Raw genomic sequence first — 57,671 nt, 5'->3', positions numbered from 1 at the left:
ATGAACAGCGCCTGATGCACCGGATTATCACGAAAATCCTGATTAATGCGTTTTCCAGCCAAGGTCAGCAGGCGTAAGGTACGCGCACGTATGCCTTCGATCTCGGGACGGTTGGCCAACAGATAGAAAATTTCCAGAATTGCGCTTGGATTTTCCGAGAAAATCTTGTGATGCTGGACAGCCAGTTTGCCATCGACCAGTTTGAAATTTTCATTAATTTCTTCAATCTGGCGTTCATATTGCGGCAAACGCGGGGTAATCACCGATTCGTTGAAATAAGCCAGCAACATTTCGTTCAGCGTCGATACCTGCTGTGCAGTGCGATAATAACGCTTCATGAACTGTTCGATAGGATAGTTTGGGTGGTGGCCTTCTTCACGCACATAGCCGAACTTGGCTGCAATATCACGCTGATAATCAAATAATAAGCGGTTTTCATCGCGCTTGGTCAAGCGGTGCAGATGATGGCGGATTTCCCAGAGGAAACTTTCGGCTTCCTCAAGTACACCGAGTTCAAATTCTGAAATAAAACCGAGATGTACCAGATCATAAATCCGGTTGACGCGGAAATGCCGTTTGGCAATCCAGCCAATCTGGTTAATGTCACGGATACCACCTGGCGCATTTTTAATATCCGGTTCCAGATTGCTTTCAGTATTGTTGTGCTGAGCATAACGCTTGTGCTGCTCATCCATCTTGGCATCAAAAAAGGTTTTGTCGGTCCATGTACGTGACACGATGCGACGTGGCCATTTGCACAGATTTTCATTGCCAGTGATCAGGCGTGCTTCGATGAGGGTGGTAGCTACACTCAAGTCACTACTGGCCTGATTGACACATTCATTGATGGTACGGACACTGATGCCTGGTTTGAAATTCCCAACATCCCATAGCGATGAAATAAATATAGAAATCAGCTGTTCCTGTTCTGGGCTAATCTCATCTTCTGACAAGATCATGATATCGACATCAGAATAAGGCAGCATTTCACGGCGGCCATAGCCCCCGACAGCAAACAGAGCCAAATCAGTTTGATCCAGTTCGGCATGCTGCCAAAGAAACTGCAGGGCTTCATCGATCAGGTTGGAGCGTGCCAGAATAATATCTCGAATCGACTGCCCATTTTCAAAACTTTCCTGAAGCTGATTTTCGACATCACTGCGCCATTGATTGATGGCTTTAATGTCATGGTTGCTTTTAGCGTAATTCAGCAGTGGATGGGTGTTGATCATGTACAGTCGTCCGTTGGTATTTCAGTTTAGTTCTGGTTGACACTAACCTGGCTTGCTGCCTGTAGTGCCAGTTCACGTGCCTGTTCGATAGTTTCTGCACGTGCAGTGGCGACACCCATGCGGCGACGTTTAAAGCCTTCCGGTTTGCCAAACAGGCGCAAATCAGTGTTGCCGTCTGCTAAAGCAAGATCCAGGCCAGAAAAGGAAAGATTGCGTCCATCGACTCCGGCATAAATCACCGCGCTGGCAGCTGTACTATGTCGTGCAGTATTCACCGGCAAGCCTAAGATAGCACGTGCATGCAGTTCAAATTCACTTTGGAATTGTGAAGCTAAAGTCACCAGTCCGGTATCGTGCGGACGAGGGGAAACCTCACTAAACCATACCTTGTCACCTTTTACAAAGAGTTCCACACCAAAGATTCCGCAACCACCGAGTGCTGCAGTAACCTTGTTGGCAATACGTTTGGACTCTTCCAGCGCGGCCGGAGTCATCGGCTGAGGTTGCCAGCTTTCCACATAGTCGCCCGAGTCCTGACGATGTCCGATTGGATCGCAGTAAGACGTTTCGATTTCGCCAGTTGCCGGATTTTTGGCACGAACAGTCAATAAGGTAATTTCAAAATCAAAGTCAATCTGTGATTCTACAATGACGGTGCCCTGATTGACCCGACCTCCAGTTTGTGCATATTCCCAAGCCGCATCGACTTCATCAAAGCAGGTGACACGAGACTGGCCTTTACCTGAAGATGACATCACTGGTTTCACAAAATTTGGATAGCCGACATCGTCGCAGGCTGCACGGAAAGACTCTAGACTGTCGGCAAACCGGTAATCTGAAGTGGGCAGACCAAGTTCTTCTGCAGCCAGACGACGAATGCCTTCACGGTTCATGGTCAGATTAACGGCTTTGGCAGAAGGAATGACCGTAGCAATGTTCTGGGCTTCAATCTCAAGCAGAACTTCGGTTGCAATGGCTTCAATTTCAGGCACGATTAAATGTGGCTGGATTTGATTGATGAGTTGTTTAAGTTCTACAGCATCTGCCATATTCAAGGTATAGGAATAATGCGCAACCTGCATGGCAGGGGCATGATCATAACGGTCAGCAGCATGAACTTCGACTCCAAGACGTTGCAGGGAAATCACCACTTCCTTGCCCAGTTCACCAGAACCCAATAATAGAACTTTGTAGGCAGAAGATTGAAGTGGAGTACCAATAGTCACGCTCATGTGTGTCATCCATGCTTGATTTTATGGACTTTTAGCATAGCAGAACTGAGCCGGCAGTTAAGCCAAGATTCATATAAAATTGTGATATTACCTAACAATTTTATTTATAAAGTTTTCTAATATTATCCGGGCTTGAAATTGAGGTATTGGTGAGTGACTCAACTGGTTTTGCTAAAGGATAAATCCGGCTTGGTGGATTTAACTTTTCCATGTCCAGAAGATGCGCTGGACTTAGAGCGAATAGATGTAGTAGTTTTCGAGTTTGTGCTCGTCTATAAGAATAAAATGCCAACATCGGTAATCCGACCAAAATCGATGCTAACAATAAACCCCAGAAGCTAAAGAGAGTTGCCTCCTGCACGGCACGTTCAAAACTTGTGCTAACCAGAAAGAAAAAGCCCGTCAGCAAAATCAGGGAAAGAGCTATAATTTTGATTAAATTAGGAATGATCCGATGCATCCAGCTCCAGCGACTAAAAATGATGGTGCTGGGATGTAAATGTAAAACTTGCTGAGTGTGATTCAACATGGCTATGATTTTATTCTGGCCATTTTTCTGTATATAAACCATACGGACTTGATCCGCTGGCTGCACATGTACTTCCACAAAATGTCCGGTAAAGTTTTGAGCATTGATAAAACATTTAAAATACTGTCCCAGTACTTCATGTCGATGGAATAAGGTTAACATTTCATCGCGCCGATGATGAATAAAGATTTTTCCTTCAATCATCTGTTTGACTTCAAACATGCGCATCCTTCCTTGTTTTTATTGTTATATAAAAAAAGACCTATACTATGAGTTTAGCATAAGCCTTTGTCTTGATTGATTAATCATTTAAACCTTAAAAAGGCATAGGTACATAGGTATACACCAGACCATAGGTCAGCGCTGCAGTCAGGGTCGCCATAACGATCCGTTTAAACTTGAAGTACAAAGCAATAAGCACAATAAAGCCGACCAGCATCGCAAAACTTTTATTCGGTGTTTCTAATAAAGGCGGCAGGGTGGCAACCACCAACATGGAGCTGATCGCAGCAATACCGATTGAGCCCAAAGCAATTTTTAGCCACAATGCTCCACGTTTTTGCGAACCTTGCTGAAATTTCTGAATCACAAAAAAAGGTCCGAAACGGGAAGCGAAATTGGCAATGCCGACTATAATTCCCACCAGAATAATCTCTAGATTCATGCTTGATCTCCTGCGTGTTCAGGGTCTGGCTGTTTCAGAATATAGTGCTTGAACAGGCCGGTAAAAATACCCGAACTAATCCCGATAAAAATCGCGGCAGACAAGTCGATAAAGTAACAGGCAATCGCAGACACCAGAATTGTGACGGCTACTACAAAAGTATGTTTCTTTTCAAAGGCTGCCAACAAGAAACTCAGGAATAGTGCAGGTAACAGGAAGTCTAGTGCAGCCTGCAAGAACTGTGGCAAGTTGCTGACCTGATCGGCAAACAATCCACCGAGGAAAGATCCGAGAGCCCAGGACATCCAGCTAAACAGGCTTAAACCCAGCATCCATGATTCCGACCACTCTTGACGCCGTTGCGAGAGCTTGATCATGCCAGAGGCAAAGACTTCATCGGTCAGACCCCAAGACCAGATTGCTGTTTTCTTTAAATTGAGCCGGTCTTGAATCAGGTTTTGCAGCGCCGGACCATAGAGCAGATGGCGAATATCTAAAGCTATTACCGTTAATGCCGTCATCCAGATAGATGTTCCACTGCCTAAAAGAGCGACCACCAAAAACTGGCTGGCACCTGCATACATTGAGCAGGACAGGAACAAGGCTTCCCAGGCGGTAAAGCCAAACTGGGTGGCTGAAACACCAAACGCAAACGACACCGGTAAATAAGTGAAGATAATTGCTTGGCTATCTTTTGCACCTTGCCAGAAGCCAGCAGGTTGGGTAGCGAGTTGATTCGGTTCAGACACGACACACCTTGAAGAAGAGTGGAACGATGGGTCAAATGGAGATTGTGTATTCTACGTGAATTTAATAGCATAGGCCGAAATGTTTAAATTGGCGAGCCTGATATGTGGATGTTCAAGACACGCGCAATGCTGACTGCTGCTTTAATAGGCACGGCAATGTTATTACAAGCGTGTGGGAATGACAGTCAATCGACTGATAAGCCAGAAATTAAACCGGCACCTAAACTGAGCAATGATGCGACGACTTATGCCAAGGCTGCCTGGCAGCTGATCAATGAAGTGGACCCACTGGTTTATGATAAAGAAGTGGATCAACTGGAAAGTCAGGTACGTCAACCGGTACGTAAACTGAGTACAGAGTGGCGTATTAATGTCAAAATGACAGATTCGGTGACTGAAGGGAAATATGCCCTGTGCCGTAAGGCCTTGACCAGTCTCGATATCTGGGCGCGCACTATCATCGAAAATGGTAATGGCCTGTCACAAAAACAGGCAGATTATGAACGGGATAAATTGCAATGCCAGAATGCGATTGCCAATCCTGCACTGGGAAATACTGATCCTAAACAGAAGGGTACAGCGATTGCCAATATGCAATAAATCCCTATTTGTTCAAATTTGCCCAAAAAAGCCAGTCATTCAGCCTGGCTTTTTAGCAAAATAAACTCTAAAAATAGGGCATCCATACCTGTTCCAATAAAAGCCGAATACATCACAGATCAGGAATGTGCTGCCAATCATGCGTTGTATTAACGTACGTGTAGACATGGCCGATCTCCTCAAAGATTTAAAGTATGTTCAACGCTTCGAAATAACGATAATTTACTGCTTCTCATTTTGTGCCTGCTGTACCTGCATGGATATTATTGATAGAAGTTTGATGAAGCTTACTTATAATAAATTGCCATGGTCTTGCTATCGATATGAAGTTCTAGCGCATTTTATAGGCATCATAAGGCAATGCAGGCGGGGGATAGCTCATCGTCAGGATTATTTGAGTAAGATAAAGCTGGGTTAATTTTCATAAGATTTAAGATAGGCTTTAATTAAATCTTCATATATGCGAATCATTATTATTGTTAATGCGTGTTGATATTGTGCGCTGACAGCAAGGTTGTTATATGTATGTAACCTCTTTTAAAAGCAATAAAAAAGCCCCAAGAAGGGGCTTTTTTAAACGGTAAATACTTAAACGTTAAAACGGAAGTGTAAAACGTCACCATCCTGAACGATGTAAGTTTTACCTTCTAGACGCCATTTACCGGCTTCTTTCGCTCCAGCTTCGCCGTTGTACTGCACGAAATCATCATAAGCGATACATTCTGCACGGATAAAGCCTTTTTCAAAGTCGGTATGAATCACACCAGCTGCCTGTGGTGCAGTTGCGCCAACTTTCACGGTCCAGGCACGAACTTCTTGCACGCCCGCGGTAAAATAAGTTTGTAGGCCAAGCAGTGAATAACCTGCACGAATGACCACGTTTAAACCCGGCTCTTCCATACCCATTGCTTCAAGGAATTCAGCACGGTCTTCATCTTCAAGCAATGAAATTTCAGCTTCAATCTGGTTGCAAAGTGGCACTACAATCGCATTTTCTTCAGCAGCTAATTTTCGCACTGCATCTAAATGCGGGTTGTTTTCAAAACCGTCTTCAGCAACGTTGGCAATATACATGGTTGGTTTAAGCGTCATTAAGCCAAAACCACGAACCAGTTTACGTTCGTCATCATCTAGGTCCGCTGCGCGAGCCGGTTTACCTTCATTTAGTAAAGGCAGGATCTTTTCCAGCACTGCTTTAGTGGCAATCGCTTCTTTGTCGCCACCTTTGGCAGATTTGGTTAAACGGGTAACAGCTTTCTCAACAGTGTCCAGATCTGCAAGCGCAAGTTCGGTATTGATCGTTGCGATGTCATCTAGTGGATCAATACGACCATTCACATGAATGACGTTTTCATCTTCAAAACAGCGCACAACATGAGCAATCGCATCAGTTTCGCGAATATTTGCCAGGAACTGGTTGCCTAAGCCTTCGCCTTTAGATGCGCCCGCTACCAGACCAGCAATATCTACAAATTCCATAGTAGTTGGAATAATACGTTGCGGTTTAACAATTTCTGCCAATTTGTCTAAACGTGGATCAGGAACAGGCACAATCCCGGTGTTTGGTTCGATCGTACAGAAAGGGAAGTTTTCTGCAGCAATAGCAGCTTTGGTTAAGGCATTGAAAAGTGTAGATTTACCAACGTTCGGCAAGCCGACAATACCGCAATTAAAACCCATGAAATAACTCACAAAAGCGTTATATAAAAATTGCCCCCGATTTTACATGAAAGCACGGCTAAAGTCAGGTCATGCGCTTGCGGTTTATTACAATCAAATACTTCTGGCTGCCTGATAGGGGCTGTCAGGCTTAACAGAATTTGTCATGATTCCGTTAAATATGGAGATATAATCACCCAGTATTTTACTTTTGAATAAAAATCACATTGTTTTTCTAAAATTGAGTGACTAAAGTATCCGAATAAAACAGTGGCTTACACATGCCCTGATCCAATAATCATAAACATGGAGTATACATGCGAACTTTATACCAGTTTCCGTTATCTCACTTTTGCGAAAAAGCACGTTGGATGCTGGACCATAAAGAGCTGAATTATGTTGCTCACAATCTGATTCCCGGAGTACATCGCGCTTTTGCCCGCTTGAAAACCGGTCAGAATCGTCTGCCTATTTTGCGCGATCAGGACCGCTGGATCGCAGATTCCACCCAGATTGCTTTATATCTGGATGATACTTATCCAGAGCACCGCTTATTGTATGCAGAAGGACATTTTCGAAATAAAGCTTTAGAAATTAATGAAATTACGCTGGAATTAGGTCGCCATGTCCGCCGCTGGATGCTCTCTCAAGCACTGACTTCTGATCATGAGTCTCTGGATATCTTAATTGGGGAGCAGGGCTACCTGCGCCAGTTTGAAAAATTTTCCAAACCTTTATTGAAAGCAATGGTTGCCAAGGGGTATGCCTTGAATGAAGAAACCGTAGCAGAATCCAAACAGCATATTGAGGTGGCTGTACAGCAACTGAACCAAATGCTGGTCAGTCAAGGTGGGCACTATTTTGTCGGAAATCGTTTAGGTCTGGCAGATATTGCGGTTTGTTCCATGTTGGCACCGCTTTTGGCGATTCCAGGTACACCGTGGGAAAAGGAGAATTTTGAAAGCTTGTCTGAAGAATATCGTGACTATCAGCAGTACTTGAATCAGCTGCCACTAGGTGAATATATTTGCCGTACTTACCGAGCTGAACGTAATGCACGGGTAGACTGGCGTGGTGTATAGGTTTAATGCTACCAGAATTAAAGCCAGATAAGATTTACCCAGTCAAAGTCATTTAAAATAGTGAAAATCCCTTCGATCATGCTCGCATATCCAGATTGCCACAGATAGCAAAACCACGCATGATTTTTCACCTGCCCATCCGCCAACTCAATCGATAATAACCACCGAAATTATAATTATCGATTGTATTGATAATCTTAAATCGCTGAAAAATTTAGATGATTATCTATTTTAAGCCTCTTTGTATGAATCTAATTTCATGTACTTAAAAGATGCCAGTTGAGTCAGGCGAATGATAGCCGGATCTGCGAAGATATTGTAAAACTTCTACGATTTGAAAAATATTTTCAGAATATTAAATTTTTGTGAAAAATAAATAATTGTTGTATAACAGAGAAAGTGCAAAAATTTCTGCATCTATTGTTTATTGATATATAGAGTACAAAAATGGAACTGGATCGTTTCGATAAACATATTCTGGAAATATTGACTCATGAAGATGTCAATTTGAATGAGCTGTCCGAGCGGGTGAATTTATCTGTCAGTTCGGTGCATCGCAGGATCAAACACTTAATAGATCATAATATTATTAGTGGCTTAAAGCGCGAAATCAATTACCAGAAATTGGGTTTCAGCTTGCATGTGCTGTTACAGGTATCTTTAAGCAAACATGACAGCGATACTTTTGCCAAATTTCTGGAAGAACTGGAAAGTATTCCTGAAGTGATTAATGCCTTTTTGGTCACTGGTCAGTCGGCAGATTTTATTGTCGAAGTGGTGGCACGTGATATGGAAAATTATAGTGAAATCTTGCTCAAGCGGATTGGGAAGATTGAGCATGTGGTTGCACTGCATTCGAGCTTTGTTATTAAAGAATATAATGTCTTTAACTGTAGTGGGTTACTCAATAAGGTTTAATCCCAGACGAGCGTGGCAGAAAGCAATAAAAAACGCACCCAGGGGTGCGTTTTTTGAATCAGTGATAGTTAAGCATCAAGTTCTGCTAAAACGGCATCTGAGAATTCAACATTGGTATATACGTTCTGGACATCATCCAAGTCTTCAAGCATATCAATCATTTTCATGATTTTTTTCGCTTGATCGATGTCTGTGATTTCTGCTTTGGTTGAAGGGCTCATCACTACTTCAGCGTTATCGGATTTTAAGCCTGCAGCAGTTAGAGCATCTTGAACATCACCGAAAGCTTCAGGTGTGGTAATGACCAGGATTTCATCTTCAGTGACTTCAATATCTTCAGCACCTGCTTCTAATGCCACTTCCATGATTTGATCTTCCAAAGACACATCTTCAAAAGTGATCTCGCCACGTTTAGTGAACAGGAAGGCAACCGAGCCGTTGGTGCCTAGGTTACCGTCAGTTTTAGAGAAGCAATGACGTACGTCAGGTACGGTACGGTTCAAGTTGTCAGTCATGGTTTCAACAATAACCGCAACACCACCTACACCATAACCTTCGTAGGTCACTTCTTTCAGGTCGTCGTTATCTTCGCCACCAGCACCACGTTGAATGGCACGGTTGATCACGTCACGTGTCATATTCACTGATAATGCTTTTTCAACCACAGCACGTAGACGAGGGTTGCTTGCAGTATCTGGACCACCAAGCTTTGCAGCAGTGGTTAATTCACGAATGTATTTGGTAAAAACTTTACCACGACTCGCATCTTGTTTTGCTTTGCGATGCTTAATATTGGCCCACTTGGAATGACCCGCCATGCGAACTATGCTCCTTGTAGATTGGCTGTATGCCTATCAGAATGCCGAAATTCTACCATAAGCGTTTTTTTAAAAAAAAGTGCCTGGATTTGAGATTTCAGGATAAAAACAAAAAAAGTGCAATATCGAGAAAAATATTCTAAAGAGGATAAGGGGATTTATAATTCTATTTATGCATTTATATAGACAGATGACCAAGGCATAACAGCAAAATTGCTGTTTATGCCCGTACTTTTCTTTTAAAAAGCTTATTCAGGAATAACGATATCCAGACCAACTTTGTCTTTATAAAGTTGCTTGATCAAAGCCAGGTCATGCGCAAGGTCTGTTGGATAGATCTTGCCCAGAATGCCACCTTGCTTAGTTTTGGAGTTGGCATATAACAGCACGATCGGTACATTGGCAGCCTTGGCAATATGCCAGAAACCGGTGCGAATCGGTTTGCGCGCTTCACCCTGTTTGGCCCGTGTTGCTTCTGGTGCAATCACCAGATTAAACTTTTCATTGTTCTGAAAATGTTCCACCATCTGGGTCACGATATCTTTATTGGCCTTGCGGTCAACTGGAATACCCCCTACAGCTTTTAATAGCGGTTTGAATGGACCTTTAAATAATTCTTTTTTAATTAGGGTGTGAATTTTGAGGTCATAAATCTGGAACAGTGCAATTGACAATACCGCATCCATCATTGAAGTGTGTTCAAATCCAATAATGACCTGTTTGTCTTCAAGCACATCTGGTTCGACATGATATTGCCAACCTGCAAGTTTAAATGCAGATTCGCCAAGGAATTTATTTAGCATAAGTACAGAGAAGTAAAAACCGTATGAAGAGAACTGCATAATTTCATCCTGTTCGATGATACAGTCAATAGGCTTTCCAATAAAATCGGTGAATAATGTAAAAATCTATGATTTATTCATTTTTTTTAAATTAAAAATTAAGAGTTAAAATATATAAGAAAAATCACACTAATATTTTATGAGTATTACTGAATATAAAAAAAGTCTTAAAATGGTGAAAAAATGACTATTCAGAACACATTTTAATTATTAGACTTTTGTCGAAGAAGAGACCCTATACAGGTCTTTTCTATTTTCGTATTCTTTCTACGCTGAGATTGAAAAGTATGACTTACATTGCAGCCTTTATAGTGTCTATGCTGATTTTGGCACTCATAATTGTATGGTCTTTAATCGAAATCAAACAGGATTTGCGTAAAGACGAAGAAATGAAGTCTGAATTCTAGTGGTTACCTCTGTTTCGGCTAAATGCTTTTTTCTCTAAATCTCTGTTCATCTAATAAAGAATTTTGATACCTTATAGATATACTAAGACTTTAAATCTATCAATTTCAGGATGAGATCGATAAGATGGGGTTGAAATTCAGAGGTTCATTTGTTTTGAATTGCCTGTTATTTTCTCAAGCCTGAGAAGGCTCTTATACTGAAGTCTTAAATAACCGATATTCTGGTTTAGACAACTCACTCATAATTGCTGCCTAAATGTTCAAGTGGTCATAAAATTACTTGTCTTTCCAAAAAATCTTAGCTAGTATTCATGACGCCTGAACTTATTGATAAATAAAGTTTTCAGCATTTAGGGCCTATAGCTCAGTTGGTTAGAGCAGCGGACTCATAATCCGTTGGTCGACAGTTCAAGTCTGTCTGGGCCCACCAGTTTTTTGTAATCATATGCACAGTTTTGTAATGATTTGATATATAAACCCATGAATTATAATGATTCATGGGTTTTTTATTTCTGCTTTTTGCACAACTATGTTTGGCTATGCACAGCTTTATTTGACCCTCTTGTGTATCCAATCTTGTATCCGATACTCTTTCTGCATTACTCGGATACAAGAGATTTTGTTATGAAAAGAGCGGCTTTAGATAACATCAAACAAATCAAAGATACCCATCTTCTCAATCTTGAACCTGAGGATAAGGAGTATCGTATTTCATGTGATGCTGGGCTTTATTTTCGTGTATCACCAAAAGGAAAAAAAACTTGGCAAGTCCGCTTTAAGGATGAGGTAGGGAAGTGGAAATGGCACAGTATTGGAAGTTATCCGCAGTTATCGCTTGTAGCAGCTAAACTTGAAGCTTCAACTATTTTTCTTAAGTTACAGCAAAATGAAAAAGTATTAACAAAAAAAGAAATTGAATTGCAAAAGATTGAGGAACAACAACTTAATTTAAAAAGTTTGATGTATGACTGGCTTGATACTAAGAAAACAACTTGGGCTGCAATAACAATAAAGAAAGAAACTCAATCAATTGAAAAACGTATCTTATCTGTTTTTGGTGAATTGGATTTCACCAAAATTTCACCTCAACAATGGCTGAAATTTTTTCAGGATATGCTTAGAAGTGAAAGTATTTACAATCGTGTAGAGAAACTAGTTTCACATTGTCGCAATGCTTATGATCTTGCAAAGTTTCATGGACAAATAGAGTCGAACCCTTTGGATGGAATTTTGAAGTATCTTGATAAAGGTAGTAAAGGGAATATGAAGCATGTCAGTCTTCAGGAACTGCCCGAGTTGGTGCAGTCTATTCGAAGCTATAGAAATTCGCATACAGCAATTGCTTTAGAGTTACTTGTTATTCTTTTTCCTCGACCACAAGAATTGCGCTATGCAAAATGGCAAGATTTTGACTTTGAGAAAAAAATCTGGATAAAGCCTGCCGAAACAATGAAATGTGGTATTACCCATGTTGTACCTTTACCAAAACAGGCAATAGAACTGTTATTTAAATTAAAAGAAATTAGGACAGTATCGGATTTTTTATTTCCTAGCAGAGATAGCCTTATACAGCCAATGAGTGAAGCAACTTTAAATAATGCTTTGAAAAATCTAGGCTATCGAGGCCGTCAAAGTCCACATGGGTTTCGACATATTGCAAGTACTGCCTTGAATAATAAATTTAGTGATAAAGAACAAGTAATTGAAGCTTGTTTAGCGCATAAAAAACATGGTGTAAAAGCTGTTTATGACAAAGCTACACATTTAGACGAACGAATTGAAATTATGCAATGGTGGGCTGATTTTATATCAGAAATTTAAGAATAATGTACGACTTTATTGCACAAAGATTTCATAACTATATGATTTTAAAAGTTTTGATTATTTTTTAATCCAAAATTAAATTTATTTAAATCAGATGCTTACATATTTATGCAACAAAGCCATAATGTACTCATTGTAATATATGATTTTTTATCTATTAAAGAGTATTTATAATTCCTTAATAGTGTAAAATACAAAAAATCAATAGCTTAGGGTGTAAAACTATGGCAATCGAGACAATTGTAGCGACCGAGCTTGAGCCTCATGGATTAGATAGTCAACTTATTGATCATCTTAATGCTTATGATTCGGAAATAGGTATCCAAGATGGAATTTTGTATTATGGATATCCTGTATTTAAAGGTTATGAAGATAATACTGTAAAAACAAATTTTTTATTAATCTCGAAAAAAGTTGGTGTGGTTTTATTTGCTACAGCAAGTGAAAACTATATTGAAAGTAAATTAGAATCATTAAATGAAACTTATAGTCATGTAAATAGTCTATTGATAAAAAGTTCAATATTGAGGAAAAAGAAAAATCTATCATTTGATATTGAAACAAAAATATTTTCACCTTCTAGTATATTTGAAGATGAAGATATTATTTCCTCTATAAAGGATTTAAATAATTTTCTAATTGATCAAGATGTCGAACTTACACAAGACCAAATTGATGAAATACGATCTATATTAGAAGGTGCTAAAGCATTATCAAAGCCAACTCAACGGAAATCAATTGTTGAGGATCATAATAATAAATTAAATATCTTAATAAAATTAGAAGATGAAATTATCAACTTTGATGCTGAACAAAGGAAAGCAGCGATTAATTTAATTAATGGGCCGCAAAGAATTAGAGGGTTAGCAGGCTCAGGTAAAACAATTATCCTAGCAATGAAGGCTGCATATATTCATTTGCAGTATCCGGAAAAGAAAATATTATTTACTTTTTATACTAAGAGTTTGTATAGTTTAATTTATAAAGTTATTGCTAATTTTTATAGACATTTTTCTGGTGGTGATCCTAATTGGGATAATATTGCTGTATTGCATGCATGGGGTGGGTATAGAGTAGATGGTGTTTACTATAATGCAGCAATAGATAATGGTTATAATCCGATTCCATTTAAAGATGCTCAACATACAAATGATCCATTTAAATATGTATGCTCAGAGTTAGCTTCTAAAGATATTAATGGTAAATATGATTATATATTAATTGATGAGGCACAAGATTTACCAGATGAATTCTTTAGAATATGCTACAAATTAGCAACAGGTGAAACAGGAAAAGATAAAAATATTGTATGGGCTTATGATGATCTTCAAACAATTTTTAATATTTATACCAGAACTCCATTAGAACTTTTTGGTAGTGATTCTAAGGGAAATCCTTTAGTTGATTTAACTACTTTTTCATCTAATCTAACTTGGGGTCAATCAAATGATATTGTATTGCACAAGTGCTATAGAAACCCTCTTGATGTATTAGTGACTGCACATGCCTTGGGTTTTGGTTTGTATGACGAGCCAGTTCAAATTCTAGAGAATATGGATCATTGGCAAGATGTTGGGTATGAATTAGTTAGTGGTACCTACGAAGAAGGCTGTGATGTTATTATTCGACGAAAACCAGAAAATAGCCCTTTATCCATATCTAAATATCAAAGTAAAGATGAAATTATAAAAACTTTTATTGCTTCTACTATGGATGAAGAAGTTGATAAAATTATTAATGAAATTCAATATTTTATTCAACAAGGGTTAAAGCCATCTGACATCATGGTAATATCACTTGATGATAGATACGCTAAAAGTTATTTTAGGAAAATTTCTTATAAATTAAGTGACTTAAATATTCTCACTAATAATATTTTATCATCAAGTTCTGAAAATCCTCCTTTTATTTTAGATAATATGATTACGCTTACTACTGTACATAGAGCAAAGGGTAATGAAGCAGCTTGTGTATTTGTTTTGGGGATCGACTCACTATATACAGTAAAAAGATTAAGGCAAACAAGAAATAAAATATTTACTGCATTTACCAGAACTAAAGCATGGTTGAGAATATCAGGGATTGGTGATAATGCGTATCATTTTAAAAATGAAATAGATATGAGTCTGGAGAAATCACCTAACTTGGAATTTAAAGTTCCAAATAAAGAAACTTTGGAACATATCCAACGTGATTTAAGTGAAAAAGAACAGCTGAAAATTAATTTTAGAGAAGAAGTAAATAAACTTAAAGGTAGTGGTTTATCAATTGAAGAAATTGAGGAAGAAATGCAACGACTTTTAGGAGGGTACGATAATGACTGATATAGATTTAAATTTCTATATTAGGAAAGTTGCATTTTTAGCACAAGAATTGAAAATTGATTTGCACCATGGTCCTAGAAACTCATTACAAGTATCTAGTGAGTTAAAAAAATTGTGTAAAACATCACCTTATTATAGAGAGATTTATGATTATATTATTGATTATAATCAATACAATATTTCCCTGATAGATCAGGGATGCTTTCAATTTTCAGAGTCTAGAAATAGTGAGGGTGAGCAAGAATTAAGATATGCTTATTATCCAAATCCCTATCAATTTATTGATTTTAAAAAAGAAGTAAAATCTATACAAGAATTGTTTGATAATGGGGAATTAACGGATATTGAGTATCAACAGTTGATTAATGAAGCAGAATTTATTCTGGATATTCCCCTAATTAGATACGACTATTCCCCTAGTCAGTACGATGAAAAATTTCATCCAGCTTCACACTTTCACATCGGTTTTCATTCTGATAATCGCTGGCCTGTTGCTAAGGTATTAAATCCTTTAATTTTTTTTATTAAAATAATCTCAATGTACTATAAAAGTGTTTGGGTGGAAAATTTTAACAATAATGAAGTCTCACTAAATGATCTTTATGAGCGCTCAAAGTCTGAAAGTTACAATGTTCCGATAAGTTATTTTGGAAATGAGGATAAAAAAAGATTAGTTCTATTTTAAAGACAAGGCTCGTCCCTAAGGGATCGAGCCTAATTTCATTTGTTAATGCTCTTTGTTGAGCAGATGATTACGCCTCTACTGGCGGTTCAATTTTTTCATGCCGACTTAGGCCATATTCCATTTCATATTTCTACTGCTAGGCAATAGTTTTATGCTTGTCTAATCTGGAAGAACAAGCCACGATTTTTTTATGCTGGTGTAGCATTATCCTGATTTAAGTTTCAGGCAAACCCGTATAAGTTTATTTTCATCAGTGACCAAACTTCAGAATACTTACACTGTACCAATCTCGGCCTAGTCAAGGAGACCAATCCCCGACTGAGAAACACGACCAGTGTTTCATTAACCTTTCTTTTCTACATATTGTCCAACATGCTCACGCATGTGCCGACTCAAGTTTTCGCAATGAGCATCCCGACTGAAAAAATCGAAATGTTTTAGGATTCGCTTTAAGCTAGCTATCTCATTTTATCCAACCGACCTAAAAAACAGAGTGTTTTTAAAAATTACTAATGTTTAAAACATCACTAATAATAAAATATTATTTAGGTCGGGAATTACAATTTCCACAATTCATCTTGAACTAAAGTACCTCAAGTTTAATTGTTTTATATGCGCTACTCACCATCGCTCCCACACTGAAAAAAATACAGCAGACTTTTAACCAATTTAAGCCTTTTTATTCAGTGCTTCCCAAGTTATTTCAAAGCGTCTTAATGTGCAGACCGTTTATCCTCTCGCCTGTATACATGCTTCCTGTTTCCCCCGACCGTAGTTCCTTAAAAATATCGGGATATGATGTATACATAACTTTATAAAGGGTAAAACTCTTACACTCCAATCAGCATCTATCGATTAATGCCGTTACACGTTTAAGCTATCCAGCGACCCATTCAGCTTGCGCAAAATGGTGCCAGCTTTTCCAGCGTTAGCCTCAAAGCCCTAGTACCTTACGGCACTCTCAGCAGCCATCGTGATTGGAAATGAGCATACTTTTCCAAGTAAAAAAACTTGTTCGATCAAGCATACACATTCAGCTATTAACGGAGACTATCGCACATCCTATGCTGCTCCTGACTGTATCACTTTGAACAGGGTTTCAATGTTCCACTATTTTCATAATTTCACACCTAATCTGGCTATTACTAACCAAATGACCATTTCACGATAAATCGCTTATAGACTCCCGTTTCCTTGTCGCCCAACCACTTTTTATTTGCTTGGAACTCTTAAAAAGTGAATGAACGGATAGAAAAAGGATATTGCAATCCTCTAGCCCCCGTTGCAACGTACCGAGCGAGGTTTCCCCAGCAGTCCGCTACATCGGCAATATGAAGATGGTTAGTCTTATATTCAGGGCAATATGTATCAAAGTTTTGAATGGTGGTCAGCCATTCACACCACTTCAATAAAAGAAAGTTGGAATGGATGGTCAATCCACAATTCGATTGATATGCAGTCATATTATCAAAGTTAATTTAATATATCAATAATATTGATATATTATTTAAACAAGTATAAGATTTGCTGATCAAGGTTCGTAATGCGCATTAGGAACTACTTTATTGTCACCTTACAACGTGAGGTGACAGTGCTAGCGCAATTTGATTAATGCTGATTGCTGACGCGCTCAGCAAAATGGGAAATGTAGAGAAAATTATTGTTGATGAACAATTCAAAAATGGATGAAGAAATTTGGACTTAAGTGGATTGTTGATTGACATGAAAAGTGCATAGTTGGATGACATAAAATGATTGATTACAGCCCCCACACAAAATACACCGCACAAAAAATTCAAGATAAGGTCACAAGAGGATCATATTTTTACTGCAAATTTATAGTGCAAACTGAGTTAGGTAAAATTGATATTGAAAAGATTATTCATAAATTAACCGAACGATATTCATTAAATTTAACCAGTCGGCAAAGAACATATCGACTAAAACAAGGATTACCTGTTGCTGATCTCATTATTCAAGACATTCTTTATAAAGATGAGTGGTTATTTATCTTGTTGATCAAAACCCCTAATAGCCATCGTCACAGCAAAGAAACCATAGGCAAAGTGACTTCAACAACTAGTTCAGCATATACATCAAAAGATAAAATTGCTGAACTTGAACCTGTTATCTGGGACAAAATCACAGTCGGGCAAGAATTAACTTTTATCCGTCATTACTATAAAGACAATGAACAGTTTAATTTCATATTGAATAAACCCTATTTAAGCTTGGATTTTGGAAAATATGAGGCTGAATTAGTACGGTTAAGCCATAAAAAGTATGCTGAACATCAGACTAAGTTTTACCGTAAAAGTAACAAGAATTTCTCATGGACGTGGCGATTTAAGAAAACTGAAATAGAAAAACTAAAAAGAGAATTAACCCAAATTCTCAATCGAGTGATTTCACAGAAAGATCAGACCAAAGCGCTCAATGATCTTCTTGCATGGCAGAATTATTTTAAAATTTATGCTGTATTCAGAGGTAATCGACAACAGGCGGGACGTTTATATACCTTCGGGAAACTATTCTTTTTCAGTCGGAAAAGACAACGATGGGATCAAGCACAAATGCCTGTGATGGACTTAACAATCATCGCGCGTTATGAAACCTATGCGGATTCTTATACTGAGTATTGTATGCGTAGATATTTTTATGAATCCTTTGAAACAGAGCTTCCACGTGAAATTTCAAAAACTGAAGATTGGACATTAATTAATGCGTATATTGATGCTGAATATGGCCAACTTTAACAAACTGTCTTATTATTTATTTTGTTTATAATTAATGTTTTAAATATCTTTAATTTTGATATAGGCCTTAATTTAAATTATGATACTTGAGCCTGTTAATCTTTTAAAATCCAAATAAAACCTTATATATCAATATTATTGATATGCATTTAGTGCGACAAATTTTGTCTTTCTATATCCAATTTTGCTGAAAAAACTTTAATTTTCGGTACACTAGTCATGTTTTATTCATTTCATCGGACATGCATAACAATGACCCAAGTACAACTGCAACAATTACAAAAACAACTTTGGAATATTGCCAATACTTTGCGTGGCACCATGGGCGCCGATGAATTCCGTGATTACATACTGGGCTTTATTTTCTTTAAATATTTATCAGAAAAGTCGGTTAATTTTGCTAATGAATTGCTGGATGGCGAAGAAGTCAGCTTTTTAGAATTAGATGAAAATAATGCTGAGCATGTGCCGTACATCGAAGAAATTAAAAAGAATGCCATTGCCGAAGTCGGTTATGCGCTCACACCAAAACAGCTATTCCATACCTTAGCCGAGCGTGGTCGTCAGGGCGAATTCATTTTGGATGATTTAACTGCGACCTTAAAATCAATTGAACAAAGCACGTTAGGCACCGACTCTGCCGATGACTTTGCCAACCTGTTTGAAGATTTGGATCTAAACTCGACCAAGCTCGGCAATAATGCCAGTGACCGTAATGCACTGGTGGCGAAAGTCCTCAGTCATTTAGATGACATTGATTTTGATATTAGTAATACCGAAGCCGATGTACTGGGTGATGCTTACGAGTACCTGATTGGTGAATTTGCCTCAGGCGCGGGCAAAAAAGCGGGGGAATTCTATACGCCGCAAACGGTATCGACCTTACTGGCGAAGATTGTCACCCAAGGTAAAGAGCGTTTACGTTCAGTCTATGACCCGACTTGCGGTTCAGGTTCTTTGTTGCTACGGGTAAAACGTGAAGTCAAAGATGTCGATATGATTTACGGTCAGGAAATGAACCGTACCACCTACAACTTGGCACGCATGAACATGATTCTGCATGATGTGCATTTTGCCAAGTTTGATATTAAGCAGGAAAACACTTTAACCCGTCCGCAGCATTTAGATAAAAAGTTTGATGCAGTGGTGGCGAATCCACCATTTTCTGCAAAATGGTCTGCCGATCCGTTATTTTTACAAGATGAACGTTTTGCTGCGTATGGCAAACTGGCGCCAAGTTCTAAAGCCGATATGGCTTTTGTACAGCACATGCTGTATCAACTGGATGACAATGGCACTATGGCGGTGGTGTTACCGCATGGCGTATTGTTCCGTGGTTCGAGTGAGGGCGTAATTCGTCAGTATTTGATTGAACAGATGAACGTGGTGGATGCCATTATTGGTCTACCCGCCAATATTTTCTATGGTACGTCTATTCCGACCTGTATTTTGGTGTTGAAGAAAAACCGTGAGCAGAGCGGCAATATTCTGTTTATTGATGCCAGCAATGATTTTGAAAAGCAGAAGAACCAAAACAAGTTATTGCCTGAGCATTTGGATAAGATTGTTGCGGCATTTGAAAAGCGTGAAAATATTGAAAAATATGCGCATGTCGCGACGTTGCAGGAAGTGAAAGATAACGATTACAACCTGAATATTCCGCGTTATGTGGATACTTTTGAAGCGGAAGCCGAGATTGATTTAGATGCGATTGCAAAACAGCTTCAAGCTTTGGAACAAGACAGCCAAAAAACCGATGCCATCATTGCAGATTTTTGTAAAGAGCTAGGTATTGTTTCACCATTTTCGGAGGTGAAGTAATGGCTACGCCAAAGTTAAGATTTAAAGAATTTGATGGGGATTGGTCTGCGCAAAAATATAAAGATGCACTTACTATTAAATATGGTAAAGATCATAAATTACTTGAGGATGGAGAAATACCTGTTTACGGCACAGGCGGTGTGATGCGTTATGTCAATCAATACCTATACGATGGTGAAAGTATTCTTATCGGTCGTAAAGGTACAATTGATCAACCAAAATATGTAAATGAAAAATTTTGGACAGTAGATACTCTTTTTTATTCAGAAATTAAGCAGAATATTTATCCTTTATTCATTTATCAACACGCTTTGCAAGTGAACTGGCTTGGATTAAATGAAGCAACTGGTGTGCCTAGTTTAAATACAACCTCGATTAATAATGTTGATATTTATCTCCCATCCAAAGAAGAACAAACCAAAATCGCCTCTTTTCTTTCTGCTGTGGATGAAAAGATTAGCCAACTCACGCAAAAGAATGAGCTACTCAGCCAATATAAACAAGGCATGATGCAGAAGTTGTTTAGCCTGCAAATTCGTTTTAAAGCGGATGATGGTAGTGAGTTTGGGGAGTGGGTTTTATCTGAACTTGATCCGTATATTCAAGAGTCTAAAGATTCTTCTAAAATTCAAGATGAATATGAAGTATTAACTTCATCGAGGAGAGGATTAATTCGTCAAGCTGAATATTTTGAAGATAGCCGCTTAGCTGATAGAGAAAATATAGGCTTTAATATCATTCAACCTAATCAAATAACATATAGATCAAGAAGTGATGATGGACTTTTTTTCTTCAATCTTAATGAATTAAACATTACGGGGATAATTAGTACGTATTATCCTGTTTTTACCATGAAAAATGGAAATAATAAGTTCTTCTATGAGTGTTTGAATTTTCATAAGCATAAATATATTCAATATGCAGTTGGAACATCTCAGTTAGTACTTTCTCTAAATCAATTAAGAAAAATTAAATTTAGAATCCCTTGCATTGAAGAACAAACCAAAATTGCCAATTTTCTCTCTGCGATTGACGAAAAAATTGAAGTCGTAGCACAGCAAATTGAACAAGCCAAAAAGTGGAAAAAAGGCTTGTTACAGCAGATGTTTGTGTAGGGGAAAGTTATGGCAAATTGGCTAGTAACCGTGAATTATGCTGAGTTTGATTTAGAAGCAGCTTATGAGGCTTTGCCGCAGATTTATTGGAAGAATTCAGCCACTAGTGAAGGTAAAGGGTTACAAATCAATGATATTGTTCATGTATATGTGACCCAACCCATCTCAAAGGTGATGTATCAATTCAAAGTTATTAGGCATGCGGAAAACTCAGAATACCCAGTAGCACAGAAAGCATTTTGGTCGGATAAAAAGAAAATTGAAAGTTATCTAGGTGGGTACTCTATTTTTGAAAAGTTAAACAAAGTGGATAAATCCACTTTGTCTTTTGAATATTTCAGACAGGAAAACTTAATTCCTGATGCTCCTATTCAAGGCCGTCGCACAGATCGAGATAAAGCTTCAAATGATCCAATCCGCATTTTTTTAACTCATATTTTTAATGAGTTTAAAACTGATAGTGTGAATACCGACTATCCAGATGAAGCAGGTTTAGAAAATGAAACTTTTCCTGAAGGAGCTAAGCAAACGGTTTTAGTGAATAAATATGAGCGTAACCCTGAAGCAAGGGCTAAATGTATAGAAATTTATGGAACACGTTGTTGCGTTTGTGGCTTGAGCTTTGAACATATGTATGGCTCATTTGCTAAAGATTTCATCCATGTACATCATCTTAAGTCTTTGCACACGATTGGCGAACAATATGAAGTAGACCCTAAAGAAGATCTAAGACCAGTCTGTCCAAATTGTCACGCCATGCTCCATAAAACCGAAAATGGTCTTCCAATGACAATTGAGAGATTAAAACTTTTATATAGTGTTTCTTTGAGGAATCCGCTTAGACAAACATTTGAAGAATAAATAATTCGAGATTTTTAATGCAGCTTTATCAAACCCAAGCACAGTCATTAGTAGAACTTACAGAAGATCCTTTTCGTCTGGAAAGAGAGATTCAAAGCCTGTTTGAAAGTAATCTTTACAGTTTTACAGGTCTGGAATTCATCAAGTCCGAGTTCACGATCAAGAATAATCGTATTGACACGCTAGCTTTCGATCCCGAAAGTCAGGCCTTCGTAATTATCGAATACAAGCGTGAACGCAATTATAGCGTGATTGACCAAGGCGTTTCTTATCTGAATATGATGCTCGACTATAAGGCCGATTTTATCGTTGAGTACAATGAGAGCCAGAGCAAACAGCTTAAACGTCAGGATGTCGACTGGTCCCAGAGCCGAATCATCTTTGTTTCACCGAGCTTTACTGACTTTCAAAAGCAGTCTACTAATTTTAAAGACTTCAGCATTGAGCTGTGGGAAATCAAACGCTATCAGGGTGGAATTATTTCAGTCAATCCATTGCAGAAAACCAAATCAGCCCCTTCAATTAAGCAAGTGCAAAAGATGGGGTCTGAAGACATTAAAAAAATTGCTAAAGAAATCCAGACATATGATGAAGCTTATCACTTGGCGGATAAGTCTGATGACATTAAAGAGCTATATGAGCAATTCAGGGATTCGATTTTAAATCTAGCACCTGACATAGAAATGAATATTCGAAAAAACTATATTGCCTTTAAATGTAAGAATTCCAATCTTTTATATGTGCATTTTTTCAAAGATTTCATACGTTTTGATATTAGTGAGCAAAGAAAGAAATTAATCGATGATCCTAGAAATTTTTTTAAGGATGTGGTTGATGGAAATTATTGTGCTGTGAAAGTTAAAGATAGTGAAAATTTAGAATATATCTTGAGTTTAATTAAACAAACATTGAAGTGAATAATTTAAGATTTTAGAGGGAAAAGGAAATGACAGTACAAAGCGAATATCAACTTGAAAATGAACTGATTGGCCAGCTACAGCAATTAGGTTATGCCTCAGTCACGCTCAAGGACGAAAGCCAACTACTGTCTAACCTGAAAACCCAAGTCGAACGCGCCAATGGACTAGCGCCACTGTCAGAAACGGAATGGAAACAGGTCATCAGTTTTTTAAATACGGGTACAGTGTTTGAACGCGCCAAAAATCTGCGTGATCTGTTCCCAGTCAAATTTGATGACGGCAGCAGTAAACACCTTTTTTTCCTGTCTGATGATCCTAGCAAAAATATTTATCAGGTCACTAATCAAATCACCATCGACCACCGCGACTATAATGGCAGAACCAGCCGTTTTGATGTGACCTTACTGGTCAATGGTTTGCCTTTGGTACAGATCGAGCTGAAAAAACGCGGCATGGAAATCGCCGAAGCCTTTAACCAGACTCAGCGTTATACTCGTGAAGCGTATTGGGCTGGGCAAGGGCTATTTGGCTTTATCCAGTTGTTTGTGATTAGTAATGGTGCCAATACCCGTTACTACTCCAACGGCACCACAGGCATCGAGTTTGCCTTTCCATGGGCCGATGTCAGCAACAAACACGTCAATGAAATTGTCGACTTTGCCGAAGCTTTTTTCAATCAGCAGCATCTGACCCAAATGCTGACCCAGTACATGGTGCTGCTAGAAACCACCAAAAGCCTGATGGTGCTGCGTCCCTATCAGATTTATGCAGTACAGAAAATTGTGGAGCATGTGCAAAACTCCGATCAGAACGGCTATATCTGGCATACCACAGGATCAGGAAAAACCCTGACTTCATTTAAAGCCAGTCAGATCATCATGCAAATGCCTGATGTAGAAAAAGTCCTGTTTGTGGTGGATCGTAATGACCTCGACACACAAACCTCACGTGAGTTTAATGCTTTTAAAGCCGACAGCGTGGACAGCACCGATAACACATCGACCTTGGTGAAACAGCTGGATCAACGTCATGACAAACTGATTGTGACCACCATCCAAAAACTCAATCGAGCCATCAGCACCGACCGTTATTTAGAATCGATTGATTATCTTAAAAATAAAAAAGTGGTCTTTATCTTTGATGAATGTCATCGCAGTCAATTTGGTGAGACCCATCAGAACATCAAAAAATTCTTCAGCAATGCACAAATGTTTGGTTTTACCGGTACGCCTATTTTTGAAAAGAACAGCCAAAGCAAAGCAGGTTTAAAACTCACCACAGACTACCTGTTTAATGAGTGTTTGCATAAATACGTGATTGTCGATGCCATCCGTGACCGTAATGTCTTGCAGTTCCAAATTGATTATCGGGGCAAATACACCGCCAAAGGAATGGCGACGAATGAAAGTTATGAGGAAGATGTAGAAGGCATCGATACCAAAGAACTGTATGACAATCCGCAACGCCTTGAAATGATTGCCCGCTACATTGTCAATATTCACGATACCAAAACTCGTAATCGCGAATTTACCGCAATGTTCTGTGTCAGTTCGGTCGAAACACTGACCCAATATTACGACCTCTTTGAAAAGGTGCAGGCTGAAAAGCAAATTGAAGATGAAGCACAAGGTCGGATATTTAAGCCTTTGACCATTGCCACCATCTTTTCCTATGCGGCAAATGAGGCTGTACCGACTGATGACTTAACTGGCTTGATTCATGAAGAAGCCGCAGATATTCCAAGTCAGGTCAATTCATCCAGTCGGGATAAGCTGGATCGCTACATTGCCAATTACAACCGACAGTTCAAAACCAACTACAATTCTGGTGATCAATTTTATGCGTACTACCGCGACATTGCACAGCGCGTAAAAAACAGACAAATTGATATTCTAATTGTGGTCAATATGTTCCTCACGGGCTTTGACTCTAAGCCGTTAAATACCTTGTATGTCGATAAAAACCTAAAATATCATGGCTTGATTCAAGCATTCTCTCGTACCAATCGTGTCTACAACGATAAAAAACCATTTGGCAATATCATCTGTTTCCGTAACCTAAAACGTGCAACGGATGAAGCGCTGGCACTATTTTCCAACAAAGAAACGACCAAGATCGTCCTTGTTCCAAGCTATGCGGAAATCGAACAGGATTACCAAGCAGCGGTGAGCAAAATGTTTGCCTTAACGCCCAATTACCAATCAGTCGATGATCTTGTTACTGAAGAACAGCAACTGGAATTTATTAAAGCTTTCCGTGAAGTGATGCGCTACAACGCGCAATTACAAACTTTTATTGAATATGACCAGGATCAAACCGCATTAGATAAACAGCACTTTGCCAACTTTGCTTCCAAGTATGCTGACCTATGCCGTGCCGTTAGAAAGACCACCAAGAAAGAAAAAGTATCGGTGCTGGATGATGTCGATTTTCAACTGGATTTACTGCACAGTGACCGTATCAATGTTGGTTATATCATCAACCTCCTACAGCTTGTTGTTGATACGGACTCAGAGGACAAACGTCAGAAGTACCAAGCGCAAATTTATGACTTAATCAGTAGCGATATTAGCTTGCACGATAAGCAAGACCTCATTCAAAAATTCATTGAAGAAAACATGCCTAAGATGATCAATGGTCAAAGCGTCCAAAGGGCTTTTGCTGCATTCTGGGATGCTGAAAAAGAACAGGCCTATCAGCATCTTTGTAAAGAAGAAAACCTGAAACCAGAAGCGATGAAGCAGGTTCTGGAGCATTATGAGTTCACCAAACGCCTACCACGTAAAGAAGAGTTGAAGGACTTACCAAACTATAAGGTTAAGCTGTTTGAGCGGGAGAACGTGTTTAGCAATTTGCTGGTCAAGACACGCCAGTTGATTGAGAAGTTTTATACTGGTTTTAATTAAATAATACACTTCAAAATGTGACTTTATTTCCAGAGAGTAAGCAGTGAAATTAGACTATATAGCAGGAACCGTGATCACTCATGATTAAAAATATGGATTCTTTCAAGCTGTCCTATGTGTATTTCTTTCCAGTGGCCTTTTTCCCATTTTGGAATATCTATCAATTTAGAAATGATCCAGATATTAAATCTTGGTTATTTAGAAACTTACTTGTCAGTTTTATAGTTATTTTGATTCCACTTTTTCTTACTTTAAGCATGATGATTACTAAGGTTTTATACAAAGATCAGGATAAAAATACAGAATATCGCTCAATAGGTTTAGGGTTACTATGTTTTTTATTTCTCACAGGAAGCAACTATTACCAATTTCAGAAATTTACAGTAGGAACAGACCTATCCATTGACTATTACCGAATGGCTATAATGATGAGTTTTCTAATCGCTTGTTTTATATCAAGTCTATATTTCATATTGAAATATAAAAAATACTCACAAAAACAATCAGTTAATTTCAATGTAAAAACAATAAGATTTATGGCGAGTACTGCCATTCCATTCTTTATCTCAATAACTACTTTTTTTGTTGTTTAAATCATCAAAATTTTCAATATTTTAATTTTTATAGTTAATTTTAAATCCACCTTGAAGCAATATTAATTAAGAGGCTTAATATGAATAGTGAAGAAATTTCGAAATTATTTAAATTAGATCAAGTCGATTTTGAACAATGTAAAAGTGCTGAAGAGTATGAGTTGGAATTATCAAACCAAGTGGATGATTTTTTCTTTAAAAATTATTTTAAAAATGAAGAAATATTATTTGCTGCTTTTGATTTCTACTACTCTATAAATTTACTGAAAAATAGTGAAAACCTAGAAAAAATTAAAATTCTATTGAATAATAATAAAATATTTAATTACTTAGAAAATAAAAAAATGGGTGTAATTTCTCTTATAATTATAATAACAGCATATGATAAATCTACAGACTACTATATATCTAATATTAAGAATAAAGAGAATTATCAGAATAAGAAAATTAAAGAAATAGATAGAGATTATAATAAATTTATCAATAGTACAGAGGGTTTTCAAGATTTTAAATTGTGGTATAAAGATGAAATTGAATTATTTATGGCTAGTTTATTTATATCTTTAAGAGGTGCTGTTGTAAAAAATGAGATGCAAAGAAAAATTTGTGAAAATTTAATTTTAAATAACTCAAGTATAGAAAAAATATCGGATCTAGATTATATTTTTAATAAATATATTGAAAATATTGGTTATTCAAATATTAATAATAAGGAATTGGTTGAAAAAGAAAGAAACTTAAAAATAAATAAATTTGTTCGGGATGTCTATGATATCTTTCTATCTTTGATAGGTATTACATTGTCAAAAAGCTTTATATCAGAATTAGTTTTAATTTTTTATGGGAAAACAATGGATGAAAAACAAATAGAAAATATAATAAATAATAGAAATATAAGTGTATTAATTACACAATATAAGAAAATTTATAATCGTGATCAAAGTAATAATATTATAAATATGGAAATCTTACGAGATGATAGTTTCTAGAGGCTTTGTTGCATAAACATCTAAGGCTATGATTTTGTTTAATTTATTTTTTGGGTTAAAATTTAAACAAATCTTTAAAAATCAGTATTTTGAAGAATGTTTATGTAACAAAGCCGTTTCTAGATATAAGCTATATTTTTTAAACTCTGCAATCACATAAATAGATATTAGTCAAGGTTATCAAGGCTTCATTTTTTAGCCTTATTTATACCAGTGCCTACTGTCCTGTTTTGCTCAATTATGTGCATATCCATTTCAAGAACAGAATTGAGATATGCATATTTATGAAATTCATCATTTTTCAGCATTTCTCATGATGTTCTCTTAACAGAGAGAAGATAAAATGTTGATCAAAATTAAAGATGTCTGTCGTATTTTAAAAATTAGTAGAAATACGCTATATAACTTGCAACATAAAGATTCTTCATTTCCGAAGCCGATAAAATTTGGAGATAAAAAGCAAGCTCGAATTTTTTATCGTGAAAATGAAATAAGAAATTGGGTGTTGAGCTTAAATCCTTCAGATTCTGAGTTGGAGGGCGAAAAATGAATGCAAAAATCATTTTTAACGCACCATTTGCAGCAAGCACCGATCCGGTGACAGGCAATACAACCGAATATCATTCGATTGAAGATTTTATAAAAGGCTGCATTGATGAGCAGCATTTTAAAGTTAAGCCTGAGAGTTATATTTACTCTAAATTGCCGGATTATAACTGTGAAGAATGTGAAGCACTCCCTCTGGTTAATCCTAATGAATTAACTGAAGTAATAGGGTATGGAATCAGAGGCACGGCCAAAAAGTACGATACTAGCCAGACACCATGTAAAGAAATCGATTCTAAAAAAATATCATTCTCTATTGGTAAAGCTGGAATATTCGCAAGCAACACAAATAATAAATATATGCCGTATGTTCTAGGTACAGACAATATAGATTTATTTGTGCAACTTGCTAAGGCTGGAGAGGCCGTTGTGCTTCATAAAGATATTGATGCAGCGTATCAGATTATAAACAATGGTATGCCTGAAACAATATTTAGAATGATGGTCGGTGAGAAACCACCAGTCAATAATGCTGATTTATTTGTTCAGGTGAATGATAGCTTTAAAACACTTCCACCAAATCAGATAAAGCAATTTTTCCTTGATAAAAAACAGCAGATCATAAAATCAATCGAATCTGACCTAATCGCACAGCCTCAAGTTGAGGAGATGCCAGTGGATCGGAGAGCTGAAAAGCTGGATAACTGGCAAGCTCCGATAAGCCTGAGAAATGACACTCTCATTCAATCAAAACCTTATCCTATTGATGAGCTACCGGAAGTCGTGAGGAATGCGATTCTTGCAACCGCTGAATATGTGCAAGCTCCGGTTGCAATGGCTGCTCAATGTGTTTTAGCGAGTATCTCATTTTTAGCACAAGGTAAGGTTAATGCACCCAAAGAAACCAACAGGGAGGGTATGCCAGCCCACTTATTCTTTTTAACGGAAGGCGGTAGCGGTGGACGTAAATCATCATGTCAAAAGTTGGTTGAATTGCCTATTAGAGAGCATGAGCGACAGCAGTATGATGAATACAGAAAAAATTTAGAGGATTGGAACGCTAAATCAAAAACAGTTGAATCTAAAGAGTTCGCGCAGTGGGCTTTAGATAATCCAAGACCAACCGATCCGACCAGTATTTTTTCTGACATTACTATTGAAGCCTTGACCAAGTTTTATATTAAAGGAATTGTTAAATATGCTTCATTGAGTAGCGATGAGGCTGGGCAGTTCTTTGATGGTCACACAATGAAGGGTGACACGGCCAAAAGCGCGTTAGGTGCATTTACGAAAATATTTGATGAGGGCTATTGTCAGAGAAGCCGCGCTTCATCTGATGACAACGGAACGGCCTATGATGTTCGCCTAACATTCAACCTACTTGGGCAACGTGCTGTACTGGTTGGAGCTTTAAATGATCCGATATTAAGAGAGCAGGGCTTTTTACCACGATTTATTTTGGCTGCTCCAGAGAGCATTGCTGGGCAAAGAACGCATACAGTTGAATTTAGGCAAAAGCTGAAAAATTCACACAATGACCCACGACTAACAAAATTTTGGAATCGGTGTAGAGATATTTTAAAAGATGAGTTGCCAGTCCTCTTAAATGATTCAGGAGAGGTTCCATATTTTCCAGTTATGCAGCTATCTAGTGAAGCAGAGTTATTAGAGCTTGAGTTCTACAATGAGTGTGAAATTTTGCAAGGTAGCGGAAAACAGTTTGAATTTATGCAGCCTTTCGCCAGTCGTGCAAATGAGCTTGCCAGGCGTTTAGGTGCTGTCTTGGCTTACTTTGAAAACAAGTCTGAAATTGATTCTGAAATCATGCAGGCAGCTTGTGCTGTTATTAGATATTCATTGTCTGAGTGGTTCCGATATTCAGATATTGAGGTAGCTGATGAGAACGATTCTGAGAAGCTGCTCAAGTATCTTTTGATCAAGTGCAAGAAGGGAAAAACCAACCGACTGCAAAAAACGGTAGCAATGAAAGGTGCACCGCTTCAGATAAGAAAAGCGAAGGAATTTGACCCATGTTTAAATGAGTTGATCGAGTTTAATTATGTGCGTCTGGTGACAATTAACCGCTCCACTTACATCGAATTAAATCCGGCATTGCTGAAATAGTTGCGATTTTTCGATTTATGGCTGAAACCCCCATGGCACAAGGTTATCCATGTTGCAAAGGGTGTGCGATTCCAATGCGGAGTATGCGACATGAACGGCTAGATATCGCATGTGTCGCATACGAATCGCAAGGGTAATGCAATGCGGAAAGTTAGACAAGGAAAGGATTACAGGGGAAAATCGCAAAATCTAAAATTTAGGAAGATATGAGACAATCTACATTCATTTTAAATACTAAAATCACTTCTAGGATAAAATCTAAAAGGGCTAATTTAGAAAAATAGCTAACATCTTTCAGAATATTATCTATTGAACGATGATATAAAATTAGTGCTGAATAAGTTCAACTATTAGTTTTAAGAAAAAATGAAAATAAATACAAAAAGTAACAAAAAAACTCATGTATCCGTGTTTGTACCTTCTTCACACCATTAAAAATAAATAACTATAAAACAAGTACTTAAATTAAAGTATGGTAACGTCTGGGCCCACCAAATATATCAAGCACTTAGGAGCGATTCTCTTAAGTGCTTTTTTTATTCTAAAATCTATGTAAGCAATAAAAATAAATGGTAATGCCATGTTCAGTATTGCAAGGCCAACATCTGAAAAGAAACCAAAATGGAAATCACTAGAGTTTTATAAGGACAATTGGAGTATTTTTATTTTCCTTCCGGTGGGAGTGGGGAGGTTATTTCAATTACTATATTTAGTATCCATGGATCCATCATTGCTTAGATTTTTTTCTGTAGAGCAAGTCCGATGGCCTTCTTTTTATATTCTTATGTTTACTCAGCTATTTGCTTTTTACAGCTTATAAAATCAAATGAAGAAGGACTATCCTTCTTAAGGGTGACAACGTGGATTACTAACAGAGATGAGTTTAAAGAAATCCAAAAAGAAAGATTTTATTTCAAATTTCCAGATATTTGTACGAGCGTAAATTAGAGCATATGATTTGCTAAGATAACCCCCAAGCCGCTTTGAATAAACTGAGTGCTACAAATTGGACAGCACTGTCATTATTACCTTAGTATTTTTAAACGGCGCCTGCCGATCCATCTAAATATAATTCACCATCCCCTTAAAAAACGATATGTAGAATTTATATAAACAGCTTTTACATTTGATTGCACAAAATTAAGAATTTTTTAAGGTAGGACTTCTATCTTGAGTAGCAAGTTAATTTCGTGGTATGAGCCGAATGATCAAGTTTAGTTTTGATCCTCAGTCATCTGATCAGATTCATTATTTGGATGGATATTTCAAGCAGTCTCAATACAAAAAACAAATCAGTCTAAATAAATTTTCACTACAGGCCCATCACTTTGATCCCGTGATCTCGGTACAAGATAATGCTCTACAGCTAAGCGTACAAACTGTACACCGTGGTGAGACGTGTGAACGTCGAGCACTGGAAAATTTTATTCAGGAAAAATATCAACAAGTCCATCAGGCCACGATATCCACCTTCTCTTCGACCCTGTTTGCCGGTTATGACGGAGCAGAAATGCAGGTTGTGATTGGCATGGAGCATTTACACCAAACCAATGCCTTCCTGGAACAGTATCTCGATGAACCAATTGAAAATATTCTTGGCAAACTCAGCCAGACGGAGATTAGTCGGAACAAGATTGTAGAAATTGGCAACTTGGCTGCAGTCGACATAAATCAGGCCAAACTGATAGTGGCATTTCTGGTCTTTCATCTCTCGCAGCAATGCATCGAATGGGCTGTATGTACCGGGACAACTGCGGTGCGTTATGTGTTGCAACAGATGGGATTACGTTTTCATGTGCTTGAAAAAGCTGACCCGCAAGTCTTAGGAGAGGCACAGCGCCTGTGGGGCAGTTATTACCAGCAGAAACCTTATGTCCTGGCGATTGATGTGGCAGAAGCCCTACAAGTCGCTCGTCAACTTTATCAATTTAGTCATTAAAGCATTTTGCTTGATTACCGAGGCACAGAATTTAAATGATGACTGCTTTATTTGAACGTATCAGCCTGCAAGCACGACAATATCCGCAGCGAGAAGCGGTAGTCACCGCACAAACGACCCTCAGCTATGCAGAGCTGCAGCAGCGGGTAGAATTATTGAGTGCCAGTTTCATGCAGCTTAATCTGCGCCATCTGGCCCTGTGGGGCGTAAATAGTATGGACTGGATAGTAGTTGATCTTGCCGCACAAAAAACCGGCATGACTGTAATACCTGTTCCTCTATTTTTTACTGTAGCCCAAGTACGGCATCTGCTTTCCGACAGCCAAACCGAGCTGCTCTGTATTCTGGATGAATCTTTCTCTGCATCAGAATGGCTGTTAAATCTGGCTCAAGACATGAGTGGAGATGAGATATTTATTGCTGGCCAGCTACATGCACGCTTTTTTCAGCTAAAGCAGGCCGTACAGTATTCATCTTCTTTACAGACCCAGCATCCGGCAAAAATCACCTATACCTCAGGCAGTACCGGAACACCGAAAGGCGTGTGTCTGGCAGAAGATACCATAGAATCAATTACGTATTCACTCAGTCAAGCACTGGCCAGCAGTCAGCTTGGACGGCATTTGTGCCTGATTCCATTTGCCACCTTGCTAGAAAATATTGCCGGCATTTATGTCACACTGAGTATGGGACGCGCTGTAGTAGTCGGTGAGGTGAGCCAGTTCGGTCTGGTATCTAACCATACTTTTGATACACAGCGGTTTTTAAATACAGTACAGAGCTATCAAATCGAAAGTGTGATTTTATTGCCGCAGATGCTGAAAGCGATTGTGGAATATAGCGCTGAACACGGTACTGCAGGGTTCAAGACGCTGAAATTTATTGCGGTCGGTGGAGGGAAAGTCTCTGCTGATTTACTCAAACAGTGCCAGCAACTTAACCTTCCGGTTTATGAGGGGTATGGCCTGTCCGAGTGTGCCTCGGTAGTCAGTCTGAATTTGCCGGGTGCACGCCGTATTGGCAGTGTAGGTCGGGTTTTACCGCATGTCGAAGTTGAGATTGCACCCAACAGCGAAGTAGTAGTGAAGGGCAATGCCATGCTGGGTTATGTCAATGACATGACTGCGACACCGTATATTCATACAGGTGATGCCGGCTATTTTGATGAGGAAGGCTATTTGTACATTACCGGACGCATCAAGCAGATGATTATCAGCAGTTTTGGACGCAATATTTCTCCGGAATGGGTTGAGTCCAACAGTCTGACCGAGCCGGAAATCCAGCAGATTGCCATTTTTGGCGAAGCCCAGCCCTATCTGTCGGCCGTGATTTATGCCCCGGATGATACGCCAGACCAGCAACTGGCAGTATCGCTTCAGCGGGCCAACAGCCGGATGCCGGACTATGCCCAGATCAAACACTGGTGCCGTGCTCCCGAGCCATTTTCTTTAGACAACCAGATGTTGACCGATAACGGCAAACTGCGCAGACAGCAGATCCAGCAAAAGTTTCAGGCTGAACTGATACCGGACAAGTCCCAACTTAATTTTGCCTAGTTCACAGACCCATTGACCTGTTGAATGAGAGAGAACACATGAATATTGCACAGCAAGCTTTGCACACCACACCTAATCAGATTAAAACGCAATTGGTAGAACAGGGCTGTGTCTTGTTAAGACATGAACACTATGACGTGACCTCGTTTAGTGAACTCATGAATAGGCTATGCCAGCGGCTGACTTATGATCCTGCACGCGAAAATATCACTCGCCAGTCCCAGAAAGTTGATGCAGGTAGCCAAGCCATGGGACTGCATATTGAAAATGGCACGACACCTTTACCGCCCGATATCATCGCCTTTTTCAGTGAAAAAAGTGCTTCGCGCGGTTCGCAGACTACCTTATGTGATGGGCATGAAGTCTGGAAAAATATGTCGGCTGCTCTCAAGCAGAAATTTGCCGAACCGATGACCATTAGCCGTTATTTACCCAAACCGATCTGGCAGAAGTATGTGGCCACTGTCTTGAATATTGAAAATGCAGAGCAGGTCGGCCTACAGGAGCTGGAACGCTTTATCCAGATGGTGCCTGGACAGCAGATTAGCCCGGCACACGATCAAGGGGTGCACTACCATTTAAACATGCCGATGGTCCGCCATGACACTCTTAAGGGTATTCCAGCCTTTGCCAATACCTTACTCGGGCCTTCTTACAATTATGAAAAACCCCGTTTTCATTTTGCTGATGGTTCAGAGATCAGTCCAGACTTACTCGCCGAACTGGCAGAGCGGTGTGAAGCCCGGACCTCAGAAATTGACTGGCAGGATGGTGATCTGGTAATCATTGATAACAAACGCTTTATGCATGGCCGACGTGAAATCTTGGTGCCACTTGAGCAGCGTAAATTGTATATCTGTATGGGACTGGGCCTGAATCCTGACTTTTAAGCAAAGCAGAAAAAGACATCTAAAAAATTCAACCATAAGAGAAGTGATCTATGTCCAATTTAACAGCAGTTCTTCTAGGTGCGACCGGTGGCATTGGTCAGGCCATTGCCGATATTCTTGGAAAAAATGGCCTGAATCTGGTTCTGGTCGGACGTAATGAACAGACTTTGCGAAAATTAGGTGAAAAACTGGCACAGCGTTATCCGGATATACAACTGCAAGGGATCTGCTGTGACCTGGCCGAGCAGCACAGCCGTAACGAATTACTGGGTGCGCTGGCCGAACTGAATACCCCCATTCACTATTACATCAATAATGCCGGTATCAATGATTTCAGTCTGTTCTCACAGCAAGCACAGGAAATGATGGAGCAGATGATGCTGATTAATGTGGTCTATCCCTTGCAACTGGTGCAGGGCATTATTCCACTAATGTCAAAAAATCAGTCAAGCCAGATCATTCATATTGGCTCTACCTTTGGCAGCATTGGCTATCCGGGTTATGTCAGTTATTGTGCCAGTAAATTCGCCTTGCGCGGTGCTACCGAAGCCTTGGCACGTGAGTATGCTAAGACCTCAAGTCAATTTCGTTATTTTTCACCAAGAGCAACGATCACGGAGATGAATGATGCAAATGTCACAGAAATGAATCAGGCACTGGGAACTAAAATGGATGATCCTGATTTTGTCGCACAAGAGTTTTATCGTTTTTTAGAGACAGACTGTCAGTCCTATCAGGTGGGTTATCCTGAAAAAATCTTTGTGAAGGTAAATCAGTTTTTACCCCATATCGTTTCCGGGTCAATTGAAAAAGATCTGGATACTATTTATAGATATGCGAACCGAGATCCAGCAGCCTACCACACTGAATAGTAGAAGATGAATGTAATGACTGATCAGCGCTAGGTCAATAAACAGTTGTTTTATTCTTTACAGATATCGCTGTAACCGATATGTTCTGGAGCTTTTGTATCTGTTAACACGAAAATTTTTTCTTTTTAGAGAAACCTGCGGCAGCGGTGGCACAGGGTATTTTGCTGTAATAAATAATATTTTAATTTTGAAAAAGAAAGTTTTCAGGCTAAAAGTATTTTCATGCTTTTTTGAAAAGCAATAATTTTGATTTCAAAAAATCTCTATGGCTTGCAGTCATATTGTATTTTTAATATGGAACTATAGATGAATATTTTATTGATCGCAGGCTGGGGATTAGGAACAACAGTCCTGGAAGAATTTTCTGAAAAACTCAGGCCAGATCATACAGTCGCAATCTCTGATATTTTTGACCCATTTGATGCAGCGACCCTGCAGGAAAAGATAAAGCTCGCACAAGATTATGATGTACTCATAGGCTGGTCTTTAGGGGGACAATTGGCCATATATTTGGCCAATGAAATCTATCAGCAGACAGGGGTAGCAAAGCCTGTGATTGCCTGTATGTCTAATCCCTGTTTTGTGGTTAATACACATTGGCAACAGGCAATGCCTGAAGCTGATTTTGAAAAATTTTCTCAGGCGGCCCGACTGGACATGCTAACGACATTGAAACGTTTTAGTCATCTTGTCTGTATGGGGGCGAAGGATGCACGGCAACGGGTAAAATATTTACAATCCAAACTGTCTTTAATTAATTTAAATCATCAAGAAAAGCATCTTTATCTTTTGAAACAATTAAATTTGGTAGAGATCTTAAAAACCTGTTCAACGAAGATACTGTTTATATTTTCAACCCAAGATTCACTAGTTCCTTACCAAGTTTCCATAGAATCTGTCTTTTATCAACAAAGTTTGATCAAAGTCAAAGAAATCGAGGCTGCGCATGATGCAATCCTGTTCGATACAGAATTGCTGCTAACCCCTATTATGGATTTTCTGGATGATTTACCAGTTACTTCAGCAAGATAGAGAGTTCAGTCATTTGCATTTTTAACTGAGCAGGCTAAGATCGATATTTCCACAATTTTTCAGGATGAATTTTGTGTTTGACGCTTTTGATCAAGAGCATATTTGGCATCCCTATACCTCAATGACTGCACCCTTGCCATGTTATCCGGTCGCTAGCGCCAGCGGTGCCCAGATCTATCTGCAAGATGGCACGGCGCTGATTGATGGTATGTCCTCCTGGTGGTGTACGATTCATGGCTACAGTCATCCTGAGCTGAATCAGGCCGCCATTGAGCAGCTTAATAAGATGTCACATGTGATGTTTGGCGGATTGACCCATCAGCCTGCCATTGAACTTGCGAAAATCCTGCTGGAGATTACGGCATCTGAGCTTGATAAAGTCTTTTTTGCTGATTCCGGTTCGGTTGCTGTAGAAGTTGCCTTGAAAATGGCGGTGCAATACTGGCATGCCCAAGATCAACCGGAAAAAAGTAATTTTGTCACGACACGTTCGGGCTACCATGGTGATACATGGAACGCGATGTCAGTTTGCGATCCCGTCACGGGCATGCATCAAATTTTCGGTTCAAGCCTGCCTAATCGATATTTTGTTCCTGCACCTGAAAGTAGTTTCAATGGCGAATGGCAGGAGCAGGATATCCAGCCACTGGAACAGTTACTGGCAGAAAAACACAGACAAATCGCTGCCCTGATTATTGAGCCGATCGTTCAGGGTGCGGGGGGGATGCGTTTTTATCATCCTGAATACTTACGTCAAGCCAAAGCTTTGTGTAAGCAATACGATGTACTCCTGATTCTGGATGAGATTGCGACAGGTTTTGGACGCACTGGTAAGTTATTTGCCTATGAGCATGCCGATATCATCCCTGACATACTTTGTTTAGGTAAAGCCCTGACCGGTGGCTATATGACATTGTCTGCTACGCTCACCACCAGGCAGGTTGCAGAGACCATTTCTCGGGGTGAAGCGGGCGTTTTTATGCATGGCCCGACCTTTATGGCCAATCCGTTGGCGTGTGCAGTTGCAGTAAAAAGTATCCAGCTTTTACTGGCACAGAACTGGCAAACCAATATCCAGCGCATTGAACAGCAATTAAGTACTTTGTATGTTTTAGAGGGGCATCCTGTAGTCAAAGATGTGCGGGTGCTTGGGGCAATTGGAGTGGTTGAGCTGCATCAGTCAGTGAATCTGGCTGAATTCCAGGCAGAATGTGTTCGTCGTGGTGTATGGATTCGTCCATTTGGCAGACTGGTGTATGTCATGCCGCCTTTTATTATTTCTACAGCCGAATTGCAGACATTGCTGAAACATATGATCGCTATGATTCAGCACCTGGAGCTTGCAGCATGAATCACCTCGAACATTTTGCACAGCAACTTGATGTATTAAAGCAACAAGGTCAGTATCGCGAGTTTAAATCCAACATTACCAGTGCTGCCCATTTTGAACTCAACGGCAAAACCATGTTGAATCTGGCATCGAATGATTATCTGGGCCTTGCCAGCCAACTGGATTTACGGGAAGCATTTTTTGATATGACTCCTGTTTCTGAGCGGCAGATGAGTGCCAGTTCCTCCCGGTTGCTGACAGGAAATTTCCCTGCTTATGAACAGCTTGAACATAACATGTCGCAAGCCTTTGGCCGTGCGGTACTGCTGTTTAATAGCGGCTATCATATGAATATCGGGATTTTACCTGCGCTTGCGGACAGTAAGACCCAAATCATTGCTGATAAACTGGTTCATGCCAGTATGATTGATGGTATCCGTTTATCTAAAGCGAATTATGTGCGATATCGGCATAATGATTTAGATCACTTGGCACAACTTTTATTGAAATATCATTCAGATGAGTCAATTGAACGTATCATTGTCGTCACAGAATCCATTTTTAGTATGGATGGGGATGAAACCGATTTAACTGCTTTGGTGGCGCTAAAGAAACAGCATCCTAAAGTCATGCTGTATGTTGATGAAGCGCATGCGATAGGCGTACGCGGTTTACGTGGACTGGGCTGTGCCGAGCAATATAATGTGATAGGGGATATCGATTTCCTGGTAGGTACCTTTGGTAAAGCGCTTGCTTCGGTTGGCGGCTATTTGGTCTGCGAACCGGTAATCCGGGAATATCTGATTAATTCAATGCGCCCGCTCATTTTCAGTACGGCCCAACCTCCCATCTGCATGGCCTGGACGAATTTTATCTTTCAGCATCAGCAGGGCTTACAGGCAGAACGTCAAGCGTTAACTGCATTATCACAATACAGTCAGCAGGCAGTAAAAAATCTGGGTTATGACTGTCCGTCAAGTTCCCAGATTGTTCCGGTCATTATTGGAGATACACATCAGACCGTGGCTTCAGCAGCCTATTTGCAAGATCATGGTTTTTATGTATTGCCTGTACGTCCACCCACTGTTCCCAAAAACTCGTCACGATTGCGGATATGTTTGCATCATGGAATAAAGAATCAGGAAATTCAGCACTGTTTTAGTGTACTGGAGCAGTATCAGCCATGAATAACACACTGATTGCACAACGATTTGCTCAGGCTCAGCACAGTTATGATCAGCATGCAGTAGCACAGCGCCATGTCGCTCAACATTTACTTCATTTAATGCAACTGCATATTCCTCAACTGCATATGCAACGTGCGCTGGAAATTGGTTGTGGTTCAGGTCTGTTTAGCCATGCTTTTTTACAGCATTATGGAGTTGATCAGTTGTTTTTAAATGATCTTTATCCTGAAGTGAAACAGCATTTTCCTGAAACTGAGCAATTCATTTGGGGCATAGGCGATATCGAACAGTTGCCATTACCGCAGTCTTTAGAGTTGGTGGTGTCCTGTTCAGCCTTGCAGTGGATTCAGGAGCTACCGGCCTTAATCCGAAAAGTGGCCACTGCCTTGAACCCGTCAGGATATTTCTGTTTTGCCAGTTATGCAGAAGACAATTTAAAAGAAATTAAAGTGTTAACAGGACAGGGTCTGGATTATTTACCACTGGAAACTGTAGCCAATATCTTGCAGGCACAGGGCTTTGAACTACTAATGGCAAATGAAGAACGGATCCAGCTCAACTTTGCCCAGCCTAGAGATGTGCTAAAACACATGAAATCTACCGGTGTGCAGGCAACGGCTCAGGGTTTTCGCTGGAGCAAATGTTTACTTGCGCAGTTCGAGCAACATTATGCTCAATTCCAGATCCCGGAAACAGGGAGTTATCCTTTGACCTACCATCCCATTTACCTGATTGCACGGAAAGCTCTATGAGTTCGAAAATCTTTTTTGTCAGCGGCATTGATACCGCTATTGGTAAGACCTATGCCACCGGTTTTTTGGCCAGAAGCTGGAATGAACAGGGGATTCGAACCATTACCCAAAAGCTGATTCAAACTGGCAATGTGGATGTTTCAGAAGATATCGAGCAGCACAGGATGATCATGGGGTGTGGGCTGCTGCCTGAAGATCATGACAAGCTGACCATGCCAGAAATTTTTAGCTATCCAGCCTCACCGCATCTGGCATCTGAACTGGATCGGCGTTCAATCGATTTCGAAAAAATTCAGCAGGCAGCCACTATACTAGCCGAGCGTTATGACCGGGTTTTGCTTGAAGGGGCAGGCGGATTAATGGTGCCGCTAACCCGGGACATGCTGACAATCGATTATATTGCAGCGCACGATTATCCTGTCATTCTGGTGACTTCAGGCCGTCTAGGCAGTATTAATCATACTTTACTGAGTCTGGAGCTACTCAAACAGCGTAAAGTCGCACTTCATGCTGTGGCATTTAACCATGCTGATGACCATCAGGACCAAACGATTGCGATGGATACCATTCAATATTTAAAGGAGTATCTGACCCGGTATTTTCCAACAGCCGTATGGCTGGATATTCCTAAGCTTGCGGGTCACGCTTAGACACGCCGTACTTGATTTCAATGCGGAGCCCATAGGGTCGAAGGGCATTGAAAGAGAGCTGGTAGCCATACTGTTTTAACAGGTTAGCGGTCAATGCCAGTCCCAGACCATGGCCATGCTGCTGAGCAGATTTGCGCCAGAAGCGTTGTCCTAAATGTTGGATATCCTCGGCTGTAAGTTGTTGTCCATCATCTTCAATTACTAGGTAATCAGACTGCATGGAAATCCAGATATGGGCAGCTTGTGCATGTAGCAGTGCATTTTCAAGCAGATTTTTCAGTACCGTATACAGCACAAATTCAGGTAGCTGAATTTCGCCTAGACTTTCCCAGTCTACCTGTATTTTTTCATTCATTTCTGGATAGCGTGTACTTAAGTCTGCAAGCACCTTCTCAAGCGTGGGGCGAAGCCAGATGGCTTCAGGCATTGCTTGGATACTGTTTTCTGATTGGGTCAGCAATAAAAGCTGCTCGAGTAACAGCGTATAACGCCGGATACTCTCATTGGCCTGCTGCAAATTGTGCTGAATGGATTCAGGCAGGTGCTGCTGCTGACCGATCAGCTGGGCCAGTTGTACATGGGTTTTAATTGCGGTCAGGGGACTGCGTAATTCATGTGCAGCATAGGCACTAAAGGCTTTCTCCTGTTGCAGACTGTCATTGAGTTTCTGAATCAACTGTGTGGAATTGTTGACAAAAGGCTGTACTTCCTGAGGAATGCTTGCAGGCTTGAGCTGCATTAAAAAATCTGCCGCCTCTGAATAGCTAAGGTTTTTCTGGTTCAGGTATTGACTGAGCTGATCCAAAGGCCGGAACTGTCTGCGGATAATAAAGATGATCAGGGCAATACAGATCAACAATGAGAAGATCAAGGGAACCAGTACGGACTGCAGGATCTGCTGTAGTAAGGTATCCCTCAACAACATGCGTTCTGCCGCCACCACCTGAATATCACCACGACGCAGGACATAACTGCGCCATTCCGTATCACCCTGCTGCCAGGTGCTGAATCCTTCTGGTCGCTGGCTTAAATTTTGGGGGGCACCGCGTGTTTTGGCAATCACCTGATTACCTAACGAGATGTCAGAGCTAAAAAGAGAGACTTCACAGGCAATTAACTGGTTTGCATCATCATTCTTGGCTAATTTTGATAGGGTTGCATCCCCCAGACTATCCAGCGGTAACTGCTGAATCAGCCGGGCAACCATTTGTGCAGATGCCGATAAGCGTTGATCCAGTGTGTCTTGTAAACGCTGTTTCAGGTCAATATACAGCCATGAAAATACCGCACTCCACAACACAATAAACACGGCCAAAAGACTCATGACCAAACGCCATTTCAAGCTGTGACTAAACATGACGATGCTCAAACGGTTTGAAAATATATCCCACACCACGAACGGTCTGAATCAAGTCTGGATACAGTTTTTGTCTCAGGTGATAAATGTGTACATTCAGGGCGTTGCTCTCGATAGAGTCCTGAAAACCATAGAGCTTGTCAATAAGCTGTTCATTTTTCAGGATCTGGTTGGGGTGGCTCATCAGGGTTTCCAGCAGGCTGAATTCACGGCGAGATAAATTCACGGCCTGGTCTTGATAGGTCACAGTCTGGGTATCCCGGTTCAGAACCAGTTCATCAAATTGCAGTGTATTCGAGGCAAAGCCACGGTGGCGCCGGTTGAGGGCATGAATCCGGGCAATCAGTTCATCCAGTTCAAAGGGTTTGGTCAGATAGTCATCGGCACCGGCATTCAGGGCCTGAACACACTGATCGGTCCGCAGCCGCGCCGTCAATACCAGTACCGGGAGATCAATCTGGTCGCGTCGCCAGCTGTGCAGCAACTCCAGGCCATCCTGATCCGGCAGACCTAAATCCAGCAAACACAAATCGACTGCACTATGCCGGATAAAATAATCCGCAGCACGTGCGTGACTAACATGCTCCACTGAAATATTCAGATAGTTCAGAGCAGCACAAATGCTCTGTGCGATATAGGGGTCATCCTCAACCAATACAATAAACATAGAACATCCTGATCAAACTGCCATTATTTTATAAATGATTTGGGCTGTTAATGTTGCCTTAATTTTAGTTTTTCAATAATGCAGTCCTAACAGGAGGAGAGCAGCTGGATGTTGAAGTGGATATTGGGTGCCGTGATCGGCGTTGGAATCATGACGGGAACTGTACATGCAGACTTTTTACCACCGGATCAGGCATTTCAGTTTCAGGTGGTTTCTACAAGCCAGGATCAGGCAGAGCTTAGCTGGAAAATCGCAGAGGGTTATTACCTGTATCATGACCAGCTTAAAGTGTCTCATCAGCAGACCCCAGTCAAGTTGGCGTTGCCCAAACCCGAAGACAAAGACGATCCCAATTTCGGTTTGACCCAAGTGCATTATGGGCAAGTCAAAACCAATATGAATGTGCAGCCCAACCAGCAGTTTGTAGTGCAATGGCAGGGCTGTGCAGAAAGTGGTTTATGTTATCCGGTACAACGCACCACAGTAACAACTGATGCAGATGGTTTATTTCCAGCGCAAAACTTGAGCAAGCCTCAAAAGCTGCTGGCCAGCACTACACAGCCACAAGTAAACGAAAAAATTCTGACTGCTCAGAAAGATGAGCTCCAAGCTATAGAGCAAACTCCAATTACAGATAAAGCACTGACCGAAGAAAAGATAGAGGAAATACAAGTCGCTGCAGTTTCTGAACCTGTGGTGCAGCCTGAGGTGGAATTAACAGAGAAAAATGACCAGCTCATTGCAGACCCTAAAAATCAAACTTCGTCAGCAGGCATGAATAGCCAGTGGAACAATGACCAGTATTTTTTAAGTCTGCTGTCAGAACAAGGTCTGTTAATTAATGCCCTGATTTTTCTCGGGCTTGGCATTCTGCTGGCATTTTTACCATGTTCTTTACCTTTAATTCCAATTTTAACGGGAATTCTGGTTCAGCAGCACCGGGGCTACCGTGCGGCACTAATTGCGCTGGTTTTCGTTTTGGGTATGGCACTGGTCTATGCGGTCATGGGACTTGCTGTGGCACAGCTCGGTTATAGTTTTCAGCGCTGGTTTCAAAGTCCGGTATTCATCAGTATTTTCAGCATTCTGTTTGTTTTGTTCGCACTTAATCTGTTCGAAGCATTTCAGCTGTCCTTACCCCAAGGAATGTTGCAGCGTCTGGATCAATGGCAGCAAAAGCAGAAGGGTGGCACGCTGATTGGTGCTGGTCTTATGGGCATGATCGCCGCACTGATTGTAGGGCCATGTATGAGTGCACCGTTGGCCGGTGCCTTAATCTATGTGTCTCAGCTCAATCAACCGATGCTGGGAGCCAGTTATCTGTTCGTCTTAGGCCTTGGGCTGGGCTTACCACTATTTATTGCTGCCGTATTTGGGTCCCATCTTTTACCCAAACCTGGCATCTGGATGGATCGCCTGAAGTTTAGTTTTGGTTTTGTCATGCTGGCGCTGGCCTTGTATTTCGCCCGTCCACTATTGCCCGGTATTTTATATCTGAGCCTTTTGGGCGTGGTACTGATCACCTGTTCAGGCTACTTCTTGTTCAAGATGCTGCCTCATGTGCATCGGTCTGTATCGAAAATAGTCCTGATGCTGCTCAGTGGTTTACTGGTCTATGCAGGAGGCATGCAGCTCTATCATGTCTGGAGCCAGGTACAGGTCGCCCATGTAGAATCACGGCTTGAATGGCAGAAGGTCAGCACAGCCGCACAATTGCAACAGCTATTAGCCAAACATCGCGAACAGCCGGTAGTGATTGATGTTTATGCAGACTGGTGTGTGGCCTGTCAACCGATTGAAAAGGAAGTGATTTCACGTAGTGATGTCCAGGCGGCTTTACAAAATGTGGTTCGTATCAAATTAGACCTGACTCACTATCATCCAAGTCAGGATGAGCTTCTAAAAGAACGGCAAATCCTGGGTCCACCTACTTTTATATTTTTAAATGCAGCGCATCAGGAACAGCGGGACTTGCGTTTGACCGGAAGCTTTAGTGCGGCACATTTACTAGGCACATTGCAGCAACTGCAAGGGGAGCAACCATGATGATTTCCAGTGATGCACTGCATCTGGGACCTTTGATGTTGCCCTGGACACTTATTATTGTTGCCACTGGCTTGATGCTGTTATCTGCCATCCTGTTTGGATTAGCCAGAAAGTATTCATGGTCTAAACAGCAGCTTGGACAAAGTCAGGATTTGCTCTGGAGCAGTTTTTTGGTTGGAATGCTGGGTGCGCGTCTTGTTTTCGTCCTGCTTAATGCCGAGCTGTATTTTGCAGCACCCATCGACATACTGAAAATCCAGGACAAAGGTTTCCATTTATGGGGAGGGGTGCTGCTTGGTGCTTTGTGGTATGTCATTCGAAATAGACAGCTGCAGACCCGATTCAAAGCCATTTTGTTGATCATATTGGTACTCTGGGTCGGGCTTGGACTCGCGTTCAAATCCAGCCTAAAAACTGAAGCAGCGTTTCCTGATCTAGCCTTTGCTGGACTAGAACAGGAGCGTTTGGGTACAGACAAGATTTCACTCAGCCAATTCATTGGCCAGCCCACGATAATTAATTTGTGGGCGAGCTGGTGTCCGCCCTGTCACCGCGAAATGCCGGTGTTGGCCAGAGCAGTCCAGCAGCATCCTCAAGTGAATTTTATCATGCTCAATCAGGGTGAGGAGGTAGCCACCGTAAATGCCTATTTAAGAAAACATCAGTTTCAATTTAAACATGTCCTGCTGGACCCATATGGTGAACTACCCCAGCAGCTGAATAGTTTTGGCCTGCCAACGACGCTGTTTTTTAATGCTCAAGGCCAGCTGGTCGAGCGGCATATGGGGGAACTCAGTCCGGCCATGTTGCAGCAATATTTAAACAGAATTTCAGATCAACCTTAAAAAAACGGAAGGACTTAGTATGAATAAAATTCACCAGGTGCTTGGTGCAGGTATGTTCCTGATCATGAGCATGCACACACAGGCAAATATTAAACAGAACATTGAAAAACAGGGTTTTGTGTTTGTAAAACAGATTCCGGCACCGCAAGGAATGACCGGCTGGGTGGGGCATGAAGACCAATACTCCAATACGCTCTTTATCTCCAATGATGACAAATATTATATCAAGGGCGAACTGTTTGATGCGCAAGGGAAAAGCCTATCCAATGAACAGATTGAAAAGCATATGAAAAAAGCGGTATTGGACGACGTCTGGAAAACCCTGGAAAAATCGACCTGGATTCAGGATGGTAAGCCGGATGCACTACGGGTGGTTTATGTCTTTTCCGATCCCAATTGTCCATATTGCTATAAATTCTGGCAGGCGGCCCGACCTTGGGTCGAATCAGGCAAGGTACAGCTGCGTCATATTCAGGTCGGTGTGATCCGTGAAGAAAGCCGTGGTCAGGTGGCAACATTGTTAATGTCGAAAGATCCAGCGGCAGTTTTTAACGATATGAACAAGAATAAAGGTAAAAAGCAGCTCAAGAAAATGGAAAAGATTCCTGCCGAAATTGCTGCCAGAATTGATGCCAATCAGGCCTTGATGGGGAAATACGGCTTTTTCTCCACACCGTCGATGGCCTGGAAAAACAGTCAGGGTGAATTTAAATCTACTCAAGGCTTGGCGATGGACGTCAAGGAAATTTTTGAACAATAAGATTTTAACTACATGATAGAAAAAGTAATTTTTACTTAAAACCTCTATACATGATAGGGGAGCAGATTTACATTGGTGGATAGGCTAAGCATGAAGAGCAGATAAGACATGTCAAATTTGGATGATCCACGGGTACTGCTTGCTTTGGAACGAACCGCTCTGGCGTGGAACCGGAGTGGTTTGGCATTAATTGCTTTTGGTTTTGTGATTGAAAAATCCAACCTGCTAGTGCAACTGGTGGACCCAGACACTTATGCACAGAAAATAGCTTATTCACAATGGTTGGGAATTGCGGTGATTGTATTTGGTATGTTGGTAAATTTCGCCTCAATCCTGCAATATCGACGGGGGTTGGCATCACTGCGACCGCCGGAATTTATTGAAGGTTATTACACCCAGTATCCCGTATGGCTAAACCTGTTTACTGCTTTTAGCGGACTGCTTCTGATCATTTCTTTTTGGCTGCACTAGGAAGAGGGTTGGGCGCAATACAGCTCGTACAGCTTTTGCATCAGGCTCAAGACCTTGGGGTCACTCAGACGATAGAAAATCTGTTTACCTTCACGTCGGGTGCCAACCATGTCGGCCTTACGCAGTACAGTCAGCTGTTGTGAAAGTGTAGGTTGATGAATATCGGTAGATTCTTCAATTTCCTGAACATTCATTTCCCCGTCAACCAGGACACATAAGATTTTCAGACGATCAGGATTGGCTAAAACTTTTAGGCATTGGCTGACGAAATCGACCTGTGAAAAATCAATTTTGGCATTTGCAGCAATCATATCCATAGATGTCCTCAAAACCTTAGATGTAGCCCGTGCAGTTTACACAATTTACCATAAAACTGCTTGATTATTATTTTTTATTATATAATATAAAAAAGTATATTGTATAGAGATTGATTCACCATGCATGACTTCCTCATCGCATTTATTGGCGGTTTAATGCTCGGACTTTCAGTGGTCGGCTATCTGTACGTCAATGGCCGTATTGCAGGAATCAGTGGTTTGGTTGGGCAGGTATTAAACCCAAAAACTGTATTTAAAACGCCTGCGATCTGGTTTTTATCAGGCTTGATCATCACACCGTTTATTTATGGTCTGTTTGTACAACCTGAAATCGAATTGAATGCCAGCCCATTGATGATGATTGTGGCGGGTCTGCTGGTAGGCTTCGGGACACGTTTGGGGTCGGGCTGTACCAGTGGTCACGGAATTTGTGGCATTAGTCGGCTGTCTAAGCGTTCTATTGTCGCGACGATGACTTTTATGTTTGCAGGTTTTGTCACCGTTTATATTATCCGTCATATCACAGGAGCATTCTAGAATGAAAAATGTGTTTGCCTTTTTATTTGGTGCTCTGTTCTCTGTGGGTCTGATGGTGTCAGGCATGTCTAATCCGGAAAAAGTACTCGATTTCTTGGATCTGTTTGGTGATTGGGATGCCAGTCTGGCCTTTGTGATGATGGGCGCGATTGCGGTGGCCTTTATTCCTTTCCAGAAAGCGGTACGTGCGGCTCAACCGAAAACAGTATTTAATGAGCCTATTGATTTGCCTAAAAATAATCAGATAGATAAGAAACTGATTACCGGTGCGGTTTTATTTGGTGTGGGTTGGGGGATTGCGGGCATCTGTCCGGCACCAAGTTTCACCTTGATCGGTTTGGGTCACTATCAAGTGCTCTATTTTGTTGTAGCAATGCTGGTGGGTGTATGGATTCACCGTAAATGGTCAGGAGCTTAACTATGCAAGACATTTCAATGGAAAAACAGGTACAACAACCGGTTGTGCAAGATTTCTTTGAAGAAAACACCAATACTTTCAGTTATGTGGTGAGTGATCCTGCAACCGGACATTGTGCCATTATTGACAGTGTCCTGGATTATGATGCGGCCTCGGCCAGCACATCGACTACACACGCAGATCGTATTATTGCCTATGTTAAGGCAGAAAATTTAACTGTGGAGTGGATTCTGGAAACCCATGTTCATGCCGATCATCTGACAGCAGCGCAATATCTCAAGGCAGAACTGGGCGGTAAAATTGCCATGAGCCAGAAGATTTCTGTGGTACAGGAAACCTTTGGTGCGATTTATCACCTGGACATGAAACAGTTTAATGCCCTGCAACCATTTGACTACCTGTTTGAGGATCATGAGCATTTCAAGATTGGTGAACTGGATGCCTATAATATTCCTACGCCAGGGCATACACCGGCCTGTCTCAGCTATGTAATCGGGGATGCGGTATTTGTCGGTGATACCCTGTTTATGCCGGATTATGGTACAGCGCGTTGCGATTTCCCGCGTGGTAGTGCATCGACCTTATTCGATTCGGTACAGTCACTGTATCAGCTTCCGCCTGAAACTCGGATGTTCTTGTGTCATGACTACCTGCCTTCAACACGTCATGACTATGTCTGTGAAACAGATGTACGAACCCAGAAAACCCAGAATATTCATATTCACGAAGGTACCAGTAAAGCAGAGTTTGTCGAAATGCGACATCAGCGTGATGCTACTTTAAATATGCCGAAACTGATTCTGCCGGCAATTCAGATCAATATGAAAGCAGGGCAGTTCCCTGAGCCTGAAGCCAACGGTGTGTCTTATTTGAAATTGCCGTTGAATTATTTTAAGTCTTAAAATCCTCCTTGGCATGTGTGATCATGTTGATTGCACATGTTTTTTTTTATCTAAATCAGACTGAAGTTAAACGTTAACCAAGGTGAGCTCGTCTGCTTCGTACGAGCCAGCGAGAAGTGAATCTAGTTATTCAATTAAATTTACTTCTCGCTATTTTTTGAACAGCAAATGTTAATATATTTTTTATTTAAGCAGTTTTATCCAGGTTTACTGTTTTAAACAGATCTCCCTGTCCGGATGGGCGCTACATAATAATCTTTCCAGTTCTATCTTTTCATCAAAGAGCTTCTTTGCAGCACAATAGGTTAGTCTTGTATCAAGGTGTTATTTTGGTTTGGTATATTTAAATTATTCTCTTTAATCCCAAAAAATAATATTCGTGAAAGGACTATGTTGCGTTTCAAAAAAATTAACAAAAAAAGTGAAAAGTAGATGAAATGCATTTTACAAGTGAAAAAATTATGTTAATTAATAGGAGGTGATTTTTTAGTCAAAAATCATGATGTTTCAGGAAGGAATATCTTAAGAAGCGTATTAAAAAAATGATTAAACAGGAGTTTCAAAGATGCTTCAGCTTTTAAGAAAACTGTTCTGTCTGCATATTTATGAATATGAGCAAATGCAAGAAATCGGCGAACATAGGGAATGTCGTAAATGCGGGACAAATAAGGACTAACGTTCTTGCAAGAAAAGTGAGCATAGGCTCACTTTTTTATGTCTGTAATTCGCTAATTTACGTTAAAATTAAAGGGAATTTTAACTGGGTGAACAGCGGAAGATGAGCAAGGATTTCTATGCAGATACCTATATCGTAGATGATAACCTGGCGGATACGCTGCACTGGCTCAGCCTGCATCAAGACAGTTATGACGCATTTAGCTATGATGCAGTCACTCAAGAGCTAGTGGTGCATCATGCCAATGGAACAGATCAAATCCGAGTGGGAGATTATCTGAATGCCCGTTATGGCATTTTAATTACTGCACATAACTTTTCTACGAGTTCATCAAGTTAAACAATTATTAGCTTGTCATGGCATCTGTGGCCAGACTACGAACACCTGGTTTTGGCTGTTCTGCAACCAGACCTAATTTAGCAAAAAGTTGCTGATCTCTGCCTTGAGCAGTATTAGGGGTCGTCAACAGTTTTTCACCCGAGAAAATAGAATTTGCACCGGCCATAAATGCCAGAGCCTGATCTGAATCGGTTAAGGATTCGCGGCCTGCAGAAAGGCGGATATAACTTTTTGGCATCAGCAAGCGTGCTACGGCAATCGTCCGAATCCACTCGATGACATCCAGTTTTTCTACATCTGCCATCGGTGTGCCTTCAATCGGAACCAGCATATTGATTGGCACAGATTCCGGATGCACAGCCAAAGTCGCAAGTTCATACAATAAGCCAATCCGGTCATTACGGCTTTCGCCCAGACCAACGATACCGCCACTACAGACTTTCAGGCCAGCTTGACGCACATGATCCAACGTATCTAGACGATCATCAAAGCTACGTGTGCTGATAACGTGTGAGTAGTATTCACGAGAAGTATCCAGGTTGTGGTTATAATAATCCAGACCTGCATCTTTCAGGCGTTCTGCCTGTGACTCATTTAGCATACCCAGTGTCATGCAGGTTTCCAAACCTAATGCTTTGACTTCACGTACCATTTCCAGCACATAAGGCATATCGCGTTCATGCGGGTTGCGCCACGCAGCACCCATACAAAAACGTGAACTGCCAGAAGCCAGTGCCTGTTTAGCTTCCTGGATGACTTTCTCGACTGCAATACGTTTTTCAGCTTCCAGTTTGGAATCATAGTGAGCTGATTGAGAACAGTATTTGCAATCTTCAGGGCATTTACCGGTTTTAATCGAGAGCAGGGTACTGACCTGAACGGTATTTGCAGTGAAATTTTCACGATGAACCTGTTGTGCCTGAAACACTAAATCCATTAAAGGTTGCTGATAAAGTGCTTGTATTTCTTCACGTGACCAATCATTACGTACGACATCACTACTGTTCATCTGTCTGTCCTTGTTCATACTTATTTACATGCTTCATCTTAAGTAAAAGCATGGCTATCTTCATTAGCAAAATATGACCTTATAGAAAAAACAAAACCCACACAAGGTGGGCTTTGCATTTTACTGGACAGCTTATTTGTTGCTGTGATTTCCATGAATATCCTGACCATGCAGATCACTACGATGCTGCTTGTTAAACACGCGCTGGTCCTGTTCATGCTGGTTGTTTTTCGGAGAATTAATTGGCCCATGCTGGGGTTGCTGCTGTTGGTGCTTCTGCTGTTCTTCCTGAAGCTGTTCAAGTAGCTCTTGATTTGGATTTTTTGATGACATCATCTTTCCTCCATTTCATTTTGACTAGTTGTATTTATGCCATAGTCTGAAATAAGGGTGTGTAAGGCTTTTAAGTGAAACTGTGACGCTAGGTAAAAATGGAAAATTAACTGGATTTTGCCAGTTGTTCTTGAACAGCCCAATCAATATGCACCTGTACAATCTCATCATGATGGGCGCGCTGCTGATGGAGTGCCTGAACAATTTGTTCATCAAAAGGTGCATTTCCCAAACCGATCGCGATATTACGCATAAAGCTTTGATATCCGGTACGGCGCATCGGGCTACCTTCAGTCGAACTTAAAAAGGTCGCTTCATCCCATTGCCATAAGTCCAGTAAACTGACCTGATCCAGTCCGTGCCGCGGATGAAAATCCTCTACCGAGGTGACTTGGGCAAAACTGTTCCAAGGGCAAATCAGCTGGCAATCGTCACAGCCAAAAACACGGTTACCAATCCCATGCCTCAAATCTTCTGGAATAATGCCTTTATATTCGATGGTCAGATAGGCAATACAGCGGCGAGCATCCAGCATATAAGGCTCGACAATTGCCTGAGTCGGACAGATGTCGATACATGCAGTACAGGAACCACAATGTTTACTGGCAGGCGCATCAAAAGGGAGTTCGAGTGAAGTAAACAGTTCGCCCAGCACAAAGAATGAGCCTGATGTTTTATGAATCAGAAGGGTATGTTTACCTGTCCAACCCATACCGGCACTTTCAGCCAGAGATTTTTCAAAGATAGGGGCTGAATCCGCAAAAGGACGTGATTCAAAATCTCCTACTTTTTCCCGGATTTTTGACGCCAAGGTCTTCAGGCGTCCACGCATGGTCTTATGATAATCCCTGCCACGGGCATAACGGGCAATAATAGCGGAGTTCGGAGCATAAGGAATATACCTGGGTTCCGGTTTATCAACCAGATAATCCATGCGTACACAGATAATGCTGCGTGTGCCGGGAACCAGTAAAGCGGGATTGGCGCGTTTTTCCAGATTGTCTTCCAGAAATTTCATGTCACCATGATATCCGCGATCCAGATATTCCTGTAAGCGGGCTAATTCTGCTTGAGCATCCGGTTTGGCAATGACACAATCAGTAAAACCCAATTCTAAAGCCTGTGCTTTAATCCAGGCCTTTAACTCAGCTGGATCTTGTTGATAGAACTGAATTTGCGCGTGAGAATCGGGAGTTGTCATAAACCAAAGACAGGAAATTAGAAATGCAGCAACTAGTTTACCATAGCCTCGTTTATCATAGCCAAAGTATTCAAGCCTGGGAAAAGCGCTGGTTTCAGCAGCAAAATAGCTCCTATGGTTTAATGCAACAAATGGCCTGGGCAATCAGCCAGCAACTGGGCACTTTATTTTTCAGGCAAAAAATTAAAAAAATCGCTGTCTGCTGCGGTCAGGGTAATAATGCCGGCGATGGTTATCTGGTGGCCAAATATTTAAAACAGGCCGGTTTTCAAGTTGATATTTATGCGGCTGAACCGGGCAGTTCCAGAGATCTGGCAACAGCTGTGCAGGAAGCCAAACAAGCCGGTTTGCAGCCTTATTCGCAGTTTGACTTTCAAACCGAATATGAAGCCTATGTCGATGCTTTATTCGGCATTGGTCTGAACCGTCAGCTGGATTCAAATTGGCAAGACATTATTCATGGTATTAACCGGCAAAATGGATTAAAAATCTCGATCGATATTCCGAGTGGATTGGGTGCCAATACCGGCCAGCCTTTGCCTGTTGCGATTAAAGCTGACTACACTTTTACGGGTTTAGGGCTCAAGGCCGGACTATTCACCGGTCAGGGTAAGGAATATGCGGGCAAGATTGAACTGATTTCTGCAATTCCCGCAGATACTGAGCTTCAACCGATTGCCCAGCTTGCATCACATCAGATCCAATTACCCAAACGCCAAGCTTTTGGTCATAAAGGCAGTTATGGTCATGTGTTGGTGATTGGTGGACATGCCAATATGGGAGGGGCTGTGATTATGGCTGCCGAAGCAGCATTTGCTACAGGAGCGGGAAAAGTCACCATTGCTTGTGATGCGAAACACCATACAGCGATTTTGTCGCGTGCACCGAATATCATGCTACGTGATATTAATGCTCTCACTGTGGAGCAGCGTATAGCGTTGATTCAGCAGGTTGATGCAGTCTGTTTCGGGATGGGCTTGGGGCGTGATGAATGGGCAAAAGAGCAATATCAGGCATGGTTTGATTTAATTCAAAATTCAGACCTGGAAATTGTCCTGGATGCAGATGCACTGTGGTTTTTAGCCAGACACCCCCAAATATTGAACTCCAAAACCTATGCTACACCGCATTCCGGGGAAGCCGCTACGCTATTGCAGAAAGATATTCAAGAAATAGAATCAGACCGGGTTGCAGCTATTCATGCCCTGCAACAAAAATATCAGGGACAGTGGCTGCTAAAAGGTTCAGGCAGTCTGATTCTGGAAGAAAAACTTTATATATGCACAGCTGGAAATGCCGGTATGGGGACGGGTGGAATGGGAGATGTGCTGGCCGGAATGATTGCCAGTCTAAAGGCACAATTTAAACAAAAAATTCATTTGCATGAAATTGTGACACTGCATGCACTTGCCGGTGATGAACTGGCCAAAAATGGCGAACGTGGCTTGCAGGCACAGGATATGAAACATGCGATTTACCAGGTAGTAAACCGTTAACATTAAGGAGGAACGGGATGTCTGTTATCAAACTGAGTATTGCTGGCCAAGTACAAGGAGTTGGGTATCGTTACTGGTTTGCCGAGCAGGCTCAGGCACTTGGCCTGAAAGGATATGTGAAGAACTTGAGCACAGGTGAGGTGGAGGCTGTTATTGCTGGAACAGACTCCCAGCTTCAGGAAATGATTACACGAAGTTGGCAAGGGCCTGCTCGTGCAATCGTAAAGTCTGTTATACAAGAGTTTCTGCAATCTGACCTAGATGCTCAAGACTTTAGAATATTACGTTAAACCTTATCGACGACGGCTACTGACGCGACTCCGGCCGCGTGCCATACCGCCTAGAGCATTCAATACCGCCATTTTACTCATACTACCTGAAGCATGAGCATGACAAATGGCAGCAGCTAAGGCATCGGCAGCATCCTGTTGGGGCTTGATGCTGAGTTTTAGAATATTCATCACCATCATCTGTACCTGTTCTTTGTCAGCAGCACCATAACCCACCACCGACTGCTTGATCTGGCGCGCGGTATATTCAGCGACTTTCAAATCCAGATTGACCAGTGCAGCAACTGCAGCACCACGCGCCTGCCCAAGTTTTAGGGCAGAATCCGGATTTTGTGCCATAAAAACCTGTTCGACTGCGGCTTCGGTCGGACCATAAAATTTTACAATGCGCTCCACGCCAGCAAAGATCCGTTTTAAACGTTCAGGCATTTCCGCCGTTTCTGTTCTAATGGTACCGGCATCGACAAAAGTCAGTTTGGAGCCGTCTTTTTCGATAATCCCGTAACCAGTTAAACGAGAACCGGGGTCAATCCCAATAATTAATGACATGCCTGCACTTTAAAAATAGAATAATGCCCATATTGTTACATAAGCGTATCAAAAAAGCTTGATCCTGATGAAGCTGTTGATTTCCCCATCCTATTATTTATTTTACTGAGATTAGATTAATTTTCATGAAATTATTTCTTATTATCCTTGCAGGTGTAATCCTAGAAGTACTGGTCTGGATTGGCGTGGGTGACCTCGTCGGGAGCATGTGGTACGTATTTTTCTGGTTTATAGCCGCATTCTTTATTGGTATGAATCTGATCCGTAAATATTCGGCCGGTGTCATGCCTCAGATGCAGCAAATGCAGATGGGACAGATGAGTGCAGATCCTGCACTAACAGGAAATTTACCTAAAATTCTGGCAGGTTTCTTTTTGCTTATTCCTGGATTGATTACTGACGTACTGGCAGTCTTGATGCTTATTCCGGCAGTTCAGCAGGTCTTTAAAGCCGCAATAATGAAAGCGATGATGAAGCGTCAGCAACTCATGATGGAAAAAATGATGGGGGGCATGATGGGTGATATGGGTGGTACACAAGGCCAAAATCCATTTGCCGAGATGATGCGTCAAATGCAGGATATGCAAAAGCAGCAGTCAGGCCACGGTGATTCAACGATCATTGATGGTGAAGCACGTGAAGTGACACCTGATGCCAAAAAAATTGAAATGAAAGATGTGAATCCTAAATAAGTATTCTATTTGAAGCTTGAACCGAATCATTTGATTCGGTTTTTTATTACCAGAATAAATAATGCGAATATTCACGCAAAAGTTATAATGCACTGTTTTCAGAATTCTTTTATGGAACCCATGTCACTGCTTCTAACCATTTGTGCCTTACATTTTGTGGCCCAGTTAAGTCCCGGCCCCGATATTCTTTTGATTGCCAAAAGCGCCGCATCTACCACACGCAAAAATGCCCTGAAAGTTATCGCAGGCATCTCTGCCGGAATTGTGGTGTGGGTCATCCTGACATTGGCTGGATTCACTGTATTGATTGATCAGTTTCCATGGATTCAACAGGTATTGATGGTGCTCGGTGGTGTGTTCCTGGCGAAGATGGGCTGGACCATGCTAAAGGGAGGCCTGCACAGCTTTAAAAATAGATATCAACCCGATGATAATGTAAATGAGCAAGTGCAAGTTAAAAACTATTTTATGCTGGGCTTATGGACCAATCTTTCTAATCCTAAAACACTGATCTATTTTAGTAGCGTATTTTCACTCGCCTTGAGTTCATCTGCTTCAGATTATTTGAAAACACAGTTGGCTGTGATTATTCCCTCGCAGACCTTTATTACGTTCGCTTTATTGATGATACTGATTTCCCAACCAAAAATTAAAGCGTTGTACCAACGTTCAGGTAGTTATATTGATATGATTTCAGGCGGACTCTTTCTGCTGTTCGCATTGTGGTTGTGGTATGACGCGCTTATTCTGATGAATTAATTTGTGCATCTTCATGCAAGGCTGTAGTGGTAGATGAGACAGGTATAGGAGATACTGCATTATCCTGGCTTTTAAGCGCCGTTTGATAGCGATTAGGCTTTAAAGTGGTTTCAGTATTTTCAGAACCTTGATAGCTGCGGCTACGGTTGGCGCGCTCACGCAATCCACCTTTTTTAATTAGCTGAACCATGACCTGTCTCTCATTTGAATCTATGGTTATTGTAAATCAAATCGAGGTCTTGTGAGGTGGTTTTTCTGCAGCACAATTCGGATGACTCAAGTATCATAAAAGACCTGTTTGGGATGAACAGGTCTTGCTGCGGGGTGAATAAAATTAACGAAGCCTTTTATCTTCTTCTTTTAAAACATCCAATAGTGAGTGTTGTGCCGGTACTTCTTGTTGCGACTGCACATACAAATGCACCACTTTAAATATGATAGCTGTAACGAGACAGGCGATTAGACATAAAATCCAGAAACCAAAAGGGCTGCGAATATGGTGTGAACCACAATCGTTACAAACCTTTTGAGTGGATTCAACCACTTTGTCACAGCATGCACAATGATACTGGTAACGTAGCATGATGATCTCCTTGAATTCACAGCATTCGAGTGAATAATTTATTTTTTTTAATGTACATCAGCATGTTTTTTACACATCAGATTCTAAATCAATGCATGAACCATGCCTATGGGGTTTAACAAAAAGGTTACTAAAGCATTTTTTGCCTAAAAACCATTTCATTTAAAACGATCAATATCAGGAGTGCGGCAACGCAGCCAAAAAAGATTATCTTAGCGACCCAAGGTATTCTAAAAATTTTTAAATATTTGATTTAAAGCATGAGTTGTAATTATTAACGAGGGGGTTAGCGGGAAATTTATATATAAAAATTAGGTAAATATTTAAATAATTTTGATAATTTATGTTATGTAACCAGAAATACTCCAATAAAGAGCCAAAGCATGAAAAAAATAGCAGTGCTACTTGTAAGTTTAAGGGGGATGGGCAATGTTTCGTACAAACTGAGGTGGAAAAACAAGCTGTCACGTAGTTTCAGCAAGATTTTAACGCAGCTGCATATGAAAGGTTGTTTCAATGCTTTTTGAATTTTAGACCTGAATAATAAAAAAGCAGTGACTATCTTAAATAATGTATCTGCCATTCATGCAGAAATGGGCAATATTGAGCACTTAACAGCCGAGCTCCGAAAATAAAAATTGTACTTAAAACAAAAAAGCCAGTCAGGATGACTGGCTTTTCTATCGTTAAGATTACTGTCCTGAACGCATGATGTAATCAAATGCAGACAGCGAGGCTTTTGCACCTTCACCGGTCGCAATGATGATCTGCTTGTAAGGCACAGTGGTACAGTCACCTGCAGCAAACACACCTTTCACATTGGTTTCGTTGCGATCGTTAATCACAATCTCGCCACGACTAGTCAGCTCAACCGAAGTCTCTTTCAGGAAGTCGGTGTTAGGCAACAGGCCGATCTGCACGAAGATCCCCGCAAGTTCTACCGTATGCTCTTCATCAGTCGCACGGTCTTTGTATTTCAGACCGGTCACCTGTGAACCGTCACCCAGCACTTCAGTCGAC

General features: G+C 40.7%; 55 protein-coding genes and 1 tRNA gene (1 of these 56 running past the window's edge). 38 read left to right on the top strand and 18 right to left on the bottom strand.

Annotated features, from left to right (window positions below; translation table 11 throughout):
- From glnD to VXP95_RS05730, 5 genes are all read right to left on the bottom strand, one after another.
- Window positions 1-1,232: the 5' end (the start) of a [protein-PII] uridylyltransferase gene (glnD, locus tag VXP95_RS05750; RefSeq protein WP_416682030.1), read on the bottom strand. Its footprint begins 1,435 nt before the window's first position; 1,232 of the gene's 2,667 nt are visible here — the first part of the coding sequence; it begins with the start codon at window positions 1,230-1,232; its stop codon lies beyond the left edge, outside the window.
- A gap of 26 nt (window positions 1,233-1,258) precedes the next feature.
- On the bottom strand, window positions 1,259-2,473 hold the full coding sequence (purT, locus tag VXP95_RS05745) for a formate-dependent phosphoribosylglycinamide formyltransferase (protein ID WP_416706219.1): 1,215 nt from the start codon (window positions 2,471-2,473) through the stop codon (window positions 1,259-1,261).
- A gap of 91 nt (window positions 2,474-2,564) precedes the next feature.
- Complete coding sequence (locus VXP95_RS05740) at window positions 2,565-3,215, bottom strand: hypothetical protein (protein ID WP_416711655.1); 651 nt, start codon at window positions 3,213-3,215, stop codon at window positions 2,565-2,567.
- A 94-nt stretch (window positions 3,216-3,309) separates the two neighbouring features.
- Window positions 3,310-3,657: an L-valine transporter subunit YgaH gene (gene ygaH, locus VXP95_RS05735; protein ID WP_416706217.1), complete on the bottom strand. Its 348-nt coding sequence runs from the start codon at window positions 3,655-3,657 to the stop codon at window positions 3,310-3,312.
- The gene (locus VXP95_RS05730; RefSeq protein WP_416711654.1) at window positions 3,654-4,406 is read right to left on the bottom strand and encodes an AzlC family ABC transporter permease; all 753 of its coding nucleotides are present in this window, start codon (window positions 4,404-4,406) and stop codon (window positions 3,654-3,656) included. The genes ygaH and VXP95_RS05730 overlap by 4 nt, the downstream gene beginning before the upstream one ends.
- A 102-nt stretch (window positions 4,407-4,508) precedes the next feature.
- Between VXP95_RS05730 and VXP95_RS05725 the strand changes: the two genes are divergently transcribed.
- A complete protein-coding gene (locus VXP95_RS05725; RefSeq protein ID WP_416682023.1) occupies window positions 4,509-5,006 on the top strand; it encodes a hypothetical protein in 498 nt (165 codons plus the stop codon).
- 588 nt (window positions 5,007-5,594) lie between these two features.
- On the opposite strand, the gene ychF is transcribed toward VXP95_RS05725, so the two are convergent.
- Window positions 5,595-6,686: a redox-regulated ATPase YchF gene (gene ychF / locus VXP95_RS05720; RefSeq protein WP_416682021.1), complete on the bottom strand. Its 1,092-nt coding sequence runs from the start codon at window positions 6,684-6,686 to the stop codon at window positions 5,595-5,597.
- A gap of 296 nt (window positions 6,687-6,982) precedes the next feature.
- On the opposite strand from ychF, the gene VXP95_RS05715 reads away from it, so the two are divergent.
- Both VXP95_RS05715 and VXP95_RS05710 read left to right on the top strand, forming a co-directional pair.
- Window positions 6,983-7,747, top strand: coding sequence for a glutathione S-transferase family protein (locus VXP95_RS05715; protein WP_416682020.1), 765 nt, complete (start codon window positions 6,983-6,985; stop codon window positions 7,745-7,747).
- 447 nt (window positions 7,748-8,194) lie between these two features.
- On the top strand, window positions 8,195-8,665 hold the full coding sequence (locus VXP95_RS05710) for an Lrp/AsnC family transcriptional regulator (RefSeq protein ID WP_004645518.1): 471 nt from the start codon (window positions 8,195-8,197) through the stop codon (window positions 8,663-8,665).
- A gap of 68 nt (window positions 8,666-8,733) precedes the next feature.
- On the opposite strand, the gene VXP95_RS05705 is transcribed toward VXP95_RS05710, so the two are convergent.
- Both VXP95_RS05705 and VXP95_RS05700 read right to left on the bottom strand, forming a co-directional pair.
- Window positions 8,734-9,483 (bottom strand): YebC/PmpR family DNA-binding transcriptional regulator, encoded by a 750-nt coding sequence (locus VXP95_RS05705; protein ID WP_004731522.1) that lies wholly within the window; start codon window positions 9,481-9,483, stop codon window positions 8,734-8,736.
- A 248-nt stretch (window positions 9,484-9,731) separates the two neighbouring features.
- Window positions 9,732-10,286: a 1-acyl-sn-glycerol-3-phosphate acyltransferase gene (locus tag VXP95_RS05700; RefSeq protein WP_064096678.1), complete on the bottom strand. Its 555-nt coding sequence runs from the start codon at window positions 10,284-10,286 to the stop codon at window positions 9,732-9,734.
- A 799-nt stretch (window positions 10,287-11,085) separates the two neighbouring features.
- On the opposite strand from VXP95_RS05700, the gene VXP95_RS05695 reads away from it, so the two are divergent.
- The 23 genes from VXP95_RS05695 (at window position 11,086) to bioD (ending at window position 40,404) form a co-directional block, all read left to right on the top strand.
- A tRNA-Ile gene (locus VXP95_RS05695) sits at window positions 11,086-11,162 on the top strand.
- 194 nt (window positions 11,163-11,356) lie between these two features.
- A complete protein-coding gene (locus tag VXP95_RS05690; RefSeq protein ID WP_416711653.1) occupies window positions 11,357-12,553 on the top strand; it encodes a tyrosine-type recombinase/integrase in 1,197 nt (398 codons plus the stop codon).
- A gap of 227 nt (window positions 12,554-12,780) precedes the next feature.
- Entirely contained in the window at window positions 12,781-14,880 is a 2,100-nt protein-coding gene (locus VXP95_RS05685) for a DEAD/DEAH box helicase (RefSeq protein WP_416711652.1), read from the top strand.
- Window positions 14,873-15,565 (top strand): DUF2290 domain-containing protein, encoded by a 693-nt coding sequence (locus VXP95_RS05680; protein ID WP_416711651.1) that lies wholly within the window; start codon window positions 14,873-14,875, stop codon window positions 15,563-15,565. Before VXP95_RS05685 ends, VXP95_RS05680 begins: the two co-directional genes overlap by 8 nt.
- A gap of 1,751 nt (window positions 15,566-17,316) precedes the next feature.
- The gene (locus VXP95_RS05675) at window positions 17,317-18,321 is read left to right on the top strand and encodes a hypothetical protein (protein ID WP_416711650.1); all 1,005 of its coding nucleotides are present in this window, start codon (window positions 17,317-17,319) and stop codon (window positions 18,319-18,321) included.
- A 252-nt stretch (window positions 18,322-18,573) separates the two neighbouring features.
- Window positions 18,574-20,142, top strand: coding sequence for a type I restriction-modification system subunit M (locus VXP95_RS05670; protein WP_337710002.1), 1,569 nt, complete (start codon window positions 18,574-18,576; stop codon window positions 20,140-20,142).
- Window positions 20,142-21,257, top strand: a complete 1,116-nt coding sequence (locus VXP95_RS05665; protein WP_416711649.1) for a restriction endonuclease subunit S — start codon at window positions 20,142-20,144, stop codon at window positions 21,255-21,257. The genes VXP95_RS05670 and VXP95_RS05665 overlap by 1 nt, the downstream gene beginning before the upstream one ends.
- Window positions 21,258-21,266: 9 nt before the next feature.
- Window positions 21,267-22,118: an HNH endonuclease gene (locus tag VXP95_RS05660; protein WP_337710006.1), complete on the top strand. Its 852-nt coding sequence runs from the start codon at window positions 21,267-21,269 to the stop codon at window positions 22,116-22,118.
- Window positions 22,119-22,135: 17 nt separating this feature from the next.
- Window positions 22,136-23,035: a DUF5655 domain-containing protein gene (locus VXP95_RS05655; RefSeq protein WP_337710008.1), complete on the top strand. Its 900-nt coding sequence runs from the start codon at window positions 22,136-22,138 to the stop codon at window positions 23,033-23,035.
- 29 nt (window positions 23,036-23,064) lie between these two features.
- Entirely contained in the window at window positions 23,065-25,944 is a 2,880-nt protein-coding gene (locus tag VXP95_RS05650) for a type I restriction endonuclease subunit R (protein WP_416711648.1), read from the top strand.
- Between the two features lie 80 nt (window positions 25,945-26,024).
- Window positions 26,025-26,537, top strand: coding sequence for a hypothetical protein (locus VXP95_RS05645; RefSeq protein WP_416711647.1), 513 nt, complete (start codon window positions 26,025-26,027; stop codon window positions 26,535-26,537).
- Window positions 26,538-26,617: 80 nt separating this feature from the next.
- Window positions 26,618-27,526: a hypothetical protein gene (locus VXP95_RS05640; protein WP_416711646.1), complete on the top strand. Its 909-nt coding sequence runs from the start codon at window positions 26,618-26,620 to the stop codon at window positions 27,524-27,526.
- Window positions 27,527-27,869: 343 nt separating this feature from the next.
- Entirely contained in the window at window positions 27,870-28,076 is a 207-nt protein-coding gene (locus tag VXP95_RS05635) for a helix-turn-helix transcriptional regulator (protein WP_160241410.1), read from the top strand.
- Window positions 28,073-30,196, top strand: a complete 2,124-nt coding sequence (locus VXP95_RS05630) for a DUF3987 domain-containing protein (protein ID WP_416711645.1) — start codon at window positions 28,073-28,075, stop codon at window positions 30,194-30,196. The genes VXP95_RS05635 and VXP95_RS05630 overlap by 4 nt, the downstream gene beginning before the upstream one ends.
- A 1,204-nt stretch (window positions 30,197-31,400) precedes the next feature.
- A complete protein-coding gene (locus VXP95_RS05625) occupies window positions 31,401-32,135 on the top strand; it encodes a thermostable hemolysin (protein WP_416711644.1) in 735 nt (244 codons plus the stop codon).
- 35 nt (window positions 32,136-32,170) lie between these two features.
- Window positions 32,171-33,691, top strand: a complete 1,521-nt coding sequence (locus VXP95_RS05620; RefSeq protein WP_416711643.1) for an AMP-binding protein — start codon at window positions 32,171-32,173, stop codon at window positions 33,689-33,691.
- A 38-nt stretch (window positions 33,692-33,729) separates the two neighbouring features.
- Complete coding sequence (locus VXP95_RS05615; protein WP_416711642.1) at window positions 33,730-34,581, top strand: TauD/TfdA family dioxygenase; 852 nt, start codon at window positions 33,730-33,732, stop codon at window positions 34,579-34,581.
- Window positions 34,582-34,631: 50 nt separating this feature from the next.
- The gene (locus tag VXP95_RS05610) at window positions 34,632-35,453 is read left to right on the top strand and encodes an SDR family oxidoreductase (protein ID WP_416711641.1); all 822 of its coding nucleotides are present in this window, start codon (window positions 34,632-34,634) and stop codon (window positions 35,451-35,453) included.
- Window positions 35,454-35,759: 306 nt separating this feature from the next.
- Complete coding sequence (locus VXP95_RS05605) at window positions 35,760-36,485, top strand: alpha/beta hydrolase (protein ID WP_416711640.1); 726 nt, start codon at window positions 35,760-35,762, stop codon at window positions 36,483-36,485.
- 73 nt (window positions 36,486-36,558) lie between these two features.
- Window positions 36,559-37,836, top strand: a complete 1,278-nt coding sequence (bioA, locus tag VXP95_RS05600) for an adenosylmethionine--8-amino-7-oxononanoate transaminase (protein WP_416711639.1) — start codon at window positions 36,559-36,561, stop codon at window positions 37,834-37,836.
- Window positions 37,833-39,002 (top strand): 8-amino-7-oxononanoate synthase, encoded by a 1,170-nt coding sequence (locus tag VXP95_RS05595; protein ID WP_416711638.1) that lies wholly within the window; start codon window positions 37,833-37,835, stop codon window positions 39,000-39,002. The genes bioA and VXP95_RS05595 overlap by 4 nt, the downstream gene beginning before the upstream one ends.
- Window positions 38,999-39,754, top strand: a complete 756-nt coding sequence (bioC, locus tag VXP95_RS05590; RefSeq protein ID WP_416682001.1) for a malonyl-ACP O-methyltransferase BioC — start codon at window positions 38,999-39,001, stop codon at window positions 39,752-39,754. Before VXP95_RS05595 ends, bioC begins: the two co-directional genes overlap by 4 nt.
- Entirely contained in the window at window positions 39,751-40,404 is a 654-nt protein-coding gene (gene bioD, locus VXP95_RS05585) for a dethiobiotin synthase (RefSeq protein WP_416682000.1), read from the top strand. Before bioC ends, bioD begins: the two co-directional genes overlap by 4 nt.
- Here bioD and VXP95_RS05580 read toward each other — a convergent pair.
- A complete protein-coding gene (locus VXP95_RS05580; RefSeq protein ID WP_416711637.1) occupies window positions 40,382-41,761 on the bottom strand; it encodes an ATP-binding protein in 1,380 nt (459 codons plus the stop codon). The genes bioD and VXP95_RS05580 overlap by 23 nt on opposite strands.
- The gene (locus tag VXP95_RS05575; RefSeq protein ID WP_416711636.1) at window positions 41,754-42,428 is read right to left on the bottom strand and encodes a response regulator; all 675 of its coding nucleotides are present in this window, start codon (window positions 42,426-42,428) and stop codon (window positions 41,754-41,756) included. The genes VXP95_RS05580 and VXP95_RS05575 overlap by 8 nt, the downstream gene beginning before the upstream one ends.
- Window positions 42,429-42,536: 108 nt before the next feature.
- On the opposite strand from VXP95_RS05575, the gene dsbD reads away from it, so the two are divergent.
- The 4 genes from dsbD to VXP95_RS05555 all read left to right on the top strand — a co-directional run bounded on the left by dsbD (window position 42,537) and on the right by VXP95_RS05555 (window position 46,550).
- Window positions 42,537-44,474 carry a protein-disulfide reductase DsbD gene (dsbD, locus tag VXP95_RS05570; RefSeq protein ID WP_416711635.1) on the top strand — a complete coding sequence of 646 codons (1,938 nt, stop codon included), beginning with the start codon at window positions 42,537-42,539 and terminating at the stop codon, window positions 44,472-44,474.
- Window positions 44,471-45,319 (top strand): TlpA disulfide reductase family protein, encoded by an 849-nt coding sequence (locus VXP95_RS05565; protein WP_064101926.1) that lies wholly within the window; start codon window positions 44,471-44,473, stop codon window positions 45,317-45,319. The genes dsbD and VXP95_RS05565 overlap by 4 nt, the downstream gene beginning before the upstream one ends.
- 19 nt (window positions 45,320-45,338) lie before the next feature.
- A complete protein-coding gene (gene dsbG, locus VXP95_RS05560) occupies window positions 45,339-46,079 on the top strand; it encodes a thiol:disulfide interchange protein DsbG (RefSeq protein WP_064101927.1) in 741 nt (246 codons plus the stop codon).
- 108 nt (window positions 46,080-46,187) lie between these two features.
- Window positions 46,188-46,550 (top strand): YidH family protein, encoded by a 363-nt coding sequence (locus tag VXP95_RS05555; protein WP_064095379.1) that lies wholly within the window; start codon window positions 46,188-46,190, stop codon window positions 46,548-46,550.
- Here VXP95_RS05555 and VXP95_RS05550 read toward each other — a convergent pair.
- A complete protein-coding gene (locus VXP95_RS05550; protein WP_004280150.1) occupies window positions 46,547-46,867 on the bottom strand; it encodes an ArsR/SmtB family transcription factor in 321 nt (106 codons plus the stop codon). The two genes, VXP95_RS05555 and VXP95_RS05550, sit on opposite strands and share 4 nt — an antisense overlap.
- 120 nt (window positions 46,868-46,987) lie before the next feature.
- Between VXP95_RS05550 and VXP95_RS05545 the strand changes: the two genes are divergently transcribed.
- From VXP95_RS05545 to VXP95_RS05530, 4 genes are all read left to right on the top strand, one after another.
- Window positions 46,988-47,404: a YeeE/YedE family protein gene (locus VXP95_RS05545; protein ID WP_004810628.1), complete on the top strand. Its 417-nt coding sequence runs from the start codon at window positions 46,988-46,990 to the stop codon at window positions 47,402-47,404.
- 1 nt (window position 47,405) lies between these two features.
- Entirely contained in the window at window positions 47,406-47,822 is a 417-nt protein-coding gene (locus VXP95_RS05540; protein WP_064101928.1) for a DUF6691 family protein, read from the top strand.
- Window positions 47,823-47,824: 2 nt separating this feature from the next.
- A complete protein-coding gene (locus tag VXP95_RS05535; protein ID WP_416711634.1) occupies window positions 47,825-48,724 on the top strand; it encodes an MBL fold metallo-hydrolase in 900 nt (299 codons plus the stop codon).
- 778 nt (window positions 48,725-49,502) lie between these two features.
- The gene (locus tag VXP95_RS05530; RefSeq protein ID WP_064101930.1) at window positions 49,503-49,739 is read left to right on the top strand and encodes a hypothetical protein; all 237 of its coding nucleotides are present in this window, start codon (window positions 49,503-49,505) and stop codon (window positions 49,737-49,739) included.
- A gap of 7 nt (window positions 49,740-49,746) precedes the next feature.
- Here VXP95_RS05530 and bioB read toward each other — a convergent pair whose 3' ends face one another.
- From bioB to queG, 3 genes are all read right to left on the bottom strand, one after another.
- Window positions 49,747-50,748 carry a biotin synthase BioB gene (gene bioB, locus VXP95_RS05525; RefSeq protein WP_191731329.1) on the bottom strand — a complete coding sequence of 334 codons (1,002 nt, stop codon included), beginning with the start codon at window positions 50,746-50,748 and terminating at the stop codon, window positions 49,747-49,749.
- 132 nt (window positions 50,749-50,880) lie between these two features.
- Window positions 50,881-51,084: a hypothetical protein gene (locus VXP95_RS05520; protein ID WP_081406329.1), complete on the bottom strand. Its 204-nt coding sequence runs from the start codon at window positions 51,082-51,084 to the stop codon at window positions 50,881-50,883.
- A 103-nt stretch (window positions 51,085-51,187) separates the two neighbouring features.
- Window positions 51,188-52,282 carry a tRNA epoxyqueuosine(34) reductase QueG gene (gene queG / locus VXP95_RS05515; RefSeq protein ID WP_144725440.1) on the bottom strand — a complete coding sequence of 365 codons (1,095 nt, stop codon included), beginning with the start codon at window positions 52,280-52,282 and terminating at the stop codon, window positions 51,188-51,190.
- A 23-nt stretch (window positions 52,283-52,305) separates the two neighbouring features.
- Here queG and VXP95_RS05510 point away from each other — a divergent pair, with 23 nt between their 5' ends.
- Together VXP95_RS05510 and VXP95_RS05505 are read left to right on the top strand one after the other, a co-directional pair.
- Complete coding sequence (locus VXP95_RS05510) at window positions 52,306-53,778, top strand: NAD(P)H-hydrate dehydratase (protein WP_144725438.1); 1,473 nt, start codon at window positions 52,306-52,308, stop codon at window positions 53,776-53,778.
- A 17-nt stretch (window positions 53,779-53,795) separates the two neighbouring features.
- Window positions 53,796-54,068 carry an acylphosphatase gene (locus VXP95_RS05505; RefSeq protein WP_144725436.1) on the top strand — a complete coding sequence of 91 codons (273 nt, stop codon included), beginning with the start codon at window positions 53,796-53,798 and terminating at the stop codon, window positions 54,066-54,068.
- A gap of 3 nt (window positions 54,069-54,071) precedes the next feature.
- Here the strand turns inward: VXP95_RS05505 and ruvC are convergent, their stop codons facing one another.
- Complete coding sequence (ruvC, locus tag VXP95_RS05500) at window positions 54,072-54,617, bottom strand: crossover junction endodeoxyribonuclease RuvC (protein ID WP_064095372.1); 546 nt, start codon at window positions 54,615-54,617, stop codon at window positions 54,072-54,074.
- Between the two features lie 125 nt (window positions 54,618-54,742).
- Here ruvC and VXP95_RS05495 point away from each other — a divergent pair, with 125 nt between their 5' ends.
- Both VXP95_RS05495 and VXP95_RS05490 read left to right on the top strand, forming a co-directional pair.
- A complete protein-coding gene (locus VXP95_RS05495) occupies window positions 54,743-55,309 on the top strand; it encodes an FxsA family protein (RefSeq protein WP_064095371.1) in 567 nt (188 codons plus the stop codon).
- 120 nt (window positions 55,310-55,429) lie between these two features.
- Window positions 55,430-56,068: a LysE family transporter gene (locus VXP95_RS05490; RefSeq protein ID WP_416711633.1), complete on the top strand. Its 639-nt coding sequence runs from the start codon at window positions 55,430-55,432 to the stop codon at window positions 56,066-56,068.
- On the opposite strand, the gene VXP95_RS05485 is transcribed toward VXP95_RS05490, so the two are convergent.
- The 3 genes from VXP95_RS05485 to VXP95_RS05475 form a co-directional block, all read right to left on the bottom strand.
- The gene (locus tag VXP95_RS05485; protein WP_191731335.1) at window positions 56,052-56,258 is read right to left on the bottom strand and encodes a hypothetical protein; all 207 of its coding nucleotides are present in this window, start codon (window positions 56,256-56,258) and stop codon (window positions 56,052-56,054) included. The two genes, VXP95_RS05490 and VXP95_RS05485, sit on opposite strands and share 17 nt — an antisense overlap.
- 144 nt (window positions 56,259-56,402) lie before the next feature.
- A complete protein-coding gene (locus VXP95_RS05480; protein WP_191731336.1) occupies window positions 56,403-56,651 on the bottom strand; it encodes a hypothetical protein in 249 nt (82 codons plus the stop codon).
- 692 nt (window positions 56,652-57,343) lie between these two features.
- A partial coding sequence (locus VXP95_RS05475; protein WP_416711631.1) for an FAD-dependent oxidoreductase occupies window positions 57,344-57,671 on the bottom strand: 328 nt, incomplete at its 5' end.

Source organism: Acinetobacter sp. 226 (assembly GCF_048147925.1).
Lineage (GTDB): Bacteria > Pseudomonadota > Gammaproteobacteria > Pseudomonadales > Moraxellaceae > Acinetobacter > Acinetobacter pecorum.
The sequence above is the reverse complement of the archived record's forward strand: the minus strand, read 5'-3'. Positions and strand labels throughout refer to the sequence as shown.

Coding starts and splice junctions, on each gene's coding strand:
- purT (WP_416706219.1), bottom strand. CDS start 2,473: ATGACACACATGAGCGTGACTATTGGTACTCCACTTCAATCTTCTGCC.
- VXP95_RS05740 (WP_416711655.1), bottom strand. CDS start 3,215: ATGTTTGAAGTCAAACAGATGATTGAAGGAAAAATCTTTATTCATCAT.
- ygaH (WP_416706217.1), bottom strand. CDS start 3,657: ATGAATCTAGAGATTATTCTGGTGGGAATTATAGTCGGCATTGCCAAT.
- VXP95_RS05725 (WP_416682023.1), top strand. CDS start 4,509: ATGTGGATGTTCAAGACACGCGCAATGCTGACTGCTGCTTTAATAGGC.
- ychF (WP_416682021.1), bottom strand. CDS start 6,686: ATGGGTTTTAATTGCGGTATTGTCGGCTTGCCGAACGTTGGTAAATCT.
- VXP95_RS05715 (WP_416682020.1), top strand. CDS start 6,983: ATGCGAACTTTATACCAGTTTCCGTTATCTCACTTTTGCGAAAAAGCA.
- VXP95_RS05710 (WP_004645518.1), top strand. CDS start 8,195: ATGGAACTGGATCGTTTCGATAAACATATTCTGGAAATATTGACTCAT.
- VXP95_RS05705 (WP_004731522.1), bottom strand. CDS start 9,483: ATGGCGGGTCATTCCAAGTGGGCCAATATTAAGCATCGCAAAGCAAAA.
- VXP95_RS05700 (WP_064096678.1), bottom strand. CDS start 10,286: ATGCTAAATAAATTCCTTGGCGAATCTGCATTTAAACTTGCAGGTTGG.
- VXP95_RS05690 (WP_416711653.1), top strand. CDS start 11,357: ATGAAAAGAGCGGCTTTAGATAACATCAAACAAATCAAAGATACCCAT.
- VXP95_RS05685 (WP_416711652.1), top strand. CDS start 12,781: ATGGCAATCGAGACAATTGTAGCGACCGAGCTTGAGCCTCATGGATTA.
- VXP95_RS05680 (WP_416711651.1), top strand. CDS start 14,873: ATGACTGATATAGATTTAAATTTCTATATTAGGAAAGTTGCATTTTTA.
- VXP95_RS05675 (WP_416711650.1), top strand. CDS start 17,317: ATGATTGATTACAGCCCCCACACAAAATACACCGCACAAAAAATTCAA.
- VXP95_RS05670 (WP_337710002.1), top strand. CDS start 18,574: ATGACCCAAGTACAACTGCAACAATTACAAAAACAACTTTGGAATATT.
- VXP95_RS05665 (WP_416711649.1), top strand. CDS start 20,142: ATGGCTACGCCAAAGTTAAGATTTAAAGAATTTGATGGGGATTGGTCT.
- VXP95_RS05660 (WP_337710006.1), top strand. CDS start 21,267: ATGGCAAATTGGCTAGTAACCGTGAATTATGCTGAGTTTGATTTAGAA.
- VXP95_RS05655 (WP_337710008.1), top strand. CDS start 22,136: ATGCAGCTTTATCAAACCCAAGCACAGTCATTAGTAGAACTTACAGAA.
- VXP95_RS05650 (WP_416711648.1), top strand. CDS start 23,065: ATGACAGTACAAAGCGAATATCAACTTGAAAATGAACTGATTGGCCAG.
- VXP95_RS05645 (WP_416711647.1), top strand. CDS start 26,025: ATGATTAAAAATATGGATTCTTTCAAGCTGTCCTATGTGTATTTCTTT.
- VXP95_RS05640 (WP_416711646.1), top strand. CDS start 26,618: ATGAATAGTGAAGAAATTTCGAAATTATTTAAATTAGATCAAGTCGAT.
- VXP95_RS05635 (WP_160241410.1), top strand. CDS start 27,870: ATGTTGATCAAAATTAAAGATGTCTGTCGTATTTTAAAAATTAGTAGA.
- VXP95_RS05630 (WP_416711645.1), top strand. CDS start 28,073: ATGAATGCAAAAATCATTTTTAACGCACCATTTGCAGCAAGCACCGAT.
- VXP95_RS05625 (WP_416711644.1), top strand. CDS start 31,401: ATGATCAAGTTTAGTTTTGATCCTCAGTCATCTGATCAGATTCATTAT.
- VXP95_RS05620 (WP_416711643.1), top strand. CDS start 32,171: ATGATGACTGCTTTATTTGAACGTATCAGCCTGCAAGCACGACAATAT.
- VXP95_RS05615 (WP_416711642.1), top strand. CDS start 33,730: ATGAATATTGCACAGCAAGCTTTGCACACCACACCTAATCAGATTAAA.
- VXP95_RS05610 (WP_416711641.1), top strand. CDS start 34,632: ATGTCCAATTTAACAGCAGTTCTTCTAGGTGCGACCGGTGGCATTGGT.
- VXP95_RS05605 (WP_416711640.1), top strand. CDS start 35,760: ATGAATATTTTATTGATCGCAGGCTGGGGATTAGGAACAACAGTCCTG.
- VXP95_RS05595 (WP_416711638.1), top strand. CDS start 37,833: ATGAATCACCTCGAACATTTTGCACAGCAACTTGATGTATTAAAGCAA.
- bioC (WP_416682001.1), top strand. CDS start 38,999: ATGAATAACACACTGATTGCACAACGATTTGCTCAGGCTCAGCACAGT.
- bioD (WP_416682000.1), top strand. CDS start 39,751: ATGAGTTCGAAAATCTTTTTTGTCAGCGGCATTGATACCGCTATTGGT.
- VXP95_RS05580 (WP_416711637.1), bottom strand. CDS start 41,761: ATGTTTAGTCACAGCTTGAAATGGCGTTTGGTCATGAGTCTTTTGGCC.
- VXP95_RS05575 (WP_416711636.1), bottom strand. CDS start 42,428: ATGTTTATTGTATTGGTTGAGGATGACCCCTATATCGCACAGAGCATT.
- dsbD (WP_416711635.1), top strand. CDS start 42,537: ATGTTGAAGTGGATATTGGGTGCCGTGATCGGCGTTGGAATCATGACG.
- VXP95_RS05565 (WP_064101926.1), top strand. CDS start 44,471: ATGATGATTTCCAGTGATGCACTGCATCTGGGACCTTTGATGTTGCCC.
- dsbG (WP_064101927.1), top strand. CDS start 45,339: ATGAATAAAATTCACCAGGTGCTTGGTGCAGGTATGTTCCTGATCATG.
- VXP95_RS05555 (WP_064095379.1), top strand. CDS start 46,188: ATGTCAAATTTGGATGATCCACGGGTACTGCTTGCTTTGGAACGAACC.
- VXP95_RS05550 (WP_004280150.1), bottom strand. CDS start 46,867: ATGGATATGATTGCTGCAAATGCCAAAATTGATTTTTCACAGGTCGAT.
- VXP95_RS05545 (WP_004810628.1), top strand. CDS start 46,988: ATGCATGACTTCCTCATCGCATTTATTGGCGGTTTAATGCTCGGACTT.
- VXP95_RS05540 (WP_064101928.1), top strand. CDS start 47,406: ATGAAAAATGTGTTTGCCTTTTTATTTGGTGCTCTGTTCTCTGTGGGT.
- VXP95_RS05535 (WP_416711634.1), top strand. CDS start 47,825: ATGCAAGACATTTCAATGGAAAAACAGGTACAACAACCGGTTGTGCAA.
- VXP95_RS05530 (WP_064101930.1), top strand. CDS start 49,503: ATGAGCAAGGATTTCTATGCAGATACCTATATCGTAGATGATAACCTG.
- bioB (WP_191731329.1), bottom strand. CDS start 50,748: ATGAACAGTAGTGATGTCGTACGTAATGATTGGTCACGTGAAGAAATA.
- VXP95_RS05520 (WP_081406329.1), bottom strand. CDS start 51,084: ATGATGTCATCAAAAAATCCAAATCAAGAGCTACTTGAACAGCTTCAG.
- queG (WP_144725440.1), bottom strand. CDS start 52,282: ATGACAACTCCCGATTCTCACGCGCAAATTCAGTTCTATCAACAAGAT.
- VXP95_RS05510 (WP_144725438.1), top strand. CDS start 52,306: ATGCAGCAACTAGTTTACCATAGCCTCGTTTATCATAGCCAAAGTATT.
- VXP95_RS05505 (WP_144725436.1), top strand. CDS start 53,796: ATGTCTGTTATCAAACTGAGTATTGCTGGCCAAGTACAAGGAGTTGGG.
- ruvC (WP_064095372.1), bottom strand. CDS start 54,617: ATGTCATTAATTATTGGGATTGACCCCGGTTCTCGTTTAACTGGTTAC.
- VXP95_RS05495 (WP_064095371.1), top strand. CDS start 54,743: ATGAAATTATTTCTTATTATCCTTGCAGGTGTAATCCTAGAAGTACTG.
- VXP95_RS05490 (WP_416711633.1), top strand. CDS start 55,430: ATGTCACTGCTTCTAACCATTTGTGCCTTACATTTTGTGGCCCAGTTA.
- VXP95_RS05485 (WP_191731335.1), bottom strand. CDS start 56,258: ATGGTTCAGCTAATTAAAAAAGGTGGATTGCGTGAGCGCGCCAACCGT.
- VXP95_RS05480 (WP_191731336.1), bottom strand. CDS start 56,651: ATGCTACGTTACCAGTATCATTGTGCATGCTGTGACAAAGTGGTTGAA.